Raw genomic sequence first — 56,433 nt, forward strand, 5'->3', positions numbered from 1 at the left:
CCACCACCTCCGCGAAGATCGTGGTGGCGGGCGGGTTCGGCGTGGGCAAGACGACCTTCGTGGGCGCCGTGTCGGAGATCAACCCGCTGCGCACCGAAGCCGTGATGACCGCCGCGTCCGCCGGAATCGACGACCTGACGCACACCGCCGACAAGACCACCACCACGGTGGCGATGGACTTCGGCCGCATCACGCTGGACCAGGACCTGATCCTGTACCTGTTCGGTACGCCGGGCCAGGACCGGTTCTGGTTCATGTGGGACGATCTGGTGCGCGGTGCGATCGGTGCGGTGGTGCTGGTGGACACCCGCCGGCTGGCGGACTGCTTCCCGGCGGTGGACTACTTCGAGAACTCGGGTCTGCCGTTCGTGATCGCGCTGAACGGGTTCGACGGGCATCAGCCGTACACGCCGGACGAGGTGCGCGAGGCGCTGCAGATCGGTCCGGACGCGCCGATCATCACCACCGACGCGCGGCACCGGGCGGAGGCGAAGAGCGCGCTGATCACACTGGTCGAGCACGCGCTCATGGCACGCCTGCGCTGAACAGGTCGGCGCTGAGCAAGTCCGCGCTGAACAAGTCGGCGCCGGGCGGCCGGGAGAGTCTCCTCCCCGCTTCCCATCGCTACCCGGGAGCGACACCTCCACACATGCGCACGGCAGGGCCCCGCACACCGCGAGTGTGCGGGGCTTACCCTTGAGTGTCATCTCCCACCCGCGATCAACGAGGGGCAGCACCACCCGTGCGCATCGCCAGATTCTCCATCGACGGCAACGTCGCGTTCGGAGTCGTGGAAGGGGACGCCACCAGCGGCGACGGCCTCGTCCTCGACATCATCAAGGGCCATCCCTTCGCCGAGTTCGAGCGCTCGGGCAAGAGGGTCCCCCTGGACAAGGTGCGGCTGCTGCCGCCCGTGCTGCCGAACAAGGTGGTGGCCATCGGCCGCAACTACGCCGAGCACGCCGCGGAGATGGGAGGCGGGGTCCCCGAGGTGCCGGTCGCGTTCTTCAAGCCCTCCACCTCGGTGATCGGCCCCGGCGACCCGATCGTCTACCCGTCCTTCTCCCGAGAGGTGCACCACGAGGCCGAGCTGGCCGTGGTCATCGGCCGGATGTGCAGCCAGGTGCCCCGGGAGCGGGTGGCCGACGTGATCCTCGGCTACACCTGCGCCAACGACGTCACCGCCCGCGACGTCCAGCGCGCCGAGTCCCAGTGGGCCCGGGCCAAGGGCTTCGACAGCTCCTGCCCGCTGGGCCCGTGGGTGGTCACCGACGTCGACCCGGCGGACCTGGCCGTCATGTGCACCGTCAACGGCGAGCAGCGCCAGCTCGGCCGCACCGGCCAGATGGTCCGCTCGGTGGAGGACCTCGTCGTCCACATCACCGAGGCGATGACCCTGCTCCCCGGGGACGTCATCCTCACCGGCACCCCGGCGGGCGTCGGCCCCATCAACGTCGGCGACGAGGTCGCCGTCACCATCGAAGGCATCGGCACTCTCACCAACAAGGTGATCAAGCGTGGCTAGCGCATCTGACGTACGCGTACGGTTCTGTCCCTCGCCGACCGGCAACCCCCATGTGGGCCTGGTCCGCACCGCCCTGTTCAACTGGGCGTTCGCCCGGCACCACGGCGGCACCCTGGTCTTCCGCATCGAGGACACCGACGCGGCCCGCGACTCCGAGGAGTCCTACGAGCTGCTGCTGGACTCGATGCGCTGGCTGGGCCTGACCTGGGACGAGGGCCCCGAGGTCGGTGGCCCGCACGCCCCCTACCGCCAGTCGCAGCGCATGGACGTCTACGCCGACGTCGCGCGGAAGCTGATGGAGGCCGGCCACGCCTACCGCTGCTACTGCACCGCCGAGGAGCTGGAGGAGCGCCGCGAGGCCGCCCGCGCGGCCGGGAAGCCCTCCGGCTACGACGGCAAGTGCCGCACCCTCACCGACGAGCAGAAGGCCGCGTACGAGGCCGAGGGCCGCGCATCGATCGTCCGCTTCCGGATGCCGGACGAGACGATCACCTTCACCGACCTGGTCCGCGGAGAGCTGACCTTCACCCCGGAGAACGTCACCGACTACGGCATCGTCCGCGCCAACGGCGCCCCGCTGTACACGCTGGTCAACCCGGTCGACGACGCCCTGATGGAGATCACCCACGTCCTGCGCGGCGAGGACCTGCTCTCCTCCACCCCCCGCCAGATCGCGCTGTACCGGGCGCTGGCGGAGATCGGCGTGGGCAACGGGAGCACCCCGCGGTTCGGGCACCTGCCGTATGTGATGGGGGAGGGCAACAAGAAGCTCTCCAAGCGCGACCCGCAGTCCTCGCTCAACCTCTACCGCGAGCGCGGCTTCCTCCCCGAGGGCCTGCTCAACTACCTCGCCCTGCTGGGCTGGTCGATCGCCGAGGACCGCGACATCTTCTCGCTGGAGGAGATGGTCGCCGCCTTCGAGATCGGCGACGTCAACGCCAACCCGGCGCGCTTCGACCTCAAGAAGTGCGAGGCCATCAACGCCGTCCACATCCGGGACCTGGACACCAAGGAGTTCATCGCCCGCTGCGAGCCGTGGCTGACCGCCCCGCACGCGCCGTGGACGCCCGAGAGCTTCGACCGCGCCGCCTTCGAGGCGCTCGCGCCCCTGGCCCAGACCCGTCTCACGGTCCTGTCGGACATCACCGCCAACGTCGACTTCCTCTTCCTGGACGAGCCGGTGGAGGACGAGGCGGCCTGGAACAAGGCCATGAAGCCCGGCGCGGACGCCCTGCTGCGCACCGCGCGGGCCAAGCTCGCCGAGGCGGAGTGGAACGCCGAGGCCCTCAAGGCGGCCGTCCTGGCCGCCGGCGAGGAGCACGGGCTGAAGCTGGGCAAGGCCCAGGCTCCGGTCCGTGTGGCGGTCACCGGACGCACCGTCGGGCTGCCCCTGTTCGAGTCCCTGGAGGTCCTGGGCCGGGAGCGCACCCTGGCCCGCGTGGACGCCGCCCTGGCCAGGCTGGAGGCCGCCGCCGCACAGGCGTGAGCCGTCCATGACGCCCCCCGTTCCCGGTGCGAACACCGGGAGCGGGGGGCGTCAACGACTGTGGCCGCGCCCGAAGGAGCGGCCACGGGGCCTGGGGCAGGGGCATACCCCGTCCTCGCCTGCCGGGCCCGGCCTCACCGGCGGCACGGCGCTCGCGCCGGAGCAGGCGGACGCCCCCTCCGCCGGCGACGGCCGAGAACGGGCGCCGGTGAGCCCCGGCGGGCGAAGTCGACGAACGCGGATCACATCACGCGGCCGGAGCGACGGACAGTGCTTCGCGGGCGGTGTCCTTGGAGTCGCGGACGTGGACGGTGGCCCAGGTGGCGGCGACCTCCAGGCACTCGCCGCCCTCGGCCCCGCTGCGGCTGCGAGGAGAAGGCCGCCACGGAAGCCGGGAGGGCCGAACGCGTCGAGGAAGGCGCCGCTTACGCGCGCACCCGCCTCGGGGTGGGGCTCGACGACGACCACCTGCGCGCGGCGGAGGAATGGCGGGTCATGGCCGTGACCTACCGGGCCGGCAGCCGGTGGTGATCGCCCGGGTGTGAACCGATGTGCCCGGAGCGGCCGTCGTGGTCACGTTCCGTACGGGAGTGGTGCCGGTGGCGGGTGTTTCCGGCCGCCGGCGACCCGGCGGGAACTCGTTTTGGAGCACGGGCTTCGATCGGGTAATGTTCTTCCCGTCGCCAGGCGGAACGGGCCGAAAGGCCGGAGACGCAAGGCGGTCACCAGGACGAAGAGTTCCGCAAGAGCTTGAGTTCCGGTGGGGTATGGTGTAATTGGCAGCACGACTGATTCTGGTTCAGTTAGTCTAGGTTCGAGTCCTGGTACCCCAGCGCGATCTTCCCAGCGAGATCCAAGCCCCCGTTGTGTAGCGGCCTAGCACGCCGCCCTCTCAAGGCGGTAGCGCCGGTTCGAATCCGGTCGGGGGTACTCGGTCCTTCGGGACCGTGCTGGGGCCCCCGTTGTGTAGCGGCCTAGCACGCCGCCCTCTCAAGGCGGTAGCGCCGGTTCGAATCCGGTCGGGGGTACAGACGGGAAAAGGCCCTCCGCTTCGGCGGAGGGCCTTTTCCGTTGTGCCTGCGTCTCCACCCGTGGCTGAGTCGCCCCGGCGGGGCCCGGCGGCCGGGCCCCGATCCGTCCGGCGTTCAGCCGCCGTTGCGGCGCAGCGCCTCGGTGAGGCGGCCGGCGGCCTCCACGATCGCCTGGGCGTGCATCCGGCCGGGGTGGCGGGTCAGGCGCTCGATCGGGCCCGAGACCGACACCGCGGCCACCACGCGGTTGGACGGACCGCGTACCGGGGCCGAGACCGAGGCGACGCCGGGCTCGCGTTCACCGATGGACTGGGCCCAGCCGCGCCGCCGCACACCCGAGAGGGCCGTCGCCGTGAAGCGGGCGCCCTGCAGTCCGCGGTGCAGCCGCTCCGGCTCCTCCCAGGCCATCAGGACCTGGGCCGCGGAGCCGGCCTTCATCGGGAGGGTGGAGCCGACCGGCACGGTGTCCCGCAGTCCGGACAGCCGTTCCGCCGCGGCGACGCAGATGCGCATGTCTCCCTGGCGGCGGTAGAGCTGGGCGCTCTCCCCGGTGACGTCGCGCAGGTGCGTGAGCACCGGACCCGCCGAGGCGAGCAGCCTGTCCTCGCCGGCGGCGGCGGCCAGCTCGGCCAGGCGCGGACCCAGGATGAAACGGCCCTGCATGTCGCGGGCCACGAAGCGGTGGTGTTCCAGTGCCACCGCGAGCCGGTGCGCCGTGGGGCGCGCGAGCCCGGTCGCTCCGACCAGCCCGGCGAGGGTGGCCGGACCGGACTCCAGAGCGCTCAATACCAGAGCCGCCTTGTCGAGTACGCCGACGCCGCTAGAGTTGTCCATGCAACGATATTCGCGTCTCACATTACGAAACGCAAGTTCAATTTCCCCGGGAACCCGCCAAGCTGGGGTGACAGTCGCCACCCCGCTCGTGCGGGGACGGCGGCACGGATGTCGAGACGAGGCCGGCAGTGCGGCCGGTCGGAGGGAAAGCGATGGGACGGACACTCGCGGAGAAGGTCTGGGACGACCACGTCGTCCGGCGCGCGGAAGGCGAGCCCGACCTCCTCTTCATCGACCTGCACCTGCTGCACGAGGTCACCAGCCCCCAGGCGTTCGACGGGCTGCGCAAGAACGGGCGCCGGGTGCGGCGCACCGACCTCACCATCGCCACCGAGGACCACAACACCCCCACCCTCGACATCGACAAGCCCATCGCCGACCCCGTCTCGCGCACCCAGCTGGAGACGCTGCGCAAGAACTGCGCGGACTTCGGGGTGCGGCTGCACCCGCTGGGCGACGTCGAGCAGGGCGTCGTCCACGTCGTGGGACCGCAGCTGGGACTGACCCAGCCGGGCATGACGGTGGTCTGCGGCGACAGCCACACCTCCACGCACGGCGCCTTCGGCGCGCTGGCGTTCGGCATCGGCACCAGCCAGGTCGAGCACGTCCTGGCCACCCAGACCCTGCCGATGGCGCCCTTCAAAACCATGGCGATCACGGTCAACGGCGAGTTGCCCGAGGGGGTGACCGCCAAGGACCTGATCCTGGCGATCATCGCCCGGATCGGCACCGGCGGCGGGCAGGGCTATGTGATCGAGTACCGCGGCGAGGCCATCGAGAAGCTGTCGATGGAGGCGCGGATGACCATCTGCAACATGTCCATCGAGGCCGGCGCCCGCGCGGGCATGATCGCCCCGGACGGGACCACCTTCGCCTACCTCGCCGGGCGCGAGCACGCGCCCGCCGGCGCCGACTGGGACGCGGCCGTGGAGTACTGGCGGACCCTGCGCACCGACGACGACGCCGTCTTCGACCACGAGGTGGTCATCGAGGCGTCCGAGCTGGCGCCGTTCGTGACCTGGGGCACCAACCCCGGCCAGGGCGCGCCGCTGAGCGCGAGCGTGCCGGACCCGGCGTCCTTCACCGACCCCAGCGAGAAGCTGGCCGCCGAGAACGCGCTGAAGTACATGGGGCTGACCGCCGGGCAGCCGCTGCGCGAGATCGCCGTGGACACCGTGTTCGTCGGCTCGTGCACCAACGGCCGCATCGAGGACCTGCGCGCGGCCGCCGCCCTGCTCCAGGGCCGGAAGGTCGCCGACGGGGTGCGGATGCTGGTGGTGCCCGGCTCGGTACGGGTGGCGCTCCAGGCCGTCGAGGAGGGCCTGGACAAGGTGTTCACGGAGGCCGGCGCCGAGTGGCGGCACGCGGGCTGCTCGATGTGCCTGGGCATGAACCCCGACCAGCTCAAGCCCGGCGAGCGCGCCGCGTCCACCTCCAACCGCAACTTCGAGGGCAGGCAGGGCAAGGGCGGCCGTACCCATCTGGTCTCCCCGCAGGTGGCCGCCGCCACCGCGGTCCTGGGCCATCTGGCCTCGCCCGCCGACCTGTCCGACGCAACCGAGCTCGCGGGAGTCTGAGGAAAGCCATGGAAGCCTTCACCACCCACACCGGCCGCGCCGTCCCGCTGCGCCGCTCCAACGTCGACACCGACCAGATCATCCCCGCGCACTGGCTGAAGAAGGTCACCCGCGACGGCTTCGAGGACGGTCTGTTCGAGGCCTGGCGCAAGGACGAGGAGTTCGTGCTCAACCGGCCGGAGCGGCAGGGCGCCACCGTGCTGGTGGCCGGACCCGACTTCGGCACCGGCTCCTCGCGCGAGCACGCCGTCTGGGCGCTGCAGAACTACGGCTTCAAGGCCGTGATCTCCTCCCGCTTCGCCGACATCTTCCGCGGCAACTCGCTGAAGAACGGCCTGCTGACCGTCGTCCTGCCGCAGCGGACCGTGGACGCGCTGTGGGAGCTGACGGAGGCCGACCCGACGGCCGAGATCACCGTCGACCTCGTGGAGCGCAAGGTCACCGCGCCCGGCGTCGAGGCCGGCTTCGAACTGGACGAGAACGCCCGCTGGCGGCTGCTGGAGGGGCTGGACGACATCAGCATCACCCTGCGCCACGAGGAGGACATCGCCGCCTACGAGGCGAAGCGCCCCTCCTTCAAACCGCAGACGCTCGTCGTCTGACGCGCTGAGATCCTGACGCGCTGATGTCCTGAGGCACTGGTGTCCCGACGTCCGGCATCCGCCCGGTGCGGCGGACGCCCGCCCGCACCCGTTCGAGCGCCCCCGGCTCCACGAGCCGGGGGCGCTCGGGCGTGCGGGCGGGAACAGAGGGAAGGAGAGGGGAGGGCAAGTCCCGCCCCGCGCCGCGCAGTTGCCTCACCCGTACGTGTCCGCCCGCGGCGTGTTGGGGCCGACCGGGGTGACAACTCACCCCCAATGGCACAATCGGAACATGGAAAGCGACGGTCAACTCCCCCTCTACGACCTCGTCGCCGTCCGACTGAAGGAGGCGCACGCCATGGTGCGCGCGCTGCAAGTGCCCGATGACGTACGGGCGGCGCTCTCCCGCAGGCTCCTGGCCGTCACGGCGGCGGCGAAGCACGACCTGGCCGGCGCGGCGCGGCGGCTGGAGCGTCTGGTGGAGGACATCGAGGCGGGTAACGGCCTCTTCCCCGGAGAACGGGAAGACCGGCGCGCGGATCGAAGTGCGTGATGGTCTATTTCGTTGCGACACAAGGGTGATTCGCACGTTTCGCGTTTGATTTGCGGTAAATATCTGCCTAACGTGCGAAAAAGCTCGGACAGATTCGTTCCGGCAATGCCTCCGAAGGGGAAGACGTGAACAAGGCGCAGCTCGTTGAAGCAATTGCCGACAAGCTCGGCGGACGACAGCAGGCCGCCGACGCGGTCGACGTGGTGCTGGACGCGATCGTCCGCGCGGTCGTCGCCGGCGACCGGGTCTCGGTCACCGGCTTCGGCTCGTTCGAGAAGGTGGAGCGTCCGGCCCGCTACGCCCGCAACCCGCAGACCGGCGAGCGCGTCAGGGTCAAGAAGACCTCCGTTCCGCGTTTCCGCGCCGGCCAGGGCTTCAAGGACCTGGTCAGCGGCGCCAAGAAACTCCCCAAGGGCGGCGAGGTGGCCGTGAAGAAGGCGCCCAAGGGCAGCCTCTCGGGCGGAACCGGCGCCACCACCCGCAAGGCGGCCGCCAAGAAGGCCGCGGCCAAGAAGGCGGCCCCGGCGAAGAAGGCCACGGCGGCGGCGAAGAAGGCCTCGGCGAAGAAGACCACCGCCAAGAAGACGACGGCCAAGGCCACCCCGGCGAAGAAGACGGCGGCGAAGAAGACCACCGCCAAGAAGACGACGGGCAAGAAGAGCGCCGGGAAGGCCGTCGCCAAGAAGGCCCCGGCCAAGAAAGCCCCCGGCCGCAGGACCTCGGCGCGCAAGAGGGCGGCGACCCGCGGGAAGTGAACCGGGCACACGGACATGCGGTGACCGCGCCGGGCCGGACTCCAGGGGAGCCCGGCCCGCGGTCCGTTCAAGGCCGCGGTCCGTGAGCGCCAGGCCCGTTCGCGCCACCGCCCGGCCGGGCCGGCCGGGCCGGGCGGGCCGTCCGCCCGGCCCGTCCGCCCGGCTCGTCTAGGCTCGGCGCCATGCAGGCCACCGCGTACACCTATGACCCCGCGACCCGCAGCGGCAGCGTGCTCCTCGACGACGGCACGCCCCTTCCCTTCGACGCCGAGGCGTTCGACGCGGGAGGTCTGCGACTGCTGCGCCCGGGCCAGCGGGTGCGGATCGAGACCGAGACCGAGACCGGGACGGAGAACGGGGCCGAAACCGGGACCGGCGCCGAGGGCGGGCGGCGCCGGGTCACGCTGGTGACGCTGCAGACGTTCTGAGCGTGTGCGGGCCCACTCCCAGGGCCAGCGCCGCGGCCAGGTCCGCACCGGTGTCCACGTCCCGCCGGACGCTGTCCACCCCGGACAGCGTGATCTCCACGGCGCCGGAGCGCAGATGACGGGCGCGTGAGGCGCCTCCGAAGGCCGGGGCCAGGGCCGCGCCGCCGGACGCGGCGAGCAGCGTGGTGCCGATCCCGGCGGCGTCGGCCAGGAAGGACCGGCGGTGCGCCCGTGCCGCGTCCAGCACCCGGGCCAGTTCCACGGGGCGCAGTGCGGGCAGATCGGCGTTCAGCGCGGCCACCGGAGCGCCGGGGCGCCCCGACTGACCCGACCGTACGACCGCCTCACCGTGCTCCAGCGCGGCGTTCAGCCCGGCACCCGGCGCGTCCGGCACGATCCGCGCCCCCAGAGCGGCCAGTTCCGCCCCCGCGCGCGGATCGTCCGTGACGATCACCACACCCTCCACCGCCGGGCAGTCCAGCGCCGCGGCGACGGTGTCCTGGGCGAAGGCCAGGGCCAGCCCGGACCGCAGCTCCCTCCCGGCCGCCGGGACCAGCCTGCTCTTCGCCAGCGCCAGGGGCTTGAGGGGCACCACCAGGGTCCAGCCCCGGGCCGCCGCGGCCTGCGCCGTGTCGTCGCGATGCATCGGCACCATTCTCACCCACCGCCGGAGTCGCCCGGGGCCTTGCGGGGTTACGGTGTGCTCGACAGGGCGACGGCCCGGGGCGACACTTGTGCGGTTGTTCCCGGCGGCGCGTGTGCCGCAGCAGGCAAGAGGAGATGGTGTCCGGGTGTCCCGCCGCAGAATCGGCTTCTGGTACCGCTTTGCCGCGGTTTTGGCGAAACCGCCCCTGGTGGTGCTGTTCAAGCGGGACTGGCGCGGAATGGAGCATATTCCGGAAGAGGGCGGATTCATCACCGTGGTGAATCACAACTCCTATCTGGACCCGCTCTCCTACGCCCACTACCAGTACAACACCGGCCGCGTCCCCCGTTTCCTGGCCAAGGACTCCCTGTTCAGGGGCGGATTCGTCGGCGCGGTGATGCGCGGCACCGGGCAGATCCCCGTCTACCGCGAGACCACGGACGCCGTGAGCGCCTTCCGCGCCGCCGTCGAGGCGATCGACAGGGGCGAGTGCGTGGCGTTCTACCCCGAGGGCACCCTCACCCGCGATCCGGACATGTGGCCGATGGAGGGCAAGACCGGCGCCGCCCGCGTCGCCCTGCTCACCAGGGTGCCCGTCATCCCCGTCGCACAGTGGGGGGCCAACGAGGCCGTGCCGCCGTACGCGGGGATCAGGAAGATCCGACTCTTCCCGCGCAGGACCCTGAAGGTGCTGGCCGGGCCGCCCGTCGACCTGTCGCGTTTCTACGACCGCGAACCCACCGCGGAACTGCTGCGCGAGGTCACCGACGTCATAATGGACGCGATCACGCAACTGCTGGCCGAGGTGCGCGGCGAGCCCGCGCCCGCCCAGCGCTACGACCGCCGCCGGGCGCTCGCACAGGGCCGCCGTCGAGGGACCGCCGCGAGGGCGGCCGCGGGCAGCGGGCCCGCGGGGCGCGGCGCCGGCGAGGAGAACGCCGCCGGCCGGAACGCCGTCGGCCGCGCGGCAGCCGAGGGAGAGAGCGCGTGACGCGAGTCGCCGTCTACGGCACCGGATCCTGGGGCACCGCCTTCGCGATGGTGCTCGCCGACGCCGGCTGCGAGGTGACCCTGTGGGGCCGCCGCGCGGAGCTGGCCGAGGCGGTCAACACCACCCGCACCAACCCCGACTACCTGCCGGGGGTCGTCCTCCCCGAGGCCGTGCGCGCCACCACCGACCCCGCCGAGGCCGCGGCCGGGGCCCGGTTCACGGTGCTGGCCGTGCCTTCCCAGACCCTGCGCGGCAACCTCTCGGCGTGGCGGTCGCTGCTGCCGCCGGACACCGTGCTCGTCTCCCTGATGAAGGGCGTCGAACTCGGCACCGCCAAGCGGATGAGCGAGGTGATCGAGGAGGTCGCCGGGGCCGGCCCGGACCGGATCGCCGTGCTGTCCGGCCCCAACCTGGCCCGCGAGATCGCCGAGCGGCAGCCCGCCGCCTCCGTCGTCGCCTGCCGCGACGAGGAGGTGGCCCGCAGGCTCCAGGCCGCCTGCCACACCCCCTACTTCCGCCCCTACACCAACACCGACGTCGTCGGCTGCGAACTGGGCGGGGCGGTGAAGAACGTCATCGCGCTGGCGGTCGGCATCGCCGACGGCATGGGCCTGGGCGACAACGCCAAGGCCTCGCTGATCACCCGCGGCCTGGCCGAGACCACCCGGCTCGGCCTGGCCATGGGCGCCGACGCGCACACCTTCGCCGGCCTGGCGGGCCTGGGAGACCTGGTCGCCACCTGCTCCTCGCCGCTGTCGCGCAACCACACCTTCGGCACCAACCTCGGCAGGGGCATGACCCTGGCGGAGACCGTCGCGGCGACCCGGCAGACCGCCGAGGGCGTCAAGTCCTGCGAGTCGGTGCTGGACCTGGCCCGGCGGCACGACGTCGACATGCCCATCACCGAGACCGTCGTCGACATCGTCCACGACGGCAAGCCGCCGCTGGTCGCCCTCAAGGAACTGATGTCGCGCAGCGCCAAGGCCGAGCGCCGCTGACCGCCCACCACCGTCACGTCAGGTAACCTCGCCCGGATATGAGCAGCCAGTCCTTCTCCCCAGGCCCCCAGACGCCCCCGCCGGCCGGCCGGCGGCCGCGCGTCGCCGTCGTCTTCGGCGGCCGCAGCTCCGAACACGGGATCTCCGTGGTCACCGCGGGCGCCGTACTGCGCGCCATCGACCGCAGCGCCTACGACGTCCTGCCCATCGGCATCACCGCCGACGGCCGCTGGGCGCTGACCGCCGACGACCCCGAGCGCATGGCGATCGCCGACCGCGCGCTGCCGAGCGTGGAGCAGCTCGCCGAGTCCGACACCGGCTCCGTGCTGCTGCCCTTCGAGCCGCACAACCGCGAGGTCGTCTACAGCGAGCCGGGCTCGGTGCCCAAGGTGCTCGGGGAGGTCGACGTCGTCTTCCCCATGCTGCACGGCCCGTACGGCGAGGACGGCACGCTCCAGGGCCTGCTGGACCTGGCCGGAGTGCCCTACGTCGGCTCGGGCGTGCTGGCCTCGGCGGTCGGCATGGACAAGGAGTACATGAAGCGGGTCTTCACCTCCTTCGGGCTGCCCGTCGGTCCCTACACGGTGGTCAGGCCGCGCGAGTGGGAGCAGGACGAGAAGGCCGCGCGGAAGAGGATCGTGGACTTCGCCGCCGACCACGGCTGGCCGGTCTTCGTCAAGCCCGCCCGGGCCGGGTCCTCCTTCGGCATCACCAAGGTCGACGACCTCGCGGGCCTGGACGAGGCGATCGCCGAGGCGCGGCGCCACGACCCCAAGATCATCGTCGAGTCGCTGCTGCGCGGCCGTGAGATCGAGTGCGGCGTCCTGGAGTTCGAGGACGGCCCGCGCGCCAGCCTTCCGGCCGAGATCCCGCCGGCCACGGCCCACGACTTCTACGACTTCGAGGCGAAGTACATCGACTCGGCCGAGGGCCTGGTGCCCGCCCCGCTGACCGGGGAGCAGACCCGCGAGGTCCAGGAGCTGGCGGTGCGCGCCTTCGACGCGGCCTCCTGCGAGGGCCTGGTCCGCGCGGACTTCTTCCTGCTGGACAGCGGCGAGTTCGTCATCAACGAGATCAACACGATGCCCGGCTTCACGCCCATCTCCATGTACCCGCGCATGTGGGAGGCCAGCGGAGTCGGCTACCCCGAGCTGGTCGACCGCCTCATCAGGGCCGCCCTGCGCCGCCCGACCGGCCTGCGCTGACCCGGCCGCCCCGCCGGCGCGGGACGCGGGCCCGTGAGGGGAGCGCGGGCCCGGGACGGGCGCGCCGGGACGTCACAGAGGCTTCTCCGGGACGGTCTCCCGCACCGCGCCGGCGAGGTCGACCAGGGCGTTGACCTCGGGCGCGTACGCGTCGGGGACCGTCACCCGGACGAAGACCTCGCGTCCGAAGAGGGTGAACCGGTGGCCGCCGTCCCGCTCCTCCAGCAGCCAGGAGACCCCGTTCACCTCCACCGTCTCGGTGGCGGGGTTGTAGTGTTCACTGCCGGGTGTGAGGACCTCGGGCCGCGGTACTCCGCAGCTCAGTTCGATCGCGGGATCGCCCCACACGGCGGCGAACCGCGTCTCGGGCTCTATCTCGCCCCGGGGCTGCCCGTCCACCTCCTCGGGCAGCGCGTCGTACAGCTCGCGGCAGATGCCGGCGGCCGCGCCCGTCGGGCTCGGCACGGGCGGACCGGGGCGGTCGCCGCCGGACGCGCAGCCGGCCGCCGCGGCGAGCACGGCGAGCACGGCGGCGGGCGCACGGAGGGCGGACGGCAGGGACCGGCGGGGCGGGAAGCTCACCGGGCGAGCATACGGGGGAGCTACAGATGCACGACCGGGCAGGTCAGGGTGCGAGTGATGCCCTCCACGTGCTGGATGCGGGCCACCACCATGCGGCCCAGGTCGTCCACCGTGTCGGCCTCGGCCCGAACGATCACGTCGTAGGGACCGGTCACGTCCTCGGCCCGGACCACTCCCGGGATCGCGCCGACGACCTCGGCGACGGACGACGCCTTGCCGACCTCAGTCTGGATCAGGATGTACGCCTGTACCACGGAACCTCCAGGGCGGCTACGAGGATCATGTGGGAAGAAGGGACGCCACGGTACCGCGTCGCCCGTGCCGCCGGGGAGACCCGGACCGCGGGCGGGCGCGGCGGGACGGTGACGCGGGGGGCCGCGCGGACGGCCGCGGCGGTACCGTTCGAGCGCACTGACGAAGGGGCACGACGATGCTGAGTTCTCCCGGGGGGCAGCCTCCCCCTGGATTCCCTGGGGGCGCCCCCAGGACCCCCGGCCGTACCGTGGGGGAGCTCGGGGAGTTCGGACTGATCCGCGAGCTGACCTCGCGGATCACCCCCACCCCGGCCGTACGGATCGGCCCGGGCGACGACGCGGCCGTGGTCGCCGCGCCCGACCGGCGCGTGGTGGCCAGCACCGACCTGCTGCTGGAGGGGCGGCACTTCCGGCGCGACTGGTCCACCGCCTACGACGTCGGCCGCAAGGCCGCGGCGCAGAACCTGGCCGACATCGCCGCCATGGGGGCCGAGCCCACCGCGCTGCTGCTCGGCCTGGTCGTACCCGCCGAACTCCCCGCCACCTGGCCCACCGAGCTGATGGACGGCCTCCACGACGAGTGCCAGGTCGCGGGCGCGGCCGTGGTCGGCGGGGACGTGGTGCGCGGCGAGACCATCACGGTGGCCATCACCGCGCTGGGCGACCTGCACGGACGCGAGCCGGTCACCCGGTCCGGGGCGCGGCCCGGCGACGTCGTGGCGGTGACCGGCTGGCTGGGCTGGTCGGCCGCCGGGCACTCGGTGCTCGCCCGCGGATTCCGCTCGCCGCGGGCCTTCGTCGAGGCCCACCGCCGCCCCGAACCGCCCTACCACGCGGGCCCGGCGGCGGCCGAACTGGGCGCGACGGCGATGACGGACGTCAGCGACGGGCTCGTCGCCGACCTCGGGCACATCGCCGACGCCAGCAAGGTCCGCATCGACATCCGCTCGTCGGCCCTCGACATCCCCGCCCAGATGTCCGACATCGGGCAGGCGGTGGGCGTCGATCCGCTGCAGTGGGTGCTCACCGGGGGCGAGGACCACGCGATCGTCGCCACCTTCCCCGCGGACGCCAAGCTCCCCGCCCGCTGGCGCCGTATCGGCGAGGTGCTGCACCCCTCGGCCGCGCCGCAGGTCACGGTGGACGGCGCCCCGTGGAACCGGGCGGGCGGCTGGGACCACTTCGGGGACTGACCCGCCGTGGCTGCCGCTCTCGCGGACCCGGCTGCTCGCCGAGGGGGCTGCTCAATTGATGGTTGCCGTGGACACGGGCGCGGGTCGCCCGGCGGAGGGGTACCGGGGCGGGCGGCTTAGGCTGCGGGGCATGCGTACACCACCACCGCGCGTCCTCACCGTCGCCGGGTCCGACTCCGGCGGCGGAGCGGGCATCCAGGCCGACCTGAAGACCATGCTCGCGCTCGGCACCCACGGGATGAGCGTGCTCACCGCCGTCACCGCGCAGAACTCCCTGGGCGTGCAGGGCGCCTGGGAACTGCCCGCCGAGGCGGTGCGGCAGCAGTTCCGCAGCGTCGTGGACGACATCGGGGTGCAGGCGGTCAAGACCGGCATGCTGGCCACCGCCGAACTGGTCGCGACGGTCGCCGGCCTGCTGGACGGCCTCACCGCGCCCGTGGTCGTCGACCCCGTCGGCGTCTCCAAGCACGGCGACCCGCTGCTGGCCGCCGAGGCGCTGGAGACGGTGCGCACCGAACTGCTGCCCAGGGCCACCGTCGCCACCCCCAACCTGGACGAGGTCGCCCAGCTCACCGGCGTACGGGTGGAGCGCGAGGCCGATCTGCCGCGAGCGGCGGAAGCGGTGCTGGCGTACGGGCCGCGGTGGGCGCTGATCAAGGGCGGCCACCTCAAGGACGGCGGGGACGCGGTGGACCTGCTCACCGACGGCACCGCCGAGCACTGGCTGCGCGCGCCCCGCCACGACAACCGCCACACCCACGGAACCGGCTGCACCCTGGCCGCCGCGATCGCCGCGGGGCTGGCGAGGGGGCGCCCGGTCCCGGAGGCGGTCGCCGACGCCAAGGAGTACGTGACGGGCGCCATCGCCGCGGGCTTCGCGCTGGGCGGCGGGATCGGGCCCGTGGACCACGGCTGGCGGCTGCTGGAGCGGGAGACTCCGGAGGGGGCGGCCCGAGCCTGAGCAGCCTTTCCGGCCGGCCGCCGGGCGGGCGGCCGGAGACCCGCAACGCCGGAAGGCCGGTCCACCCGAGGTGGACCGGCCTTCCGGTGCAACCGGCAAAGTGGCCGCGCTGGGCGTTGCGTCAGCGCGAGACCGGATCTCCCCCGCCGCGCGGCGGGGGAGAGGTCACGCGCTCAGCGCGAGACCTTGCCGGCCTTGATGCACGAGGTGCAGACGTTGAGCCGCTTCGGCGTCCGACCGACCATCGCACGCACCCGCTGGATGTTGGGGTTCCAACGGCGGGACGTACGGCGGTGCGAGTGCGAGATGTTGTTGCCGAAGCCCGGCCCCTTGCCGCAGACGTCGCAGTTGGCAGCCACGGGTCACTCCAAAGACTTCAGATGCACTTACAGTGAAATCCCGGCGTCGGCAGGATCAGAGGATGACCGGCACTGCCAGGGAATTGGATAGAGCCCGAGCGGGTCGGGCAACCGGGGAAGCATACCTCGCCCCCGTCCGGACCACGAAATTACCACGGCCCCGCACCGCGGCCCCGGCCCCACCCCCGGCCGCGGACCGCGCCGGGCACTAGCCTTCGCCCGTCGCAGATGTCCTTCCCGGCCGCCCGGCCGCAAGCCCCCAGGAGGCCCGTCCGTGCCGCACCCGCTCGACGCCGCCGCGGTACGGGAGTGGAGCGCCCAGGCGCTCGACGCGCTGGGCCGCGCCCGCGAGACCATCGACGCGATCAACGTCTACCCGGTCGCGGACGCCGACACCGGCACCAACCTCTACCTGACCGTGGAGTCCGCCGCCCGGGCCGTCGAGGCCGCCTGCGCGGGGGAGCCCACCCCGGCCCAGGCGGTGCGGGCCATGGCGCACGGCGCGCTGATCGGCGCACGCGGCAACTCCGGGACGATCCTGGCGCAGCTGCTGCGCGGTATGGCCGAGGAGATCGGCGAGGCCGAGGCCACCGGAACCGGGACGGACGGGGCGGACGGGGACGGCCGCGACGACGGGGAGCCGCTGCGGCGCGCGCTGGTCCGCGCCGCCGCCGCGGCCCGGGCCGCGGTCGCGCACCCGGTGGAGGGCACCGTGCTCACCGTGGCCGCCGCCGCGGCCGGCGCGGCGGCGGACGCCGCCGGGGACTGCGCCGCGGTGGCCCGCGCCGCGTGGTCCGCGGCCCGCGCCGCCCTGGAGGCCACCCCCGGGCAGCTCCCGGCCCTCTCCCGCGCGGGCGTGGTGGACGCGGGCGGCTACGGCCTGGTCACCGTGCTGGGCGCACTGGTGGCGGCGCTGTGCGGGGAGCGGCCCGAGGCCCCGGCCGCCGGGCCCTCCGGCCGCACCGGCGCGCCGGACCCGCACCTGTCCCCGGACCCGTGCGCGGAGCCCGGCGGCGGGGGCTGCGCGGCGCCCGAGGAGCCGGCCGGCCCGGCCTACGAGGTCGTCTACCTGCTGGAGGCCGGGGACGAGGCCGTGGCCGCCCTGCGCACCCGGCTCGACGCCCTGGGCGACTCCCTGGTGGTGGTCGGCGGCGACGGGCTGTGGAACGTCCACGTCCATGTGGACGACGCCGGCGCCGCGGTGGAGGCCGGGATCGAGGCCGGACGCCCCTTCCGCGTCCGGATCACGCACTTCGGCGCCCAGAGCGGTGACCGGCACACCGGCCGTACGCCCGCACACGCCCCCGACCGCGCCGCCCCCCGCGCCGTGGTCGCGGTGGTGCCCGGCGACGGACTGGCCGAACTGTGCGCCGCGGCGGGCGCCACCACCGTCACCGCACGGCCCGGGGAGCCGCCCGCCAGCGGGGAGCTGGCGCAGGCGCTGCTGCGGACGGGCGCACCCGAGGCCGTCCTGCTGCCCAACGACCCCGAACTGCGGCACACCGCCGCCGCGGCCGCCGAGCAGGCCCGCGCCGAGGGGCTGCGGGTCGCCATCATCCCCACCCGCTCCCCGGTGCAGGGCATCGCGGCACTCGCCGTGCACGAGCCCGGCCGCCGCTTCGACGAGGACGTCGTCGCCATGACCTCCGCGGCCGGGGCCACCCGGTACGGCGAGCTGTGCGTCGCCGAACGGCAGGCATGGACCACCGCCGGGATCTGCCAGGCCGGGGACGTCCTCGGCCTGATCGAGGGGGACGTGGCGCTGATCGGCGCACAGGCGGCGGACGTCGCCGCGGCCGTACTGGACCGGATGCTCTCGGCGGGCGGCGAGCTGGTGACCCTGGTGGTCGGCGCGGGCGCGCCCGAAGGCCTGGCCGAGTACCTGGAGGACCATGTGCGCCGCAACCACCTGGCCGTCGACACGCTCGTCTACGAGGGACGGCAGAGCGGCCCGCTGCTGATCGGCGTGGAGTGAGCAGGGTGAGGGGAGCGAGCGGAGGAACGGGCCGAGCGGGTCGCGCGCCCCGCACTGTCGGCGGCGTGGTGTGCAATGGGGGACGTGCCCGTGCTGGAAGAGAACACGCGAGATCCCCTGACGGAACCGCTGCGCAAGGTGCTCGGCGGCACCACCGCGAAGGTGATGGCCGAGCACCTCGGCCTGCACACCGTCGGCGACCTGCTGCACCACTACCCGCGGCGGTACGCCGAGCGCGGTGAGCTGACCCGGCTCGCCGACCTGCCGCTGGACGAGCACGTCACCGTCGTGGCCCAGGTCGCCGACTCCCGGGTGCTCACCTTCAACCAGGGCCGCGGCAAGCGCCTGGAGGTCACCCTCACCGACGGCAGCGGCCGCCTCCAACTGGTCTTCTTCGGCAGGGCCGTCCACCACCACCACAAGGAACTGCTGCCCGGCCGCCGGGGGATGTTCGCGGGCAAGGTCGGTGTGTTCAACCGGAAGCTCCAGCTCTCCCACCCCGCCTACGAGCTGCTGGACGCCGGCAGCGGAGCGGAGGCGGTGGACGCCTTCGCGGGCAGGCTCATGCCGATCTACCCGGCGTGCAAGCAGCTGGAGTCGTGGAAGATCGCCAAGGCCGTCGCCACCGTCGTGGACTCCCTGCTGGCCACCGGCTGGGCGGACGTCGCCGACCCGCTGCCCGCCGCCCTGCGCGCCGAACGCGGCCTGCCCACGCTGCCCGAGGCGCTGGAGAAGGTCCACCGGCCGCGCACCAAGGCGGACGTGGAGCTGGCACGGGCCCGGCTGAAGTGGGACGAGGCGTTCGTCCTCCAGGTCGCGCTGGCCCGCCGCCGCCTGGCCGAGGGCCAGCTGCCGGCCGTGGCGCGCAGGCCGCGCGAGGGCGGGCTGCTGGACGCCTTCGACGCCCGGCTGCCGTTCACCCTCACCGACGGCCAGCGGGCCGTCAGCCGGGAGATCTTCGACGACCTGGCCACCGAGCACCCCATGCACCGGCTGCTCCAGGGCGAGGTCGGCTCCGGCAAGACGCTGGTGGCGCTGCGCGCCATGCTCGCGGTGGTGGACGCCGGCGGGCAGGCCGCGATGCTCGCCCCCACCGAGGTGCTGGCCCAGCAGCACCACCGCTCGATCACCGAGATGATGGGCGAGCTGGCCGAGGGCGGGATGCTCGGCGGCGCCGAACACGCCACCAAGGTGGTGCTGCTCACCGGCTCGATGGGGGCCGCCGCCCGCCGCCGGGCGCTGCTGGACCTGGCCACCGGCGAGGCCGGGATCGTCATCGGCACCCACGCCCTGATCGAGGACAAGGTGGGCTTCCACGACCTGGGCCTGGTCGTGGTCGACGAGCAGCACCGCTTCGGCGTCGAGCAGCGCGACGCCCTGCGCTCCAAGGGGAAGCAGCCCCCGCACCTGCTGGTGATGACCGCCACACCCATCCCCCGCACGGTCGCCATGACGGTCTTCGGCGACCTGGAGACCTCCGTGCTGGACCAGCTCCCGGCCGGGCGCTCGCCCATCGCCAGCCATGTCGTGCCCGCCGCCGAGAAGCCACACTTCCTCGCCCGCGCCTGGGAGCGGGTGCGCGAGGAGGTATCGGCCGGGCACCAGGCCTATGTGGTCTGCCCGCGCATCGGCGACGAGGAGGAGCCCGCCGGCGCCCGGCGGAACGGCACGGGGGGCGCGGGCGACGGAAGCGGCGGGGACGGCACGGGGGGCGGGGACGGCGAGGGCGCCGACGCGGGAGGCGAGCGCCGCCCGCCGCTGGCCGTCCTCGACATCGCCGGGCAGCTCGCCGACGGGCCGCTCAAGGGCCTGCGGGTGGCCGCGCTGCACGGCCGGATGCAGCCGGACGCCAAGGACGAGGTGATGCGCCGCTTCGCCGCGGGAGAGCTGGACGTCCTGGTCGCCACGACCGTCATCGAGGTCGGGGTGAACGTGCCGAACGCCACCGTGATGGTGATCATGGACGCGGACCGCTTCGGCGTCTCCCAGCTCCACCAGTTGCGCGGCCGGGTCGGGCGCGGCAGCGCGCCGGGGCTGTGCCTGCTGGTCAGCGAGGCCCCCGAGGGCAGCCCCGCCCGCGCCAGGCTGGGTGCGGTCGCCGCGACGCTGGACGGCTTCGAGCTGTCCCGCATCGACCTGGAGCAGCGCCGGGAGGGCGATGTGCTGGGCCAGGCGCAGTCCGGCACCCGGTCCTCCCTGCGGATGCTCGCCGTCATCGACGACGAGGAGGTCATCGCGGCCGCCCGGGAGAAGGCGACGGCGATCGTCGCCGCCGACCCCGAGCTGGAGCGCCTGCCCGAGCTGCGCGCGGCGCTGGAGGCACTGCTGGACGCCGAGCGCGAGGAGTACCTGGAGAAGGGCTGACGGGAAGCCACGGGCCCGACGCCCGTCCGCCGCCGTCCGCCGCCCGTCCGCCGCGCGGGGGGCCGGGGGCGGGGGTGCGGGCGCGCGCCTATCGTGGTGGGGCGGCGGCCCGCCGCGCCCCCGCCCGAGCACCCTGGCCCCGAGCACCCTGGAGACGGTGAAGCGATGACCCGCGTGATCGCCGGAGCGGCCGGCGGACGACGCCTGGCGGTGCCGCCCGGCCAGGGCACCCGGCCGACCTCCGACCGGGCGCGCGAGGGGCTGTTCTCCACCTGGGAGTCGCTGCTCGGCCCGCTGTCGGGCCTGCGGGTGCTCGACCTGTACGGGGGTTCGGGCGCGGTCGGCCTGGAGGCCCTATCGCGCGGCGCGGCCCACGCCCTGCTGGTCGAGTCCGACGCCCGGGCCGTGCGCACCATCCGCCAGAACGTCCGCGGCCTCGGCCTGCCCGGCGCCGAGGTGCGCGCCGGCCGCGCGGAGCAGGTGGTACGCGCGCAGGCCCCCGGGGAGCCGTACGACGCGGTGTTCCTCGACCCGCCGTACGCCGTCGGGGACGGTGAGCTGCGCGAGATCCTTCTCACACTCCGCGCCGGGGGGTGGCTCGCGGGCGGCGCCCTCGCCACCGTGGAACGGAGCACCAGGGGCGGCGAATTCCGCTGGCCCGCCGGTTTCGAGGGGCTGCGCTCCCGCCGCTACGGCGAGGGAACGCTCTGGTACGGTCGCGCCGCCGAAGAAGCCGAAGAGGTCACCGACGCGTCATGACCCGTACGGAGAGCGAGGAAACGCCAGTGCGCCGCGCCGTCTGTCCGGGGTCCTTCGACCCCATCACCAACGGACACCTCGACATCATCTCCCGCGCCTCCAGGCTCTACGACGAGGTGTACGTCGCGGTGATGATCAACAAGTCCAAGCAGGGCCTGTTCACCGTCGAGGAGCGCATCGACCTGATCCACCAGGTCACCGCCGAGTACGGCAACGTGCGCGTCGAGGCCTTCCACGGACTGCTGGTGGACTTCTGCAAGCAGCGCGACATCCCGGCCATCGTCAAGGGCCTGCGGGCGGTCAGCGACTTCGACTACGAGCTGCAGATGGCCCAGATGAACAACGGGCTCTCCGGGGTGGAGACACTGTTCGTGCCCACCAACCCGACCTACAGCTTCCTCTCCTCCAGCCTGGTCAAGGAGGTCGCGGCCTGGGGCGGCGACGTCTCCCACCTGGTGCCGCCGGTGGTGCTCCAGGCCCTGCGCGGTCGCCTGTCCCGCCCCTGACGGCCTCCGCCCCCCACGGTGCCCCCGCCCCGGCCGCGGCCTGTCCTGGGGCCAAGACGGGACCGGACGGGACCGCCACCGGACCGGTTCCCGCATCCGCTGTCGCACCGGCGGCCGCTGCCCGTACAGTCGCTCCCGTGGACGTACAGCAGAAACTCGACGACATCGTCGCGGCGGTCGAAGGCGCCCGCTCCATGCCCATGTCGGCCTCCTGCGTGGTCAACCGCGCGGAGCTGCTGGGGATGCTGGAGGAGGTGCGGCAGGCGCTGCCCGGCTCGCTCGCCCAGGCCCAGGAGCTGATCGGCGACCGGGAGCAGATGATCGCCGAGGCCCGGCAGGAGGCCCAGCGGATCATCGACTCCGCCCAGGCCGAGCGCGGCTCGCTGGTCTCCGGCACCGAGATCGCCCGCCGTGCGCAGGAGGAGGCCGACCGCATCCTCGCCCAGGCGCGCCAGGAGGCCGAGGGGATCCGGGCCGAGGCCGACGACTACGTCGACAGCAAGCTCGCCAACTTCGAGGTCGTCCTCAGCAAGACCATAGGCTCGGTCGACCGGGGGCGGGAGAAGCTGCTGGGCAGGGAGGCGGGCGCCGACCCCTACGGCGAGGAGGGCGGCGAGGACATCCCGGAGCGCTCCGCCGACCCCGCCGAGCTGCGGGAGCGCGCCGACGCCTATGTGGAGGCCCAGTTCCGGGCCTTCGAGGCGGTGCTGACCAAGACCCTGGAGGCGGTCGGACGCGGCCGGCAGAAGCTCACCGGCCACCGGCCCATCGACGAGCTCGGCGCCCATCTGGCGGCCCAGGACGAGCATGGGCAGCAGAGCGACGCCGACTACCTCGCGGACCTCGCCGCCGTCTCCGGCACCCCGCAGGCGCAGCAGGCGCCTCAGGTCCCCGCGCAGCCGCCGCAGCAGCCGGCCTACGAGCCGCAGCCGCAGCAGCCCCAGCAGGACCCGTACGCCTACCAGCAGGACGGTTACGGCTATCCGCAGCAGCAGTACGGGCAGCCGCAGCAGGACCCGTACGCCTACCAGCAGCAGTCCCCGCCGCAGCAGCCCGCGTACGAGCCGCAGGTCCAGCAGGGCGGTTACGGCTATCCGCAGCAGCAGTACGGGCAGCCGCAGCAGGACCCGTACGCCTACCACCAGGGGCAGGCCCCCGGACAGCCGCCGTACCAGCCGCAGCAGGCACAGCAGCCCGCGGCGCTCGACGAGACCAGCTTCTTCGACACCAGCATGATCGACATGGAGCGGCTGCGGCAGTACGAGCAGGGCCGCTAGCCGTATCGGCCCGCGCCGGCCCGGCACCCGCCGGGCCGGTGTCCCGCAGGCCCGGCCGCGTCCGGTCGGCCCGGATTGGGCCCGGGGCGGCCGGTCCAGTATCCTGGCCATTCGGTCGTGGTCCGCCCGCGACGTTCGGCTGCCCAGAACGCAGGAAAACGGAGTCAGCCGGTGTCAGACCGTAGAAAGCAGGAAGCCCTGAACGCCCCCCTCGACCCCCGTTCCCCCCTCGTGCTGGACACGCGCGAGCTGGGGCGCCGTCCGGGTGCGCTCAAGGAGTTCTCCCGGACGGTCCCGGCTTCCGCAGACCTCGGCATCGAGGTCATCGGGGTGCCGCAGGGTTCGCCCATGGAGCTCGACCTCCGCCTGGAGTCGGTCATGGAAGGGGTGCTCGTCACGGGCACCGCCCGTGCGCGGCTGAAGGGGGAGTGCGTAAGGTGTCTGGAGCCGCTGGAGCAGGAGTGCGAGGCGGACTTCCAGGAGATGTTCTCCTACCCCGACGCCGACGACCGGAGCCGCTTCGCGGACACCGGCGACGACGCCGAGGACGAGGAGACGTTCCGACTCGAGGGCGACCTGCTCGACCTCGAGCCCGTGCTGCGTGACGCGGTGGTGCTGTCACTGCCGCTGCAGCCGGTGTGCCAGGAGGACTGCCCCGGACTCTGCCCCCGCTGCGGGGCGAGGCTCGCGGACGACCCCGGGCACGACCACAACGAGGCCGTCGACATCCGGTGGGCGGCTCTCGAAGGACTCGCCGGCTCCATGCGGGACGGCGAGAAGGACGAAGACAACGAACCCCGCACTGCCGGGGACGATCCACAGGAGAAATAGCCGTGGCTGTTCCGAAGCGGAAGATGTCGCGCAGCAACACGCGCCACCGCCGGTCGCAGTGGAAGGCTGCGGTCCCGACCCTGGTGAAGTGCGAGCGCTGCCAGGAGCCCCGTCAGCAGCACATCGCCTGCCCCAACTGCGGCACCTACAACCGCCGCCAGGTCCTCGAGGTCTGATCGGCTGGTGACGGGCTCCATGTCAGACGCCACTACGCCCGCAGACTCTCCCCGCAACGACGGGGGTGAAACGGCGCAGAGGGCGGGTCTGGTGGACGCGGCCTCGTCCCACACGCTTCTGGAAGGGCGGCTCGGGTACCAACTCGAGTCCGCCCTTCTGACGCGTGCACTGACGCACCGCAGCTACGCGTACGAGAACGGCGGCCTGCCCACCAACGAGCGCCTGGAGTTCCTGGGGGACTCCGTGCTGGGCCTGGTGGTCACCGACACCCTCTACCGCACCCACCCCGACCTGCCCGAGGGCCAGCTCGCCAAGCTGCGCGCGGCGGTGGTCAACTCCCGTGCGCTGGCCGGAGTCGCCCGCGGCCTCGACCTGGGCGCCTTCATCCGGCTCGGCCGGGGCGAGGAGGGCACCGGCGGCCGGGACAAGGCGTCGATCCTCGCCGACACCCTGGAGGCCGTGATCGGCGCGGTCTACCTCGACCGGGGGCTGGAGGCGGCCAGCGAACTGGTGCACCGGCTCTTCGACCCCCTGATCGAGGAGTCCTCCAACCTCGGCGCCGGGCTGGACTGGAAGACCAGCCTCCAGGAACTGACCGCGGCCGAGGGGCTGGGCGTTCCGGAGTACCTGGTCAGCGAGACCGGCCCCGACCACGAGAAGACCTTCACGGCTGCCGCCCGCGTCGGTGGTGTCGCGTACGGCACCGGCACCGGCCGCAGCAAGAAGGAGGCCGAGCAGCAGGCGGCGGAGACCGCCTGGCGCGCGATCCGGGCCGCCGCCGAGCAGCGGGACGGCCAGGCAGCCGAGAAGGTTTCCTGACCGGCCCGGAGTCTGCCCCGCACCTTCCGCCCACCCGCCCGGAATCCGGGCGGGTGGGCGCGTCGTTCCACCAGTGACCCCATCCCACCCCCGCTGACGCGGGACCCACGTCGACGAGGAGCCGTCGTTGCCAGAGCTGCCCGAGGTCGAGGTCGTCCGGCGCGGACTCGAGCGCTGGGTCGGCGGCCGCACCATCGCCGGGGCCGAGGTGCTGCACCCGCGCGCGATCCGCCGCCACCTCGCCGGAGCGGAGGACTTCACCGGCCGGCTGCGCGGAGTGCGCGTCGGCGCCCCCCTGCGCCGCGGCAAGTACCTGTGGTTGCCGCTGGAGGGCACCGGCCAGTGCGTCCTGGCCCACCTCGGCATGAGCGGGCAGCTGCTCGTCCAGCCGCAGGACGCCCCCGACGAGAAGCACCTGCGCGTACGTGTCCGCTTCGCCGACACCGAGGGGACCGAACTGCGCTTCGTCGATCAGCGCACCTTCGGCGGGCTGTCGCTGCACGCCACCACGGAGGACGGCCTGCCCGACGTCATGGCCCACATCGCCCGCGACCCGCTGGACCCGGCCTTCGACGAGGCGGCCTTCCACACCGCCCTGCGCCGCCGCCGCAGTACGCTCAAGCGGGCACTGCTCGACCAGTCCCTGATCAGCGGGGTCGGCAACATCTACGCGGACGAGGCGCTGTGGCGTTCCCGGCTGCACTATGACCGCCCCACCGCCACCCTCACACGTCCGCGCACCGCCGAACTCCTCGGTAACGTCCGCGACGTGATGAACGCGGCCCTCGCCGTCGGCGGCACCAGCTTCGACAGCCTCTACGTCAACGTCAACGGGGAGTCGGGCTACTTCGAACGCTCCCTGGACGCCTACGGCCGCGAGGGTCTGCCCTGCCGCCGCTGCGCCGCCCCGATGCGCCGCAGCCCCTGGATGAACCGCTCCAGCTACTTCTGCCCGCGCTGCCAGCGTCCGCCCCGCCCGGTGCGCTGAGCACCGCGCGCCGCCGGACGGGGCGGCGGGCGCCGGACGCCTGGCGGGAAGCCGCTCAGAAGCCGAAGTTCTGCGTCCACCAGGGGCCGCCCTCGGCGAAGTGCGCGCCCACGCCCAGGGTCCGGTAGTCGCAGTTGAGGATGTTGGCGCGGTGGCCGGGGCTGTCCATCCAGGCGTCCATCACCGTCCGGGCGTCGGCCTGGCCGCGGGCTATGTTCTCGCCGCCGAGGTTGTCGATGCCCGCCGCCTCGGCGCGGTCCCAGGGGGTGTCGCCGTTGGGGCTGGTGTGGGAGAAGAAGCCCCGGGTGGCCATGTCCTGGCTGAACTCACCGGCCAGTTCGGCAAGTTCGGGGTCGGCGGTGACCGGTTGGCAACCGGCCTCGGCCCGTTCCAGGTTGACCAGTCTCAGCACCTCCGCCTCGGCGGCCGTCTCCTCGTCGAGGGAGGGGAGGCCGGGTGCGGTGGGTTTGCGGGAGGAGGCGGAGGGCTCGCCGGGTGTGCCGGAGGGCTTGCGGAAGACGTCGCCCGCGCCGGTCTCGCCGGCCGGGGGCGTACTGCCGCGCGGCGGGGTCGGTTCGGCCGCCTTCTTCGAAGGCGTGGCCTCCGGCTTCTTCGACTCGCGGCCGTGTGAGGGCTCCGCGCCGGGGGAGGCGGCGCGGCCGTCGCCGCGGCCCGCGGCGGAAGCGCCGCCGCGGTCGTCCGGGGCCGGTGTCGCCGCGCCCTGGGTCTGCAGGTCCCGCAGGTCGTCCGGGGCCACTCCGGAGGGTGAGGCGAACCCGCCGACGGTGTAGTCGCCGTTCGGGCCGGGCAGCAGCCCCGAGGCCACAGCCACGGCGCCCATCGCCATCGCGGCCGAGGCTCCGAGGAGGCCGGTGCGCACGGGGGCCGCGCTCCGCTTGCGGTGCGGGCTGCGATGGCGCCCGACCGCCGCGCGGCGGCCGGAGGTGACGGGGGCCGGTGCTGGAACCGGTTCGGCGCGGCGGTGGCGTCCCATCTGCTGCAGTCCTCACGTGATCGGCGTCACTTGTGTCACTCGAAAGAGTGAGTCCCGTTGCGGCGTGACTGTACGGCATCGGTGAGAGGCGCAGGAGGGAACGGTGGAAACACGGGAGCGGAAGGAGAGGGCGGGGCGCGTGGGGGCGGAGCGCGTCCGGATAGCGTGCGCCCATGGGTACGAGGACGGAGGGCGCCGGCGAAGGCGCGGCCGGGGAGACCGTGCGGATGACGGCCTGGGTGCGCGGGCAGGTGCAGGGGGTCGGTTTCCGCTGGTTCACCCGGGCCAACGCGCTGCGGATCGGCGGCCTGGAGGGTTTTGCGCTCAATCTCGGCGACGGCCGGGTCCAGGTGGTCGCCGAAGGGCCGCGCGATCGCTGCGAACTGCTGCTGGAATGGCTCCGAACGGGTGATACGCCGGGGCGGGTCGAAGGTGTGACCGAGATCTGGGGACCGCCGCGCGGGGGCTACGAGGGCTTCGCGATCCGATGATCCAAAGTGGTTGCCTTTCACCGCGTGACGTGCGAGGCTGCGGCCAGCGTCACCCCCGCAGGACCCCGCGAGCCCTCCGGCAGATTGAGTGCCGTCGAGTCAAGGCCGCCGGGGCGCGTGGCGTGATCGTGTTGACCGCCAAAAGTTTTGGTGAGACTCTGGAAGCCCCGCGCACCGCAGCTGTTCTGCCTTCGGAATGAAGGCCGAACGGCAACCGCGGGCGCGAATCCCTCACGACCCACCACCGTTCCGGTCGGTCACTCAGTGTGGAGGACCATCCATCATGGCAAAGGCGCTTCTCGGTTACGTCGGCGGTTCCGACCCCCGAGTCCTCGCCGAGATGCGACGGCTGCAGCAGCGTGTTCAGGACCTGGAATCCGAGCTGGTACGGATCCAGGCGGAGAACGACGCTCTGTCGGCCGCCGCTGCACGGCACGGCGACTCGTTGCTGGAGAGCATCGACGTATCCAAGGCGGAGCCTGCGCTCACCTGACCTTCCGGTCCGGGGAACGCAGCGCCAGGCCGCTGGAGAAAACTGCAAGGGACGCTTCGGCGTCCCTTCGTCGTTTCCGGCCGGAGGTGTGGCGCTTACCGTGTGATGTGCCCCACCCGTTCAGCGGTGAAACTCGCTTCGGTCGTGAAACCGACACCTGGGAGTAAAGTCCGGATACGTGCACCTCAAGAGCCTGACCCTGCGCGGGTTCAAGTCCTTCGCCTCGGCCACGACGCTGCGCTTCGAGCCGGGCATCACCTGCGTGGTGGGCCCCAACGGCTCCGGCAAGTCCAATGTCGTGGACGCCCTGTCGTGGGTGATGGGCGAGCAGGGCGCCAAGTCGCTGCGCGGCGGCAAGATGGAGGACGTCATCTTCGCCGGGACGGCGGGCCCTTCGGGCCGTCCCCCGCTGGGCCGTGCCGAGGTCTCCCTGACCATCGACAACTCCGACGGCGCCCTGCCCATCGAGTACGCCGAGGTCACCATCACGCGGATCATGTTCCGCAACGGCGGCAGCGAGTACCAGATCAACGGCGACACCTGCCGGCTGCTGGACATCCAGGAGCTGCTGTCGGATTCCGGCATCGGCCGCGAGATGCACGTCATCGTCGGACAGGGCCAGCTCGACTCCGTACTGCACGCCGACCCGGCCGGCCGCCGGGCCTTCATCGAGGAGGCCGCCGGCGTCCTCAAGCACCGCAAGCGCAAGGAGAAGGCGCTGCGGAAGCTGGACGCGATGCAGGCCAACCTCGCCCGTGTCCAGGACCTCACCGACGAACTGCGCCGCCAGCTCAAGCCGCTGGGACGGCAGGCGGCCGTCGCCCGCCGGGCCGCGGTGATCCAGGCCGATCTGCGCGACGCCCGGCTGCGGCTGCTGGCCGACGACCTGGTGGCCCTGCGCGCGGCGCTGAAGGCCGAACTCGCCGACGAGGCGGCGCTCAAGGAGCGGAAGGAGTCGGTGGAGGCCGGTCTCGGGGAGGCGCTGCGGCGGGAGGCCGCGCTGGAGCAGCAGGTCAGGGAACTGTCCCCGCGGCTGGAGCGGGCGCAGCAGACCTGGTACGAGCTGTCGCAGCTCGCCGAGCGGGTGCGCGGCACCGTGAGTCTGGCCGACGCCCGGGTCCGCAGCGCGTCCGCGGAGCCCGTCGAGGAGCGTCCGGGGCGCGATCCGGAGGACATGGAGCGTGAGGCGGCCCGGGTCCGCGAGCAGGAGGCGGAGCTGAGGGCCGCGCTGGAGGCGGCGAGCCGGGCGCTGGAGGACACCGTCGCGCACCGCGCGGAGTTGGAGCGCGCCCTGGCCGACGAGGAGCGGCGGCTGAAGGACGCCGCCCGCGCCATCGCCGACCGCCGCGAGGGGCTGGCCCGGCTGCACGGCCAGGTCACCGCCGCCCGCGGCCGGGCCGCCTCCGCGCAGGCCGAGATCGACCGGCTGGCCACCGCCCGGGACGAGGCGGCCGAGCGCGCGGCGGCGGCCCGGGAGGAGTACGAGGCGCTGCGGGCCGAGGTCGACGGGCTGGACGCGGACGACGCCGAGCTGGCCGAGGAGCACGAGGCGGCCAGAGGTGAACTGGCCGCGGCCGAGGCGGAGCTGAGCGCGGCCGGCGAGGCGCTGTCGGCCGCCGAGCGGGAACGCGCGGCGACCGCCGCCCGCCGTGACGCCCTGTCCCTGGGACTGCGCCGCAAGGACGGCACCGGGGCCCTGCTCGGCGCCGGCGACCGGCTCGCCGGACTGCTCGGCCCGGCCGCCGAACTCCTCACCGTCACCCCCGGTTTCGAGGTGCCCGTCGCCGCCGCCCTCGGCTCGGCCGCGGACGCCGTCGCCGTGGACGGCCCGGCCGCGGCCGCCGACGCGCTGCGCCTGCTGCGCGGGCAGGACGCCGGCCGCGCGGCGCTGGTGCTCGGCGGCGCACCGCGGGAGGAGCCTCCCGGAGCCCTGGACGTACCCGGTGCGCGGTGGGCCGCGGAACTGGTGTCGGGCCCGGAGGTCCTGCTGCCCGCCCTGCGGCGGCTGCTGCGCGGCGTGGTGGTGGTCGGCGCCCTGCGGGACGCGATGGAGCTGGTGGCCGAGCGCCCTGAGCTGACCGCCGTCACCGCCGAGGGCGACCTGCTCGGCGCCCACTTCGCGCAGGGCGGTTCCGCCGGGGCGCCGTCGCTGCTGGAGGTACGGGCGTCGGTGGACGAGGCCACCGCCGAGCTGGCCGAACTGGACGGCCGGTGCGAGGCGCTGGCCGGGGACCGGGAGAGGGCCCGGGAGCGGCGGCGCGAGTGCGCCGCCCGGGTCGAGGAACTGGGCGCGCGGCGCAGCGCGGCCGACAGGGAGAGATCGCAGGTCGCCGGCCGGCTCGGGCGGCTGGGCGGGCAGGCGCGGGCCGCGCAGGGGGAGGCCGAGCGCGCGGCGGCGGCCGTGGCGAAGGCCGAGGAGGCGCTGGCGCGGGCCCGCGAGGAGGCCGAGGTGCTGGCCGAACGGCTGGCGGTGGCCGAGGAGCAGCCGGGCGAGGAGGAGCCGGACACCTCGGTGCGCGACCGGCTGGCCGCCGACGGCGCCAACGCCCGGCAGACGGAGATGGAGGCCCGCCTCCAGGTGCGCACCCACGAGGAGAGGGTCAAGGGGCTCGCCGGGCGGGCGGACTCCCTGGACCGGGCGGCGCGCGCCGAACGGGAGGCGCGGGCGCGCGCGGAGCGCCGCCGTGCCCGGCTGCGGCACGAGCGGGAGGTGGCCTCGGCCGTCGCCTCCGGCGCCCGGCAACTGCTGGCGCACGTGGAGGTGTCGCTGGCGCGGGCCGAGGAGGAGCGGGAGGCCGCCCGGAGCGCCAAGGCCGGGCGGGAACGCGAGCTGGCCGCCGAGCGCGACCGGGGCCGGCAGCTGAAGGAGGAGCTGGACAAGCTCACCGACTCCGTGCACCGCGGCGAGGTGCTGGGTGCCGAGAAGCGGCTGCGGATCGAGCAGCTGGAGACCAGATCCCTGGAGGAGCTGGGCGTGGAGCCGGCCGTGCTGGTCCGCGAGTACGGCCCCGACCAGCCGGTGCCGCCGTCGCCGCCCGCCGAGGGGGAGGAGCTGCCCGAGGATCCCGGTCACCCCCGCAACCGGCCGGTCCCCTTCGTCCGCGCCGAGCAGGAGAAGCGGCTGCAGGCGGCCGAGCGGGCGTACCGGCAGCTGGGCAAGGTGAACCCGCTGGCGCTGGAGGAGTTCGCGGCCCTGGAGGAGCGGCACCGCTTCCTCAGCGAGCAGCTGGAGGACCTGAAGAAGACCCGCGCGGACCTGCTGCAGGTGGTCAGGGAGGTGGACGAGCGGGTCGAGCAGGTCTTCACCGAGGCGTACCGCGACACGGCCCGCGAGTTCGAGGGCGTCTTCTCGCGGCTGTTCCCCGGCGGCGAGGGGCGGCTGGTCCTCACCGACCCGGAGAACATGCTCACCACGGGCGTGGACGTCGAGGCCCGGCCGCCGGGGAAGAAGGTCAAGCGGCTGTCGCTGCTGTCGGGAGGCGAACGCTCGCTGACGGCCGTGGCGCTGCTGGTGTCGATCTTCAAGGCGCGCCCCAGCCCGTTCTACGTCATGGACGAGGTCGAGGCGGCGCTGGACGACACCAACCTCCAGCGGCTGATCGGGATCATGAAGGAACTCCAGGAGAGTTCCCAGCTCATCGTGATCACCCATCAGAAGCGGACCATGGAGGTCGCCGACGCCCTCTACGGCGTCTCGATGCAGGGCGACGGGGTGTCGAAGGTCATCAGCCAGCGGCTCCGCTGAGCTTCCCCGGGGCGGCCTGGACCTTCACTCCTGCTTCACTTTCCGAACGAAAAACGTTACACCTCGGGGTTGTTCCGGTTATCTCTCATCTATTGACTTCAACTTTTGAAGGAATAGTCTCTGCATGGTCGGCCATGCCTTCAAACGGCGGCATGCAGTTGTGCGTGCCGGGTAAAAGGCGGCAACCACTTGGCACCCCACCCGGCACCGCCGCCGGGGACCGCAGGAGTACACACCGTGACCAGCACCGCGCAGGTGAAGCCGGACGGGCCGGACGCCCCGGCCGGACGGACCCAGCACCTCAGACACGTCGTCTTCATCGCCACCGCGGCGGCGATGGGGGGCTTCCTCTTCGGCTACGACAGCTCCGTCATCAACGGAGCGGTCGAGGGCATCCGGGGCAGATTCGACATCGCCTCCGGCGTGCTCGCGCAGATCATCGCCGCGGCCCTGATCGGCGCCGCGATCGGCGCCGCCACCGCGGGGCGGCTCGCCGACCGGATCGGCCGCATCAGGGTGATGCAGATCGCCGCGGTGCTCTTCGCCCTCAGCGCCGTCGGCTCCATGCTCCCCTTCACCATGTGGGACCTGGCCTTCTGGCGGACCCTGGGCGGCGTCGCCATCGGCATGGCCTCGGTGATCGCGCCCGCCTACATCGCCGAGGTCGCCCCGGCCGAGTACCGCGGCCGGCTCGCCTCCTTCCAGCAGGCCGCGATCGTGCTGGGCATCGCCGTGTCCCAACTGGTCAACTGGGGCGTGCTCAACCTCGCCGGCGGCGAGCAGCGCGGCAGCCTGCTGGGCGTCGAGGCCTGGCAGCTCATGCTCGGCATCGAGGTCGTCCCCGCCCTGCTGTACGGACTGCTGACCCTGCGCATACCCGAGTCCCCGCGCCACCTCGTCGCCCAGGGGCGCACGGACGAGGCCAGGGCCGTCCTCGCGGACGTCGAGGCGCGGGGGAGCGACCTGGACGCCCGGATCGCCGAGATCCGCGAGCGCATGCGCGGCGAGCGCAGGCCGAGCCTGCGGGACCTGCTGGGAGGGCGCTTCGGTCTGCTGCCCATCGTCTGGGTCGGCATCGGCCTGTCGCTGTTCCAGCAGCTGGTCGGCATCAACGTGATCTTCTACTACAGCGCCTCGCTGTGGCAGTCGGTCGGCATCGACCCCGGCAGCTCGTTCTTCTACTCCTTCACCACCTCGATCATCAACATCGTCGGCACGGTGATCGCGATGCTCCTGGTGGACCGGATCGGCCGCAGGCCGCTGGCCCTGACCGGCTCCGCGGGCATGGCACTATCCCTCGGCGCCGCGGCCTGGGCCTTCTCCTACAAGAGCGGCACCGGCGACGACATCACCCTGCCCGACGCGCAGGGCACGGTCGCGCTCGTCGCCGCGCACTCCTTCGTGCTCTTCTTCGCCCTCTCCTGGGGCGTGGTGGTCTGGGTGATGCTCGGCGAGATGTTCCCCAACCGCATCCGCGCCGCCGCCCTCGGCATCGCCGCCGGGGCCCAGTGGGTGGCGAACTGGCTGATCACCGTCACCTTCCCGAGCCTGTCGGACTGGAACCTGTCGGGCGCGTACGTCATCTACACCGTCTTCGCGGCCCTCTCGATCCCGTTCGTCCTCAAGTTCGTGCCGGAGACCAGGGGCAGGGCGCTGGAGGAGATGGGCTGACCCGCCCGTGCCCGCCGAGACGAGCGCCGTTCCGGCCCGCCCCACGGGCCGGAACGGCGCTCGTCCGCGTTCTTGGCCGATACTGGGACGCGTTGTGACTCCGGCTCCGAAGGAGCTTCTCGCTCGGCCCGAACGGCTCTGCGTCACGGGCAGGACCTGTCCGTGACGCAGGTAACTCTCTAGGGAATCATGGACATCCTCATCCTCGCTGTCGTCATCGCCGTGGTCGCCGTCGTGGCGATCGGCGGACTGGTGGTCACCGGCGTCCGCAAGAAGAAGACGCCGCGGCTGGACCGCTCCGCCCCGCCTCCGACCATCACCCCGCCCCCGACCGAACCGCAGGTCGGCGAGGAGGCCGGGCCTCCCCGCGCGGAGGAACGCCGCACCATCGAAGAGGTCGAGCTGCCGCGGCCCCCGGTCGGGGCGACGGACGCGGAGGCGGCCGCGCCCCCCGCGCCCCCGCAGCCCGAGGCACCCGGGATCGAGGTGCCCGCGCCCACCGCCGGACGCCTGGTGCGGCTGCGCGAGCGCCTGTCGCGGTCCCAGAACACCCTGGGCCGCGGCCTGCTCACCCTGCTCTCCCGCGACCACCTCGACGAGGACACCTGGGAGGAGATCGAGGACACCCTGCTCACCGCCGACGTCGGCGTCGCCCCCACCCAGGAACTGGTGGAGCGGCTGCGCGAGCGGGTGAGGGTGCTGGGCACCCGCAGCCCCGCCGAGCTGCGCGCGCTGCTGCGCGAGGAGCTGCTGGCCCTGATCGGCACCGACCTGGACCGCACCGTCCACACCGAGGGCGGCGTGTCCTCCGAGGGCGTGGTGCGGCCGGGCGTGGTGCTGGTCGTCGGCGTCAACGGCACCGGCAAGACCACCACCACCGGCAAGCTCGCCCGCGTCCTGGTCGCCGACGGCAGGTCGGTCGTGCTCGGCGCCGCCGACACCTTCCGTGCCGCCGCCGCCGACCAGCTCCAGACCTGGGGCGAGCGCGTCGGCGCCCGCACCGTACGCGGCCCCGAGGGCGGCGACCCGGCGTCGGTCGCCTTCGACGCGGTCAAGGAGGGCATCGGCGAGAGCGCGGACGTGGTGCTCATCGACACCGCGGGGCGGCTGCACACCAAGACCGGCCTGATGGACGAGCTGGGCAAGGTCAAGCGCGTGGTGGAGAAGCACGGCCCGGTCGACGAGGTCCTGCTCGTCCTGGACGCCACCACCGGCCAGAACGGGCTGATCCAGGCCCGGGTCTTCGCCGAGGTCGTGGACATCACCGGCATCGTGCTCACCAAGCTCGACGGCACGGCCAAGGGCGGCATCGTCATCGCCGTCCAGCGCGAGCTGAACGTCCCGGTCAAGCTCGTCGGCCTGGGCGAGGGGGCGGACGACCTCGCGCCGTTCGAGCCGGAGGCGTTCGTCGACGCCCTGATCGGCGACTGACGAACCGGGGAAGGACACCGGGGACGCCCCGCCGCGTACGGCCGAGGCCGCGGCGGGGCCCGGTCCCGGGCTCGTGCGCCGGAGGGGCCGGGGCCCGGAGGGCTCAGGAGCCGGGCAGCTCTCGGTGGCAGACGTACGCCAGGGTGCCCAGCAGCAGCCTGGCCTGCGGGGGACGGCCCGCCCCCTCCAGGGTGGGCGGCCGCAGCCACCGGACCGGGCCGAGCCCGCCGAGGTCGGAGGGCGGAGCGGTGACGTGGTCGCCCGGGCCGAGACCGCGCAGGTCCAGTACGGCGTCGTCCCAGCCCGTCCGGTACAGCAGGCGGGGCAGGCCGGCCGCGGCGCCGGTGGCCACGAAGAACCAGGCGCGGCCGTGCGGGGCGACGGCGACCGGCCCCAGCGGCAGCCCCATCCGCTCCAGCCGGGCCAGCGCGCGGCGTCCGGCGGACTCGGAGACCTCGATGACGTCGAACGCGCGGCCCACCGGCAGCAGCAGGGCCGCGCCGGGGACCCGCTCCCAGGCCGCGGTGGCCTCGTCCAGCGTCGCGCCGGCCGGGACCAGGAGTGACTCGTCCAGGGGATGGGCGCCGGGGGAGGGGCACCGCGGGGCGCCGCAGGAGCACTCGGTCCGGCCGCCGACGCGGGTGGCGCGCGCACCCGGGACCACGTCCCAGCCCCACAGACCGGTGTACTCGGCCACCGCCGTGCACACCGGGGCGCGGCCCCGGCGCCGGGTGCCGGACCGCAACTCCCGGAGCTCCCGGATCTCGCGGATGCTGCCGATTGTGAAGCCCATGCCCCCTCCAACGGGTCCCGCGTGCTTTCGGTTACGAAACCGTCGCACAGAGCGACGCCGGGCGGTCCGGGTCGAAGCGGGGCGACGGGATCTGTGTGAGGGGTGCGCCGGTCTTCGCGCGCCCCGGTGTGCATCGCTTCAACCGGTTGTGGCCGCCCTGGGTCAAGTGAACCGCGCGGAGCGCTGCTTGGGTTCATCCGAAGGGGTGGCGAATGGTGGCGGTTTTGCAATTTCACTCGCCACATCAGTGATCGTAGGATTACTTTCGGTTCACACGGCGACACAGATACACGGAAGACGTCCGACGTGCGCCTATGCCAGAGGCATGCCGAGACGGCATCCGAGGACAGGACGCGTGCGGGCCGGGATGGGGGCGTTCCAGTGGGCGGCAACGGCAACAGCGGCGGGGTCGGCACCGCCGGGAAGCGCCCGAACGGACAGCTCGCCTCGTGGTTCGCGCGCAGCGGCTGGTCCAAGGGCGAGCTGGCCCGGCAGGTGAACCGCCGCGCACGCCGGACGGGCGCGCACCACATCAGCACCGACACCTCCCGGGTGCGCCGCTGGCTCGACGGCGAGCAGCCCCGCGAGCCGATTCCGCGCATCCTCTCCGAGCTGTTCTCCGAGCGCTTCGGCTGTGTGGTCGCCGTCGAGGACCTGGGGCTGCGCGCCGCCCGCCAGACGGCCTCCGACGGAGGTGTGGACCTGCCCTGGACGGGGCCGCAGACCGTGGCGATGATCAGCGAGTTCTCGCGCAGCGACCTGATGCTGGCCCGGCGCGGCTTCCTCGGCACCTCGCTGGGCATGGCCGCCGGCCCCGCGCTGATCGAGCCGATGCAGCGCTGGCTGGTGCCCGCCCCCGCCGCACCGGCCCCCGGCGAGCGCTTCCCCGGCGCGCCGCAGGCCCCGGCCCGGAATCCCGGAGCGCGGGGCGACCACCGGCTGTCGGACCCGGAGCTGGAGCTGCTGGAGCAGACGATCGTGATGTTCCGCCAGTGGGACGCCCAGTGCGGCGGCGGGCTGCGGCGCAAGGCCGTCGTCGGCCAGCTCCACGAGGTCACCGACCTCCTCCAGGAGCACCACGCCGAGCCGGTGCGGCGGCGGCTGTTCCGCGTCACCGCCGAGCTGGCGGAGCTGGCCGGCTGGATGAGCTACGACGTCGGGCTCCAGCCGACCGCGCAGAAGTACTTCGTCCTCGCCCTGCACGCGGCCAAGGAGGCCGGCGACCGGCCGCTGGGCGCGTACGTGCTGTCCGACATGGGCCGCCAGATGATCCACCTGGGACGGCCCGAGGACGCGCTGGAACTGGTCCACCTCGCGCAGTACGGCGGCCGGGAGGACGCCACCCCCCGCACCCAGGCCATGCTCCACGCGGTGGAGGCGCGCGCGTACGCCAACATGGGCCGACCCGACAAGTGCCACCGGGCGGTGCGGATGGCCGAGGAGACCTTCGCCGAGGCCACCGAGGGGGACGCCGACCCGGACTGGATCGGCTTCTTCTCCGAGGCCGAGCTGCACGCCGAGAACGCCCACTCCTACCGCGACCTCGCCTATGTGGCGGGCCGCAGCCCCGCCTACCTATCGCTCGCGCAGCCGGCGATGCGGCGGGCCGTGGAGCTGTTCGGCCGCGAGTGCGGCGGCGGCAGGGGCCACCAGCGCTCCTACGCGCTCAACCTCGTCGGCATGGCCACGGTCCACCTGCTGCAGCGCGAACCCGAGCAGTGCGCCGAGATGACCGGCCGGGCGATGAGGGTGGCGAAACGTCTCCGTTCGGAACGGGTCGACAACCGCATCCGCAAGACCGTGGCCACGGCCGCCCGCGAGTTCGGGGACGTGGCGGAGGTCGCCGAGCTCACCGAGCGGCTCGCCGACGAGCTGCCCGAGGGCGAGACCGCCCTCGCGAGCTGAACGGGCCCCCGCCCCGCCGGTCCTCCGCCTCACCGGCCCTTCCCGGCCGCCCGCCGCACGTCCCCCGGGTTGTCATACGACCGCGCCCGCCGGGCCGACCCGCGCCCGCCCGGCGCGGTCGTCGTGCCCGGTCAGGGCGGTGTGCCGCACGGGCGGCGGGGAGCCGGGCCGGCGGCGGCGCGGTTCCGGCCGGCGGGCGTGTTCACCCGGGCGTAACAGAGAACGCGCCTTCGTCACGGCCGTGAAACGCCGCGCCGCATCGGCGGAAACGGGGCTCCGGAAATCTGTGGCTCATCCTGACCCCCAGATCCGCCCCCACGGGTCGCGCACGCGAGGAGACGCCCACATTGAACGGCGCGGATACCGCTTTCGTACTGATCAGCGCGGCGCTGGTCATGTTGATGACACCCGGCCTGGCCCTCTTCTACGGCGGCATGGTCCGGGTCAAGAGCGCACTGAACATGCTCATGATGTCCTTCATCTCCCTGGGCATCGTGAGCGTCCTCTGGGTCCTCTACGGCTACTCGCTCGCCTTCGGCACCGACACCGGCGGCCTGATCGGCGGTTTCGAGCACATCGGTCTCAGCGGCATCGACGTCGAGACGCTGACCGGCGGTGAGGAGGGCATCCCGGTCCTCGCCTTCGTCCTCTTCCAGCTCATGTTCGCCGTCCTGACGCCCGCACTGATGAGCGGCGCCCTGGCCGACCGCGTGAAGTTCAGCGCCTGGGCGCTGTTCATCACCCTGTGGGCCACGGTCGTCTACTTCCCCGTCGCGCACTGGGTGTGGGCCGAGGGCGGCTGGCTGTTCGAGCTGGAGGTCATCGACTTCGCGGGCGGCACCGCCGTCCACATCAACGCCGGGGTCGGCGCCCTGGCGGCCGTCCTGGTGGTCGGCAGGCGCATCGGTTTCAAGAGGGAGCCCATGCGGCCCCACAGCCTCCCGCTGGTGGTCCTGGGCGCCGCCCTGCTGTGGTTCGGCTGGTTCGGCTTCAACGCCGGCTCCGCGCTGGGCGCGAACGGCACCGCGGCCACCATGGCCTTGAACACGCAGGTCGCCACCGCCGCCGCCATCCTGGGCTGGCTGCTGTACGAGCGGATCCGGCACGGTGCCTTCACCACCCTGGGCGCCGCCTCCGGAGCCGTCGCGGGCCTGGTCGCCATCACCCCCGCCGGCGCACACGTGAACGCCGTCGGCGCGATCGTCATCGGCCTGGTGGCCGGCCTGGTCTGCTCCTGGGCCGTCAGCCTGAAGTACAGGCTCGGCTACGACGACTCCCTGGACGTCGTCGGAGTCCACCTCGTCGGCGGCGTCATCGGCACCCTGCTGGTCGGCGTCCTGGCCACGGACGGCGTGGGCGGCCTCACCCAGCTCGGCAAGCAGGCCGTCGGGGCCTTCTCGGTGATGGCCTTCTCCTTCGTGGTCTCCTGGATCCTCGCCAAGCTGGTCGACGCGGTCGTCGGCTTCCGGGCGAGCGAGGACGACGAGACCGCCGGGCTGGACCAGGCGTACCACGCCGAGACCGCGTACGACTTCAGCGCGGTGGGCGGCTCGCCCGCTTCCCGCGGCGCCGCGGGCGGCCACAACGACAGCGCGACGGCTTCGCCGTCCGCGAAGGAGACCGACAAGAAGGTGGACGCGTGAAGCTCATCACCGCAGTCATCAAGCCGCACCGACTCGACGAGGTCAAGGACGCCCTGCAGGCGTTCGGCGTCCAGGGACTGACCGTCACCGAGGCCAGCGGATACGGCCGGCAGCGCGGCCACACCGAGGTGTACCGCGGCGCCGAGTACACCGTCGACCTGGTCCCCAAGGTCCGCGTCGAGGTCCTGGTCGAGGACGAGGACGCCGAGCAGCTCCTCGACGTGGTCGTCAAGGCCGCCCGGACCGGCAAGATCGGTGACGGCAAGGTCTGGAGCGTCCCCGTCGAGACGGCGGTGCGCGTCCGCACCGGCGAGCGCGGCCCGGACGCGCTGTGAGCCGGCCGGAGCGGGAGACCGCGTGACCCCGGGATCCGGCGACCCCGGCAACTACGCGGCGGCCCGGCTGCGCCTCCTGGACCGGGAGGCGCGGCCCGGGCCGCCGCGCCGCCGGGCCCTGTCCGGCCTCACCGACGCCTGGCTCGCCTCGCTCCTGGGCGACGCGGGCGAGGGTGTCGCGCTCGTGGCCGTCGGCGGCTACGGCCGCGGGGAGCTCTCCCCGCGCAGCGATCTGGACCTGCTGCTGCTGCACACCGGCCGCGACACGCGCGAGGTCGCCGCCCTCGCCGACCGCCTCTGGTACCCCGTGTGGGACCTGGGGATCGCCCTGGACCACTCGGTGCGCACCCCGGGCGAGGCCGAACGGGCCGCGGCCGGCGACCTGAGGGTGCAGCTCGGGCTGCTCGACGCCCGGCACGTCGCCGGGGACCCGGAGCTCACCGCCGCCCTGCGCGCCCGGATGCTCGCCCGCTGGCGCACCGGTGCCCACCGGCTGCTGCCCGAGCTGCGCGAGGCGGTCCGGGAGCGCGCCCGCCGCCACGGCGAGCTGCGCTTCCTCCTCGAACCCGACCTGAAGGAGGCCCGCGGCGGCCTGCGCGACGCCACCGCCCTGCGCGCGGTGGCCGCCTCCTGGCTGGCCGACGCGCCCCGCGAGGGGCTGGACGAGGCCCACCGCACCCTCCTGGACGTACGCGACGCCCTCCACCTGGGCACCGGCCGCGCCACCGACCGGCTCGCCCTCCAGGACCAGGACCAGATCGCCGCCGCACTCGCCCTGCCGGACGCGGACGCGCTGCTGCGCCGCGTCTACGAGGCGGCCCGGGTGATCTCCTACGCCTGCGACGTCACCTGGCGCGAGGTCGACCGGGTGCTGAGCGCCCGCCGGTCCCGCCCGGGGCGCGGGCGGCGGGCGCGCACCCCGCTGGCCGAGGGTGTCGTCGTGCAGGACGGCGAGGTGGTGCTCGCCCGGACCGCGCGCCCCGAGCGCGACCCCGTACTGCCGCTGCGCGTCGCGGCGGCGGCCGCCCAGGCCGGGCTGCCGCCGTCGCGCCCCGCCCTGCGGAGGCTGGCCGCCGCGGCCCCGCCGCTTCCGGTGCCCTGGCCGGCCGAAGCCCGCGAGGAGTTCGTCACCCTCCTGGGGGCGGGCGAGGCCGCCGTCGGGGTGTGGGAGGCGCTGGAGGCGGAAGGCCTGGTCACCGCCTGGCTGCCCGAGTGGGAGTGGGTGCGCTGCCGCCCGCAGCGCAACCCCGTGCACCGCTGGACCGTCGACCGCCACCTGATCGAGACCGCGGTACGGGCCGGCGCGTACGTCCGCCGCGTCCGCCGTCCCGACCTGCTGCTGGTCGCCGCACTGCTGCACGACATCGGCAAGGGGCGGCCCGGCGACCACAGCGTCGTGGGCGAGGCCGCCGTGCGCGGCCTGGCCGCACGGATGGGCTTCGACGCCGCCGACACCGCGACCCTGGCCACCGTCGTCCGCCACCATCTGCTGCTGGCCGAGACCGCCACCCGGCGCGACCTGGACGACCCGGCCACCGTACGCACCGTGGCCGATGCCGTCGGAGGCGCCGGGACCCTGGAGCTGCTGCACGCGCTCACCGAGGCCGACGCCCTGGCCACCGGGCCCGCGGCCTGGTCGGCCTGGCGCGCGGGACTCGTGGCCGATCTGGTGAGGCGGACCGGCGCGGTGCTGGCGGGGGAGGCGGCAGGGGCCGCGGAGGCGGTGGGGGAGCGGGAGCGCTCCGCCTCCCGGCCCACCGCCGGGGCCGAACGGCTGGCCGTGGAGGCGTGGCGCACCGGCGGGCCGGTGCTCTCCCTGCGCACCCGGGCCGAGGCCCCCGCCGGGGCGGACCCGGCCGGCCGGACCGACCGGACCGACCGGCAGGGCCCGACCGGCCGGGCGGGCCCTGCCGAGGGGGACACGGGCCCGGAACCGGTGGGCGCCGAACTGCTCGTCGCCCTGCCCGACCGGCCCGGCGTACTGCCCGCCGCGGCCGGCGTCCTGGCCCTGCACCGGCTGACCGTACGCGCCGCCGACCTGCGCACCGTCGACCCGCTCGGCGAGGGACGGGTGCTGCTGCTGAGCTGGCGGGTGGCCGCCGAGTACGGATCGCTGCCGCAGGCCGCCCGGCTCCGCGCCGACCTGGCGCGCGCCCTGGAGGGCTCGCTGGACGTCCCCGCCCGGCTCGCCGAGCGCGAGCGGGCCCACCTGGGCCGCGCCGGCCGGCGCGGCGCCGGGGCCCCGCCGCCGAAGGTGACCGTCGCCCCGGCCGGGTCACGGCTGGCGACGGTCATCGAGGTGCGCGCCCAGGACGCCCCAGGGCTGCTGTACCGCATCGGACGGGCCCTGGAGGACGCCGGCGTCACCGTGCGCAGCGCCCGCGTCGGCACCCTGGGCGCCAACGCGGTGGACGCCTTCTACGTCACCGGACCCGACGGCGCCCCGCTGCCGCCGCGCGAGGCCGCCTGCCTCGCGGCGGAACTGGAGCGGGCCCTGGGCGGCTGACCGGACCGCGGGCGGGCGGATACTCTTGGAGGTCGACCGCCGACACCGCCACCAACGCGAAGGATCCGCGACCGACGTGTTCGACACTCTCTCCGATCGCCTCACAGCGACGTTCAAGAACCTCAGGGGCAAGGGCCGTCTGAGCGAGGCGGACATCGACGCCACGGCGCGCGAGATCCGTATCGCCCTGCTGGAGGCGGATGTCGCACTGCCCGTGGTGCGGGCCTTCATCAAGCAGGTCAAGGAGCGCGCCCTCGGCGCCGAGGTCTCCAAGGCCCTGAACCCGGCCCAGCAGGTCATCAAGATCGTCAACGAGGAGCTGATCGGCATCCTCGGAGGCGAGACCCGCCGTCTGCGGTTCGCCAAGAACCCGCCGACGGTGATCATGCTCGCCGGTCTGCAGGGCGCGGGCAAGACCACGCTCGCGGGCAAGCTTGGCCGCTGGCTCAAGGCGCAGGGCCACACCCCGCTGCTGGTCGCCTGCGACCTGCAGCGCCCCAACGCCGTCAACCAGCTCACCGTCGTCGCCGAGCGCGCGGGCGTGGGCATCTACGCGCCCGAGCCGGGCAACGGCGTCGGCGACCCGGTGAAGGTCGCCGAGGACTCCATCGAGTACGCCCGCACCAAGCAGTACGACGTCGTCGTCGTCGACACCGCCGGCCGTCTGGGCATCGACGCCGAGATGATGCGGCAGGCCGCCGACATCCGCGACGCCGTCCGCCCCGACGAGACCCTCTTCGTCGTCGACGCCATGATCGGCCAGGACGCGGTCAACACCGCCGAGGCGTTCCGCGACGGCGTCGGCTTCGACGGCGTGGTGCTCTCCAAGCTCGACGGCGACGCCCGTGGCGGCGCGGCCCTGTCGATCGCGCACGTCACCGGCCGCCAGATCATGTTCGCCTCCAACGGCGAGAAGCTGGACGACTTCGACGCGTTCCACCCGGACCGCATGGCGTCCCGCATCCTGGGCATGGGCGACGTCCTCAGCCTCATCGAGAAGGCCGAGCAGACCTTCAGCCGGCAAGAGGCCGAGCAGATGGCCGCCAAGCTGGCCAAGGGGCCCAAGGAGTTCACCCTCGACGACTTCCTGGCCCAGATGGAGCAGGTCCGCAAGATGGGCTCCATCTCCAAGCTGCTGGGGATGATGCCCGGCATGGGGCAGATCCGGGAGCAGATCAACGACATCGACGAGCGCGACGTGGACCGCACCGCCGCGATCATCAAGTCGATGACCCCGGCCGAGCGCACCGACCCCACGATCATCAACGGTTCGCGGCGGGCCCGTATCGCCCGCGGCTCCGGCGTGGACGTCAGCGCGGTGAAGAACCTCGTGGAGCGCTTCTTCGAGGCCCGCAAGATGATGTCCCGCATGGCCCAGGGCGGCGGCATGCCGGGGATGCCCGGGATGCCGGGCATGCCGGGGATGGGCGGCGGTGCCCGGAAGAAGGGCAAGCAGCAGAAGAAGGCCAGGGGCAAGCAGCGCTCGGGCAACCCGATGAAGCGCAAGGCCGAGGAGCAGGCCGTGGCCGAGCGCCGCGCCGCGGGCCAGGGCGGTGCCTTCGGACTGCCCGGCGGCCAGGGACCGGAGGACTTCGAGCTGCCCCAGGAGTTCAAGGACATGCTCCCGCCCAAGTGACCGGCCGGTGACGCGGGCCGCCCGTACGGCCGGGTGGGCAGCACGCGCGCGGAGGGGCGGCGCCGGGACCGTGAAAGGCCCGGCGCCGCCCCTCCGCGCGTTCGCCGCCCGCCGCCCGCCCGCGGTCGGCGGCACCCTCAGGTCATGGCGACCACGTAGCGGAACAGGTTCTGCATCCACACGGTGCCGTCCGGCCGTACGTGCGGGCGCAGCGCCTCGGCCAGTTCCTTGGCGACCTGCTCCTCGTCCGTCGCCCGGACGGCCGCGTCGTACAGACCGGTCGAGACCAGCCCGCGCACCGCGCTGTCCAGATCGGCGTAGCCGAAGGGGCACGCCACCCGGCCCGAGCCGTCGGGGCGCAGCCCGGCCCGCCGCGCCAGGTCCTCCAGATCGTCCCGGCCGCCCGGCCGCCAGCACCGGCCCGCCGCGCGCTCCGGCTCGGCCAGGCGCTGGGCCACCCGCAGCGCGGGGGCCGCGGCACACCGCTCGGCCGGCCCCCAGCCCGCCAGCACCACCGGCACGCCCCGGCCGGCCGTCTGGGCCACCCGGGCGAGCACGGCGGCGTCGGGCAGGGCGTCGAAGGCGGTCACCAGCGTCGGGGGCGGCCCCTCGCGCAGGGCCGCGCCGTCCGGTCCGCCGTCCGGCCCGCCCGGCAGCACCCGCGCGGTCCAGTGCCGCGCGCCCCACTGCGGCTCCGGCAGCAGCCGCTGCCGGGCCAGTTCCAGGCGTGCCTCGTCGGTGTCCGTCCCCGTGACGGTCGCGCCCCGGGCCGCCGCCATCACCAGCGCCAGGCCCGAGCCGCAGCCCAGACCCAGCACATGGGAGTGCCGTCCGACCTCGAACCGCTCGTATACCGCCTCGTAGAGCGGAACCAGCATCCGTTCCTGAATCTCCGCCCAGTCCCGGGCGGGCCGCGGGAGGTGCCGCTGTGCGAGCGTGGGTGCCATCGCAACATCCCCATTCCGATGGAAGGATCGCCGGATAACCGGCCGCCGTCTCGTCCCCCGAGAGGTCCTGTAGTCCCCGAAAGCCAGGGAACTGCGCATCTGTCCCCGAGTCCAGAGGGGCGCCGGGGTGTTTCCACCCGCGCTTGCCCGCGCGCACTCCTACGTTCCCCCGGCAGTCCGGTTCACGCATCCGCAGCAGACCGCCGTAACATGCGCGGCATGGCAAAGGCTCCCGTGCTCACCCCCCAGGCGGAGGACTTCCCGCGCTGGTACCAGGACGTGATCAACAAGGCCGAGCTGGCCGACAACGGGCCGGTGCGCGGCACCATGGTCATCCGACCGTACGGGTACGGGCTCTGGGAGCGGATGCAGAGCGAGATGGACGCCCGCATCAAGGCCGCGGGCGCCGACAACGCCTACTTCCCCCTGTTCATCCCGCAGTCCTACCTGACCAGGGAGGCCGAGCACGTCGAGGGCTTCGCCCCCGAGCTGGCGGTCGTCACGCACGGCGGCGGCAAGGAGCTGGAGGAGCCGGTGGTCGTCCGGCCCACCTCCGAGACGATCATCAACGAGTACTTCTCGAAGTGGGTGCAGAGCTACCGCGACCTGCCCCTGCTGATCAACCAGTGGGCCAACGTGGTGCGCTGGGAAATGCGTCCGAGGGTCTTCCTGCGAACGAGTGAGTTCCTGTGGCAGGAGGGGCACACCGCCCACGCCACCTACGAGGACGCACGCGACTACGCCGCCCGCATCCACCGCGAGGTCTACGCCGACTTCATGGAGAACGTCCTGGCCATGGACGTCGTGCTGGGCCGCAAGACCCCCAGGGAGCGCTTCGCGGGCGCCATCAACACCCTCACCCTGGAGGGCATGATGGGTGACGGCAAGGCCCTGCAGATGGGCACCAGCCACGAGCTGGGCCAGAACTTCGCCAAGGCGTTCGACACCCGCTACCTGTCGAAGGACGGCGGGCGGGAGCTGGTCTGGCAGACCTCCTGGGGCACCTCCACCCGCATGGTCGGCGGCCTGATCATGATGCACGGCGACGACGGCGGGCTGCGGATCCCGCCGCGCCTGGCCCCCGTCCAGGCCGTCGTCCTGGCCATCAAGGGCGACGACGCGGTGCTGGCCAAGGTCCGCGAGGTCGGCGACCGGCTCGCCGCGGCCGGTGTCCGGGTGAAGGTGGACGACCGCACCGACACCCCCTTCGGCCGCCGGGCGGTGGACTGGGAGCTCAAGGGCGTGCCGCTGCGCGTCGAGATCGGCCCGCGCGACCTGGAGAGCGGCACCGCGATGCTGGTCCGCCGCATCGCCGGGGGCAAGGAACCGGTGGCAGTCGACGCCCTGGCCGAGCTGTGCCCGAGGATCCTGGAGGAGGACCAGGCGCTGCTGCTGCGCCGGTCCCGCGAGCGCCGCGAGGCCCGCACCTCGGACGTGCGGACGGTGGAGGAGGCCGCCGAGGCCGCCGCCGGCGGCGGCTGGGCCCGCATCCCCTGGGCCGACCTGGGCCCGGAGGGCGAGGCGAGGCTCGCGGAGCAGTCCGTCACGGTGCGCTGCCTGGTCGGCGAGGACGGGTCGGTACCCGAGTCCGACGACGCCCCCGGTACGGTGGCCGTGGTCGCCCGCGCCTACTGAGGCGCCCCGTGACGCCCCCGCCCCGGCCGGTCCCCGCCCGGGGCGGGTCCTCCCGGATCGGCATACCCGTCCCGTCGGCGCGCATCAACCTGAACTGACTGGTAGGTGCAAATTATTTGGGATGCCCCGTAATCGGAACACCGGGACACTCTGGCTCGTTGTGCACGACGTGAGCACGACACCACCTGTACTCGCCGCCGAGCTGGCGCTCGCGTGGGCCGACATCCAACGGCACCACCCGGAGCTGCCCGACCTGGCCGCGCCCGAATCGCTGATCGGGGAGTCGTCGTCCGCCTGCGGCGCCGAGCTCTCCTTCGAACGGCTGCTGCACGAGGCCGTCCACGGGATCGCCGCCGCCCGCGGAGTCCGGGACACCTCGCGCGCCGGCCGATACCACAACCGCCGCTTCCTGGCGATCGCCGAGGAACTGGGCCTGGAGCACTCGGAGGAGCCGCATCCGAGCAGCGGCTTCTCGCTGGTCGTGATGAAGCCCGAGACCAGAAGGCGCTACCGGCCCACCATCGAGCGGCTGCAGCGCGCCCTGCGTGCCCACAGCGCCGCCACCGCCACCGACACCTCCCGCGCCTTCCGCGGCCCCGCCGCGCGGCACGGTTCGTCGGGCGGCGGGGTGCGGGTCAAGGCCGTGTGCGACTGCGGGCGCAACGTCCGGGTCGTCCCGTCCGTACTGGCCCAGGCGCCGATCATGTGCGGGGCCTGCGGGAAGCCGTTCCGCATCCCGGACAAGGAGAAGGAGGCGGTCGGGGTGGGCTGAGGCGCCGCGGACGGGGCCGGGAGGCCGGCCGCCCCCGCGGGGTGCGGCACAAGAGGTGTGGCACAATGGGCGGCTGTACTCGACAGCCGCACAGGACCCCTCTCTCCTCCGGCTGACGCGTCCACTCGGACACTCGGGTACCACAACCCCACGTGGCATCCCGCCGTGTCCAACCACGCCAAAGACCAGGAGACACCACAGCCGTGGCAGTCAAGATCAAGCTGAAGCGACTGGGCAAGATCCGTTCGCCTCACTACCGCATCATCGTCGCCGACTCCCGTACCCGTCGCGACGGCCGGGCCATCGAGGAGATCGGTCTGTACCACCCGGTGCAGAACCCCTCTCGTATCGAGGTCGACTCGGAGCGCGTCCAGTACTGGCTGGGTGTCGGCGCGCAGCCGACCGAGCCGGTCCTGGCCATCCTGAAGGTCACCGGCGACTGGCAGAAGTTCAAGGGTCTGCCGGCCCCGGAGCCGATGAAGGTCGCCGAGCCCAAGGCCGACAAGCGCGCCCTCTTCGAGGCCGCCGCCAAGGAGTCGGCGGACGAGCCCAAGGGTGAGGCCATCACCCAGAAGGCGAAGAAGGCCGACAAGAAGGCGGACGAGGCCGAGGCCGCCGCCGAGTCGACCGAGGCGTGACCATGCTGGAAGAGGCCCTCGACCATCTGGTGAAGGGCATCGTCGACCACCCCGACGAGGTGCAGGTCGCCTCCCGCAACCTGCGTCGCGGGCGCGTGCTGGAGGTCCGGGTCCACCCCGACGACCTCGGCAAGGTGATCGGCCGCAACGGCCGCACCGCACGCGCGCTGCGCACCGTCGTGGGCGCTCTCGGCGGGCGGGGCGTCCGCGTCGACCTCGTCGACGTGGACCAGGTCCGCTGAGGGCCGCAGCAGACAACGCAGAGCACCGGCACGGGCCGGGGGCGGCACCGCCGCCCCCGGCCCGTGCCCGTGACCGCCGCCGTGCGCGGACCGAGCGCGGGGCGGCACAAGGGAACCGGCGAGAACCTGGAGTGACGAGCAGTGCAGCTGGTAGTCGCGCGCATCGGCCGTGCCCACGGGATCAAGGGCGAGGTCACGGTGGAGGTGCGCACCGATGAACCCGAGGTGCGCCTCGCCCCCGGCGCGGTCCTGGCCACCGACCCCGCCTCCGCAGGGCCCCTGACCATCGAGTCCGGGCGTGTCCACAGCGGCCGGCTGCTGCTGCGCTTCGCGGGCGTGGGGGACCGCACCGCCGCCGAGGCGCTGCGCAACACCCTGCTGATCGCCGAGGTCGACCCGGAGGAGACCCCCGAGGACCCCGACGAGTACTACGACCACCAGCTGATCGACCTCGACGTCGTCACCCGCGACGGAACGCCCGTCGGCCGGATCGAGGAGATCGCCCACCTGCCCCACCAGGACCTGCTCGTGGTGCGCAGGGCCGACGGCGGCGAGGTGCTCGTCCCCTTCGTCGGTGAGATCGTCCCCGAGATCGACCTGGAAGGGCAGCGGGCCGTCATCGACCCGCCGCCCGGACTCATCGACGACCGCGCCGAGATCGCCGGATCCCGCACCGGGAGCGGCGCGGGGGACGCCGGGAACGGTGAGGACGGCGCCTGATGCGGATCGACGTCGTCACGATCTTCCCCGAGTACCTGGAGCCGCTCGACGTCTCCCTGGTGGGCAAGGCACGCGCCCGCGGCCTGCTCGACGTACGCGTCCACGACCTGCGGCAGTGGACCCACGACCGGCACAACACCGTCGACGACACCCCCTACGGCGGCGGCCCCGGCATGGTCATGAAGCCCGAGCCGTGGGGCGAGGCGCTGGACTCGGTCATCGCCTCGGGCGCGGACGGGCAGGGGGAGGGACCGGTCCTGGTCGTCCCCACCCCCAGCGGCAGTCCGTTCACCCAGGAGACCGCCGTCGAACTGGCCGCCGAGCCGTGGCTGGTCTTCACCCCCGCCCGCTACGAGGGCATCGACCGCCGCGTCATCGAGGAGTACGGCGAGCGCCTGCGGGTGCGCGAGCTGTCCATCGGCGACTACGTGCTGGCCGGCGGAGAGGCGCCCGTCCTGGTCATGGTGGAGGCCGTCGCCCGGCTGCTGCCCGGGGTCCTGGGCAACGCCGAGTCCCACCGCGACGACTCCTTCGCGCCCGGGGCCATGGCCGACCTCCTGGAGGGCCCCGTCTACACCAAGCCGCCGGTGTGGCGCGGCCGGGACATTCCCGAAGTGCTGCTCAGCGGCCACCACGGCAGGATCGCCCGCTGGCGCCGGGACCAGGCGTTCCGCCGCACCGTGCGCTACCGCCCGGACCTGATCGAGAGATGCGACCCCGCGGCGCTGGACGCCGATGACCGCAGGCTGCTCGCCGAGCTGGGCTGGGCCGAGCGGCCCGACGGCCGATTTGGGCCCGTGGCCGGGGGCGTGGAAGAATAGGCCGCTGCCTCGCGTCCGGCGCGCGACCCTGCCACAGGGGGACCAACGCCCGACCGGTACGGCGGCTCACCGAACCCAACGAACGATTCCGCCGATGACCTGTGGCATCGGCGAGGAAAGCAGACGGTCATGCACCTTCTCGACAGCGTCGACTCCGCCTCGCTGCGCAGCGACATCCCCAGCTTCCGCCCCGGCGACACCGTCAACGTCCACGTGCGCGTCATCGAGGGCAACCGCTCCCGTGTGCAGCAGTTCAAGGGTGTCGTCATCCGCCGCCAGGGCTCCGGCGTCCGCGAGACCTTCACCGTCCGCAAGGTCAGCTTCAGCGTCGGCGTGGAGCGCACCTTCCCGGTGCACACCCCGGTCGTCGAGAAGATCGAGGTCGTCACCCGCGGTGACGTCCGCCGCGCCAAGCTGTACTACCTGCGCGAGCTGCGCGGCAAGGCCGCCAAGATCAAGGAGAAGCGCGAGCGCTGATCCGCGACCGGCCCGCGCGGCGGAGCGCCGGACGCCCCGGTGTCCGGCGCCGCCCGCGGGGTACGGCCCCCGCGCCGCTGTCCGCACCGGTGTCCGCCGCGCCGCCGGGTTAGGCTCTCGGCTCGATGAACACCGACGAACAGCACACGCGATCCATGGAGCGCGACCGCTCCCCCTCCCCCGTACGGGGAGGGGGACGCCGGTCGCGTTTCGTGCGTCCGGGGGCCGCGGTCGCCGCGGTCGCCGTGCTGCTCCTGCTGGTCCACACGTTCGCGGCGGAACCCTTCCGCATTCCGAGCGGCTCCATGGGGAACACCCTCAAAGCGGGCGACCGCGTCCTGGTGAACAAGCTGGCGTACCGATTCGGCAACCTTCCGGCGCGCGGAGACGTTGTGGTGTTCGACGGCACCGGTTCGTTCGACCGGGAACCGTCGCGGGGGACCGACTACGTCAAGCGGGTCGTCGGAGTCGGTGGAGACAGGGTCAGATGCTGCGACGAGCGGGGGAGGATCGAGGTGAACGGCGAACCGGTGGACGAGGCCTACCTGTATCCCGGCGACCGGCCCTCGGCCGTCCCGTTCGACATCGCGGTCCCCGAGGGGCGGCTGTGGGTGATGGGCGACCACCGCTCCCGGTCGAGCGATTCCCGGGACCACCTCGGAGCCCCCGGCGGCGGCACCGTGCCGGTGGAGAGGGTCATCGGACGGGCCGACTGGATCGTCTGGCCGGCCGACCGCTGGACCTCCCTGCGGGGCCGTGATGGGTAGGCGCGGACGGCCGCGCGGCGGCGGGCGGGCGGCCGCACGCGGTGGCGGCACGCCGCCGGAGCCCCGGACCACGCTGCGCGGCCCCGGCGAGGGCCGGGCCGACCGGCGGCGCGCCGCCAAGCGGATCAGAAGGCGCCGACGGCTGTCGGTGACCAAGGAGATACCCATCCTGGTGGGCGTCGCGCTGCTGATCGCACTGGTACTCAAGACGTTCCTGGTGCAGGCGTTCGTCATCCCCTCCGGTTCGATGGAGCAGACGATCAAGATCGACGACCGGGTGCTGGTGGACAAGCTGACGCCCTGGTTCGGCTCGCGCCCCGAACGCGGTGACGTGGTGGTCTTCAAGGACCCCGGGGGCTGGCTGCCGCCGGGGGAGGAGCCGGAGCGGGACGACCCCGTGGGCATCAAGCAGGGCAGGCAGTTCCTGACCTTCATCGGACTGCTGCCCTCCGCCGAGGAGCAGGACCTGATCAAGCGGGTCATCGGCATCGGCGGGGACACCGTCGTGTGCTGCGACGAGGACGGCCGGGTGACGGTCAACGGCACACCGCTGAACGAGCCGTACCTCCACCCGGGCAACGCGCCCTCGCAGATGCGCTTCGAGGTGAAGGTGCCCGAGAACCGCATCTTCGTGATGGGCGACCACCGCTCCAACTCCGCCGACTCCCGCTACCACCTCCAGGACCCGGGGAAGGGGACCATTCCCGAGAGCCTGGTGGTGGGCAAGGCCGTGGTGATCGCCTGGCCCTACGCCCACTGGCGACGGCTGGAGGAGCCCGAGACCTACGCGTCGGTACCGGATCCGCGCGGCGAAACCGCCTCCGCGGCCGCGGGCGCCGACAATGGCGATGACGATGACATGGTGCGCATACCGAGCCCTGCGGAACTCCCGCTCGTTATGGGAGTGGCAGGCGTGGGTCTGCACAGGCTGAGGCGCGGGCTGCAGCGCGGTAAGAGCGGTATCGGTGTGAGGAGTGGATGTGGGGGACGTGGCGGTCGGGGCGCGATCCGACGCGGACGGGCCCGAGCGGCGGGCCGACGACGAGCCCGTGGAGCGCGGTGAGGAAGCGGCCGCGGGCCCGGACAGCGGAGAGAGAGTGACGGAAAAGAAGCAACGCTCCTTCCTGAAGGAACTGCCCATCCTCATCGGCATCGCGCTGCTGCTGGCTCTGGGGATCAAGACGTTCCTGCTGCAGGCGTTCTCCATCCCCTCCGACTCGATGCAGAACACCCTCCAGCGGGGCGACCGGGTGCTGGTGGACAAACTGACGCCCTGGTTCGGGGCCGAGCCCGAGCGCGGCGAGGTCGTCGTCTTCCACGACCCGGGCGGCTGGCTCGACGAGTCGGTCCGGCAGGACACCAACGTGTTCCAGGACTTCATGAGCTTCATCGGCCTGATGCCCTCGGCCGAGGAGCAGGATCTGATCAAGCGGGTCATCGCGGTCGGCGGCGACACCGTGGCGTGCGAGAAGAACGGTCCCGTCACGGTCAACGGCAAGGCCCTGGAGGAGGAGTCCTACATCTACCCCGGCGACTCCCCCTGCGGCAGCGAGGGCTTCGGCCCGGTCAAGGTCCCCGAGGACCGGATCTGGGTGATGGGCGACCACCGCTCCAACTCCCTGGACTCCCGTTTCCACCAGCAGCTCCCCGGACAGGGGACGGTGCCCGTGGACGACGTCGTGGGGCGGGCCGTCGTCAAGGCGTGGCCGATCGACCGCTGGGGCACCCTCCCGGTGCCCGACACCTTCGCCGAGCAGGGCCTGGCCGCGGCTCCCGCGGCGCTGGGCCTGGTGGGCGCGGTGCCGCTGGTGATGTGGCGGCGGCGCCTGAGGGCCAGGGCCGCGGAAGGGGCGCCCGGAGCGCCCGGGACGGCGGAGGTGTCCGGGACGGCGCCCGGAGCCGTGAGCGGGACGGACGGGCGGGCCGCGGGCTGACCCGGGAGCGTACCCGGGGGTAGGGTGCGGCGCAGACCGTCGCTGGACCCAGATCTTCCGGGAGCGTGAGTGAGCAGAGCCGAACGTACCGGGGGAGGCCGCGGCCGTCTGGGCCAGGTGCTGTCGTCGGCGGCCGTGGTGATCGGCTGCGTCCTCTTCCTGGGCGGTTTCGCCTGGGCCGCCGTCCTGTACCAGCCCTATGCCGTGCCCACCGACTCCATGGCGCCCACCGTCGAGGCCGGGGACCGGGTGCTGGCCGAGCGCATCGACGGCGACGAGGTCAGGCGCGGCGACGTCGTCGTCTTCCTCGATCCGCTGTGGGGCAACATGCCGGTGATCAAGCGCGTCGTCGGCGTCGGCGGCGACACCGTGAAGTGCTGCGACGGGCAGGGGAAGCTGACCGTCAACGGCGATCCCGTCGACGAGCCGTACCGGCTGGAGCGCGAGAGGGCCTCCTTCGCCACCTTCGAGGCCTCCGTGCCCGAGGGGCAGCTCTTCCTCCTCGGCGACCACCGGGAGGGATCACTGGACTCGCGCACGCACCTGGAGGACGCCAACAACGGCTCCGTGCCCAGGGAGGCGGTGACGGGCCGGGTCGACGCCACCGTCTGGCCGCTGGGTCACGCGGGCATGGTCGAGCGCCCCGCCGGCTTCGCGGACCTGCCCGGCGGGGTCTCCCGGCCGGGGCCGCTGGGCCCCGCCCTGGCGGCGATCGGGGCCGGCGCCCTGCTGATCTTCGGCGGCGCCGGGTACGGGGCGATCGGCTCGGTCCGCGGCAAGCGTGCGAGGCTGACGCACAATGGGGGAACGCACGGCTGAAGGGGAACACGCCATGAGCGCCGAGGACCTCGAGAAGTACGAGACCGAGATGGAGCTGAAGCTCTACCGGGAGTACCGGGACGTCGTCGGTCTGTTCAGGTACGTGATCGAGACCGAACGCCGTTTCTACCTCACCAACGACTACGAGATGCAGGTGCACTCGGTCCAGGGCGAGGTCTTCTTCGAGGTCTCGATGGCCGACGCCTGGGTGTGGGACATGTACCGGCCGGCCCGTTTCGTCAAACAGGTGAGGGTGCTCACCTTCAAGGACGTGAACATCGAGGAGCTGAACAAGAGCGATCTGGACCTGCCCGAGGACTCCGACTTCAAGAGGTGAGCCCGGAGCCGGCCGCCGGTCCGTCAACGCCGCGCCTGATGATCACTCGTACGAGTGAGCGAGATATCCACAACCGGCCGGTAGTCCACCGAACCGGACCATGATCGCCCAACCGCCTCCCCAGCCGCCACAGTCGGCCCCGGAGGTGGTACCGATGAACGGCAGGAACGCACTCGGGCGCTACGGCGAGGACCTGGCCGCCCGGCGGCTGCGCGAGATGGGCATGGCCGTCCTCGAACGGAACTGGCGCTGCCGCGACGGCGAGATCGACATCGTCGCCCGGGACGCCGACGCGCTCGTCGTCTGCGAGGTCAAGACACGCCGGGCCGGCCCGTACGAGCACCCGATGTCGGCCGTGACCCCGCGCAAGGCCGAGCGGCTGCGCAGACTCGCCTCCCGCTGGCTCGGCGAACGCTGGCTCGCCCGGTACGGCCGTCCGCCGACCGGAGGCGTACGCATCGACCTCGTCGGCGTCGTCCTGCCCGAGCGCGGCGCCCCCCGGGTGCAGCACGTGAGGGGGGTGGCCTGACATGGGCTTCGCCCGTACCTGCTCGGTCGCCCTCGTGGGCGTCGAGGGCGTGGTCGTCGAGGTCCAGGCCGACCTCGAACCGGGGCTGGCCACCTTCACCCTCGTCGGCCTGCCCGACAAGAGCCTGGTGGAGAGCCGCGACCGGGTCAGGGCCGCGGTCGTCAACTCCGGTGTCGACTGGCCCCAGAAGAAACTCACCGTCGGGCTCAGCCCCGCCTCGGTGCCCAAGAGCGGCAGCGGATTCGACCTCGCGGTCGCCTGCGCGGTGCTCGGAGCCGCCGAGCGGATCGACCCCCGCGAACTCACCGGGCTGGTGATGATCGGCGAACTGGGCCTCGACGGGCGCGTCCGGCCCGTCCGCGGCGTCCTGCCCGCGGTCCTGGCCGCCGCGGACGCCGGATACCGCCAGGTCGTGGTCGCCGAGCAGACCGCCTCCGAGGCCGCACTGGTCCCCGGCGTCTCCGTCCTCGGCGTCCGTTCCCTGCGCCAGCTCGTCGCCGTCCTCACCGACGCGCCCGTACCCGAGGAGGAGTGCCCGGACGAGCACGGCGCCGACGCCACCATGCTCGCCGGCCTCACCGTGCCCGGCGCGGGCGGAGGGATCGCGGGGCTGGGCGGCGAACGCCGGGTGGACCTCGCCGAGGTCGCCGGCCAGAGAGCCGCCCGCAGAGCGCTGGAGGTGGCCGCCGCGGGGCGCCACCACGTCTTCTTCAAGGGCCCGCCGGGAGCGGGCAAGACCATGCTCGCCGAACGGCTCCCCGGGCTGTTGCCACCGCTCACCCCGAAGGAGGCGCTGGAGGTCACCGCCGTCCACTCCGTCGCCGGGGCGCTGCCGCCCGGTCAGCCGCTGGTCGAGCGGCCTCCCTACTGCGCCCCGCACCACTCGGCCACCACCGCGTCCCTGGTCGGCGGCGGCAGCGGTCTGCCCCGGCCCGGAGCGGTGTCCCTCGCCCATCACGGCGTCCTCTTCATGGACGAAGCGGCCGAATGCAGCGCGCGGGTGCTCGACGCGCTGCGCCAGCCGCTGGAGTCGGGGCAGGTCGTCGTGGCCCGGGCCCAGGGCATGATGCGCATGCCCGCACGCTTCCTGCTCGTCCTCGCCGCCAACCCGTGCCCCTGCGGCCGGCACGGTTCCCGGGGCGGCGGCTGCGAGTGCAGGCCCTCGTCGGTCAGGCGCTATCGCGCGCGGCTCTCCGGGCCCCTGCTGGACCGCGTCGACCTCCGGGTCACGGTCGAACCCGTCACCCGCTCCGAGCTGACGGCCCCCGGCGCCCGCTCCGAGCCCACCGAGACCGTGGCCGCTCGGGTGCGCGCCGCACGCGAGCGCGCCGCCGCCCGCTACGCCGGCACGCCCTGGCACACCAACAGCGAGGTCCCCGGCCACGAACTGCGCACCCGGTGGCCGGGGAGCCCAGGAGCGCTCGGCCGGGCCGAGGAGGACATGGAGCGCGGCCTGCTCACCGCACGAGGCCTGGACCGCGTCCTGCGGGTCGCCTGGACCCTGGCCGACCTCGCCGGGCACGACCGGCCCACGGCCGAGGACGTGGACGGCGCGCTGGAGCTGCGCACCGGCGTGCGGCGCGGCGCGGCACTCGCCGGAGGCCGGGCGTGACCGGCCGTGAGGAACGCGTGGCCCGGGCGGCGCTCACCAGGATCGGGGAGCCCGGGGACGAGGCGATGAACCGGTGGCTCGACCGGTACGGGGCGGTGGAGACGCTCAAGGCGTTCGGATCCGACTCCCCGCTGCCCGGCGCGTCCCGGACCCGCTGGGCCGGACTGCGGCAGCGTGCGCGAGGACTCGACCCCGAAGCCGACCTCGCCGCGATCGGCGGACTGGGCGGGCGTTTCGTCTGCCCCGGCGACGCCGAGTGGCCGAGCCAGCTGGACGACCTGGGCGACGGACGCCCCGTGGGCCTGTGGGTGCGCGGCAGAGCCTCGCTGCGGATGTGGGCCCTGCGCTCGGTCGCCGTCGTCGGCTCACGGGCGTGCACGGACTACGGCGCCCATGTCGCCGCGACGCTCGGTTCCAGCCTGGCCGCCCGCGGCTGGACGGTGGTCTCCGGCGCGGCGTACGGAGTGGACGGCGCCGTACACAACGGGGCCCTGGCGGTCGGGGGAGCGACCGTCGGGGTCCTGGCCTGCGGAGTCGACGTGGCCTACCCGCCGGGCAACGGCGAGCTGATCCGGCGCATCGGGGAACAGGGGCTGCTGGTCGCCGAGCTGCCGCCCGGCGACCACCCCACCCGCAGCCGTTTCGTCCTGCGCAACCGCGTGATCGCGGCCCTCACCCGCGGCACCGTGGTGGTGGAGGCGGAACTGCGCAGCGGCTCGCTGGTCACCGCGCGGCGGGCCCTCGGGCTGGGAAGGCTCACCATGGGCGTTCCCGGCCCGGTGACCAGCGGACTGTCGGCGGGCGTCCACCAGCTCCTGCGCGGTGAGGGCATCGTCGTCACCGACGCCGCCGAGATCGTCGAGCTGGTCGGCGCCATCGGCGAAC

56 protein-coding genes and 3 tRNA genes (1 of these 59 only partly in view) are annotated in these 56,433 nt (G+C 73.4%); 50 read left to right on the forward strand and 9 right to left on the reverse strand.

Annotated elements, in window-relative coordinates:
• The 3 genes from BMY40_RS21270 to gltX all read left to right on the forward strand — a co-directional run.
• Positions 1-545 (forward strand): GTP-binding protein (locus tag BMY40_RS21270; RefSeq protein WP_101254505.1); only part of this gene is annotated, 545 nt, incomplete at its 5' end.
• Between the two features lie 197 nt (positions 546-742).
• The gene (locus BMY40_RS21275; RefSeq protein WP_093662062.1) at positions 743-1,525 is read left to right on the forward strand and encodes a fumarylacetoacetate hydrolase family protein; all 783 of its coding nucleotides are present in this window, start codon (positions 743-745) and stop codon (positions 1,523-1,525) included.
• Positions 1,518-3,011, forward strand: a complete 1,494-nt coding sequence (gltX, locus tag BMY40_RS21280) for a glutamate--tRNA ligase (protein WP_093662064.1) — start codon at positions 1,518-1,520, stop codon at positions 3,009-3,011. The genes BMY40_RS21275 and gltX overlap by 8 nt, the downstream gene beginning before the upstream one ends.
• 247 nt (positions 3,012-3,258) lie before the next feature.
• On the opposite strand, the gene BMY40_RS29170 is transcribed toward gltX, so the two are convergent.
• Positions 3,259-3,498 carry a DUF397 domain-containing protein gene (locus tag BMY40_RS29170; RefSeq protein WP_093662293.1) on the reverse strand — a complete coding sequence of 80 codons (240 nt, stop codon included), beginning with the start codon at positions 3,496-3,498 and terminating at the stop codon, positions 3,259-3,261.
• Positions 3,499-3,772: 274 nt separating this feature from the next.
• On the opposite strand from BMY40_RS29170, the gene BMY40_RS21290 reads away from it, so the two are divergent.
• The 3 genes from BMY40_RS21290 to BMY40_RS21300 all read left to right on the forward strand — a co-directional run bounded on the left by BMY40_RS21290 (position 3,773) and on the right by BMY40_RS21300 (position 4,039).
• Positions 3,773-3,844, forward strand: a tRNA-Gln gene (locus BMY40_RS21290).
• Between the two features lie 24 nt (positions 3,845-3,868).
• Positions 3,869-3,941, forward strand: a tRNA-Glu gene (locus BMY40_RS21295).
• Positions 3,942-3,966: 25 nt separating this feature from the next.
• Positions 3,967-4,039: transfer RNA gene (locus BMY40_RS21300), tRNA-Glu, on the forward strand.
• Positions 4,040-4,156: 117 nt separating this feature from the next.
• Here the strand turns inward: BMY40_RS21300 and ndgR are convergent.
• Entirely contained in the window at positions 4,157-4,876 is a 720-nt protein-coding gene (gene ndgR / locus BMY40_RS21305) for an IclR family transcriptional regulator NdgR (RefSeq protein ID WP_093662066.1), read from the reverse strand.
• Positions 4,877-5,028: 152 nt separating this feature from the next.
• On the opposite strand from ndgR, the gene leuC reads away from it, so the two are divergent.
• The 5 genes from leuC (at position 5,029) to BMY40_RS21330 (ending at position 8,770) form a co-directional block, all read left to right on the forward strand.
• On the forward strand, positions 5,029-6,453 hold the full coding sequence (leuC, locus tag BMY40_RS21310; protein ID WP_093662068.1) for a 3-isopropylmalate dehydratase large subunit: 1,425 nt from the start codon (positions 5,029-5,031) through the stop codon (positions 6,451-6,453).
• A gap of 8 nt (positions 6,454-6,461) precedes the next feature.
• Positions 6,462-7,055, forward strand: a complete 594-nt coding sequence (gene leuD, locus BMY40_RS21315; protein ID WP_093662070.1) for a 3-isopropylmalate dehydratase small subunit — start codon at positions 6,462-6,464, stop codon at positions 7,053-7,055.
• A gap of 271 nt (positions 7,056-7,326) precedes the next feature.
• Positions 7,327-7,587, forward strand: a complete 261-nt coding sequence (locus BMY40_RS21320) for an SCO5555 family protein (RefSeq protein WP_093662072.1) — start codon at positions 7,327-7,329, stop codon at positions 7,585-7,587.
• Positions 7,588-7,712: 125 nt separating this feature from the next.
• Positions 7,713-8,342 carry an HU family DNA-binding protein gene (locus tag BMY40_RS21325; protein ID WP_093662074.1) on the forward strand — a complete coding sequence of 210 codons (630 nt, stop codon included), beginning with the start codon at positions 7,713-7,715 and terminating at the stop codon, positions 8,340-8,342.
• Positions 8,343-8,524: 182 nt separating this feature from the next.
• The gene (locus BMY40_RS21330; protein WP_093662076.1) at positions 8,525-8,770 is read left to right on the forward strand and encodes a hypothetical protein; all 246 of its coding nucleotides are present in this window, start codon (positions 8,525-8,527) and stop codon (positions 8,768-8,770) included.
• Here BMY40_RS21330 and cofC read toward each other — a convergent pair.
• On the reverse strand, positions 8,742-9,416 hold the full coding sequence (gene cofC / locus BMY40_RS21335) for a 2-phospho-L-lactate guanylyltransferase (RefSeq protein ID WP_093662295.1): 675 nt from the start codon (positions 9,414-9,416) through the stop codon (positions 8,742-8,744). The two genes, BMY40_RS21330 and cofC, sit on opposite strands and share 29 nt — an antisense overlap.
• 145 nt (positions 9,417-9,561) lie before the next feature.
• Between cofC and BMY40_RS21340 the strand changes: the two genes are divergently transcribed.
• The 3 genes from BMY40_RS21340 to BMY40_RS21350 are packed head-to-tail and all read left to right on the forward strand — an operon-like array spanning position 9,562 to position 12,610.
• Positions 9,562-10,407 (forward strand): lysophospholipid acyltransferase family protein, encoded by an 846-nt coding sequence (locus tag BMY40_RS21340; protein ID WP_093662078.1) that lies wholly within the window; start codon positions 9,562-9,564, stop codon positions 10,405-10,407.
• Complete coding sequence (locus BMY40_RS21345) at positions 10,404-11,405, forward strand: NAD(P)H-dependent glycerol-3-phosphate dehydrogenase (protein ID WP_093662080.1); 1,002 nt, start codon at positions 10,404-10,406, stop codon at positions 11,403-11,405. Before BMY40_RS21340 ends, BMY40_RS21345 begins: the two co-directional genes overlap by 4 nt.
• A gap of 38 nt (positions 11,406-11,443) precedes the next feature.
• Positions 11,444-12,610 carry a D-alanine--D-alanine ligase family protein gene (locus BMY40_RS21350; protein ID WP_093662082.1) on the forward strand — a complete coding sequence of 389 codons (1,167 nt, stop codon included), beginning with the start codon at positions 11,444-11,446 and terminating at the stop codon, positions 12,608-12,610.
• 72 nt (positions 12,611-12,682) lie between these two features.
• Here the strand turns inward: BMY40_RS21350 and BMY40_RS21355 are convergent, their stop codons facing one another.
• Positions 12,683-13,192 carry a DUF3515 domain-containing protein gene (locus BMY40_RS21355; protein ID WP_245770228.1) on the reverse strand — a complete coding sequence of 170 codons (510 nt, stop codon included), beginning with the start codon at positions 13,190-13,192 and terminating at the stop codon, positions 12,683-12,685.
• 20 nt (positions 13,193-13,212) lie between these two features.
• A complete protein-coding gene (locus tag BMY40_RS21360; RefSeq protein WP_093662086.1) occupies positions 13,213-13,446 on the reverse strand; it encodes an Lrp/AsnC family transcriptional regulator in 234 nt (77 codons plus the stop codon).
• Positions 13,447-13,694: 248 nt separating this feature from the next.
• On the opposite strand from BMY40_RS21360, the gene BMY40_RS21365 reads away from it, so the two are divergent.
• Together BMY40_RS21365 and thiD are read left to right on the forward strand one after the other, a co-directional pair.
• On the forward strand, positions 13,695-14,639 hold the full coding sequence (locus BMY40_RS21365; RefSeq protein WP_093662088.1) for a thiamine-phosphate kinase: 945 nt from the start codon (positions 13,695-13,697) through the stop codon (positions 14,637-14,639).
• A 130-nt stretch (positions 14,640-14,769) separates the two neighbouring features.
• On the forward strand, positions 14,770-15,600 hold the full coding sequence (gene thiD, locus BMY40_RS21370; protein WP_093662090.1) for a bifunctional hydroxymethylpyrimidine kinase/phosphomethylpyrimidine kinase: 831 nt from the start codon (positions 14,770-14,772) through the stop codon (positions 15,598-15,600).
• A 173-nt stretch (positions 15,601-15,773) separates the two neighbouring features.
• On the opposite strand, the gene rpmB is transcribed toward thiD, so the two are convergent.
• Positions 15,774-15,959, reverse strand: a complete 186-nt coding sequence (gene rpmB, locus BMY40_RS21375; protein WP_093662092.1) for a 50S ribosomal protein L28 — start codon at positions 15,957-15,959, stop codon at positions 15,774-15,776.
• A 274-nt stretch (positions 15,960-16,233) separates the two neighbouring features.
• Between rpmB and BMY40_RS21380 the strand changes: the two genes are divergently transcribed.
• The 9 genes from BMY40_RS21380 to mutM all read left to right on the forward strand — a co-directional run bounded on the left by BMY40_RS21380 (position 16,234) and on the right by mutM (position 25,655).
• Entirely contained in the window at positions 16,234-17,934 is a 1,701-nt protein-coding gene (locus tag BMY40_RS21380; RefSeq protein WP_093662094.1) for a DAK2 domain-containing protein, read from the forward strand.
• A 75-nt stretch (positions 17,935-18,009) separates the two neighbouring features.
• Complete coding sequence (recG, locus tag BMY40_RS21385; RefSeq protein WP_093662096.1) at positions 18,010-20,298, forward strand: ATP-dependent DNA helicase RecG; 2,289 nt, start codon at positions 18,010-18,012, stop codon at positions 20,296-20,298.
• Positions 20,299-20,463: 165 nt separating this feature from the next.
• The gene (gene rsmD, locus BMY40_RS21390) at positions 20,464-21,057 is read left to right on the forward strand and encodes a 16S rRNA (guanine(966)-N(2))-methyltransferase RsmD (RefSeq protein ID WP_093662098.1); all 594 of its coding nucleotides are present in this window, start codon (positions 20,464-20,466) and stop codon (positions 21,055-21,057) included.
• Positions 21,058-21,083: 26 nt separating this feature from the next.
• Positions 21,084-21,563 carry a pantetheine-phosphate adenylyltransferase gene (gene coaD / locus BMY40_RS21395; protein ID WP_245770229.1) on the forward strand — a complete coding sequence of 160 codons (480 nt, stop codon included), beginning with the start codon at positions 21,084-21,086 and terminating at the stop codon, positions 21,561-21,563.
• 137 nt (positions 21,564-21,700) lie between these two features.
• Positions 21,701-22,840: a F0F1 ATP synthase subunit B family protein gene (locus BMY40_RS21400; protein WP_093662101.1), complete on the forward strand. Its 1,140-nt coding sequence runs from the start codon at positions 21,701-21,703 to the stop codon at positions 22,838-22,840.
• A gap of 171 nt (positions 22,841-23,011) precedes the next feature.
• A complete protein-coding gene (locus tag BMY40_RS21405; protein WP_093662103.1) occupies positions 23,012-23,671 on the forward strand; it encodes a YceD family protein in 660 nt (219 codons plus the stop codon).
• Between the two features lie 2 nt (positions 23,672-23,673).
• Positions 23,674-23,847, forward strand: coding sequence for a 50S ribosomal protein L32 (rpmF, locus tag BMY40_RS21410; RefSeq protein WP_031508259.1), 174 nt, complete (start codon positions 23,674-23,676; stop codon positions 23,845-23,847).
• A 19-nt stretch (positions 23,848-23,866) separates the two neighbouring features.
• Entirely contained in the window at positions 23,867-24,667 is an 801-nt protein-coding gene (gene rnc / locus BMY40_RS21415) for a ribonuclease III (protein WP_177214089.1), read from the forward strand.
• Between the two features lie 127 nt (positions 24,668-24,794).
• Complete coding sequence (gene mutM / locus BMY40_RS21420; protein WP_093662105.1) at positions 24,795-25,655, forward strand: bifunctional DNA-formamidopyrimidine glycosylase/DNA-(apurinic or apyrimidinic site) lyase; 861 nt, start codon at positions 24,795-24,797, stop codon at positions 25,653-25,655.
• A gap of 55 nt (positions 25,656-25,710) precedes the next feature.
• Here the strand turns inward: mutM and BMY40_RS21425 are convergent, their stop codons facing one another.
• Entirely contained in the window at positions 25,711-26,649 is a 939-nt protein-coding gene (locus BMY40_RS21425; RefSeq protein ID WP_093662107.1) for a CAP domain-containing protein, read from the reverse strand.
• Between the two features lie 173 nt (positions 26,650-26,822).
• On the opposite strand from BMY40_RS21425, the gene BMY40_RS21430 reads away from it, so the two are divergent.
• The 5 genes from BMY40_RS21430 to ftsY all read left to right on the forward strand — a co-directional run bounded on the left by BMY40_RS21430 (position 26,823) and on the right by ftsY (position 34,480).
• Positions 26,823-27,140, forward strand: a complete 318-nt coding sequence (locus tag BMY40_RS21430) for an acylphosphatase (protein WP_093662109.1) — start codon at positions 26,823-26,825, stop codon at positions 27,138-27,140.
• 283 nt (positions 27,141-27,423) lie between these two features.
• Positions 27,424-27,633: a hypothetical protein gene (locus BMY40_RS21435; RefSeq protein ID WP_093662111.1), complete on the forward strand. Its 210-nt coding sequence runs from the start codon at positions 27,424-27,426 to the stop codon at positions 27,631-27,633.
• Between the two features lie 178 nt (positions 27,634-27,811).
• Complete coding sequence (gene smc, locus BMY40_RS21440) at positions 27,812-31,378, forward strand: chromosome segregation protein SMC (RefSeq protein ID WP_093662113.1); 3,567 nt, start codon at positions 27,812-27,814, stop codon at positions 31,376-31,378.
• A 237-nt stretch (positions 31,379-31,615) separates the two neighbouring features.
• The gene (locus BMY40_RS21445; RefSeq protein WP_425443150.1) at positions 31,616-33,049 is read left to right on the forward strand and encodes a sugar porter family MFS transporter; all 1,434 of its coding nucleotides are present in this window, start codon (positions 31,616-31,618) and stop codon (positions 33,047-33,049) included.
• A gap of 189 nt (positions 33,050-33,238) precedes the next feature.
• The gene (gene ftsY, locus BMY40_RS21450; protein WP_093662115.1) at positions 33,239-34,480 is read left to right on the forward strand and encodes a signal recognition particle-docking protein FtsY; all 1,242 of its coding nucleotides are present in this window, start codon (positions 33,239-33,241) and stop codon (positions 34,478-34,480) included.
• Positions 34,481-34,583: 103 nt separating this feature from the next.
• On the opposite strand, the gene BMY40_RS21455 is transcribed toward ftsY, so the two are convergent.
• A complete protein-coding gene (locus BMY40_RS21455) occupies positions 34,584-35,273 on the reverse strand; it encodes a bifunctional DNA primase/polymerase (protein WP_093662117.1) in 690 nt (229 codons plus the stop codon).
• Positions 35,274-35,654: 381 nt separating this feature from the next.
• Between BMY40_RS21455 and nsdA the strand changes: the two genes are divergently transcribed.
• The 5 genes from nsdA (at position 35,655) to ffh (ending at position 43,298) form a co-directional block, all read left to right on the forward strand.
• Positions 35,655-37,178, forward strand: coding sequence for a transcriptional repressor NsdA (gene nsdA / locus BMY40_RS21460; protein ID WP_093662119.1), 1,524 nt, complete (start codon positions 35,655-35,657; stop codon positions 37,176-37,178).
• A 347-nt stretch (positions 37,179-37,525) separates the two neighbouring features.
• Positions 37,526-38,821 carry an ammonium transporter gene (locus BMY40_RS21465; protein ID WP_093662121.1) on the forward strand — a complete coding sequence of 432 codons (1,296 nt, stop codon included), beginning with the start codon at positions 37,526-37,528 and terminating at the stop codon, positions 38,819-38,821.
• Positions 38,818-39,156, forward strand: coding sequence for a P-II family nitrogen regulator (locus BMY40_RS21470; RefSeq protein ID WP_093662123.1), 339 nt, complete (start codon positions 38,818-38,820; stop codon positions 39,154-39,156). The genes BMY40_RS21465 and BMY40_RS21470 overlap by 4 nt, the downstream gene beginning before the upstream one ends.
• A gap of 22 nt (positions 39,157-39,178) precedes the next feature.
• The gene (locus tag BMY40_RS21475; protein ID WP_093662125.1) at positions 39,179-41,662 is read left to right on the forward strand and encodes a [protein-PII] uridylyltransferase; all 2,484 of its coding nucleotides are present in this window, start codon (positions 39,179-39,181) and stop codon (positions 41,660-41,662) included.
• Between the two features lie 76 nt (positions 41,663-41,738).
• Complete coding sequence (ffh, locus tag BMY40_RS21480; RefSeq protein ID WP_093662127.1) at positions 41,739-43,298, forward strand: signal recognition particle protein; 1,560 nt, start codon at positions 41,739-41,741, stop codon at positions 43,296-43,298.
• 137 nt (positions 43,299-43,435) lie between these two features.
• Here the strand turns inward: ffh and BMY40_RS21485 are convergent, their stop codons facing one another.
• On the reverse strand, positions 43,436-44,245 hold the full coding sequence (locus BMY40_RS21485) for a methyltransferase domain-containing protein (protein WP_093662129.1): 810 nt from the start codon (positions 44,243-44,245) through the stop codon (positions 43,436-43,438).
• 219 nt (positions 44,246-44,464) lie between these two features.
• Between BMY40_RS21485 and proS the strand changes: the two genes are divergently transcribed.
• From proS to dprA, 15 genes are all read left to right on the forward strand, one after another.
• Positions 44,465-45,880, forward strand: coding sequence for a proline--tRNA ligase (gene proS / locus BMY40_RS21490; RefSeq protein WP_093662301.1), 1,416 nt, complete (start codon positions 44,465-44,467; stop codon positions 45,878-45,880).
• A gap of 121 nt (positions 45,881-46,001) precedes the next feature.
• Complete coding sequence (locus BMY40_RS21495; RefSeq protein WP_177214090.1) at positions 46,002-46,652, forward strand: hypothetical protein; 651 nt, start codon at positions 46,002-46,004, stop codon at positions 46,650-46,652.
• A gap of 203 nt (positions 46,653-46,855) precedes the next feature.
• Positions 46,856-47,290, forward strand: coding sequence for a 30S ribosomal protein S16 (gene rpsP / locus BMY40_RS21500; protein ID WP_093662131.1), 435 nt, complete (start codon positions 46,856-46,858; stop codon positions 47,288-47,290).
• Between the two features lie 2 nt (positions 47,291-47,292).
• Entirely contained in the window at positions 47,293-47,532 is a 240-nt protein-coding gene (locus tag BMY40_RS21505; RefSeq protein ID WP_093662133.1) for an RNA-binding protein, read from the forward strand.
• A 141-nt stretch (positions 47,533-47,673) separates the two neighbouring features.
• Entirely contained in the window at positions 47,674-48,252 is a 579-nt protein-coding gene (rimM, locus tag BMY40_RS21510) for a ribosome maturation factor RimM (protein ID WP_093662135.1), read from the forward strand.
• Positions 48,252-49,073: a tRNA (guanosine(37)-N1)-methyltransferase TrmD gene (trmD, locus tag BMY40_RS21515; protein ID WP_093662137.1), complete on the forward strand. Its 822-nt coding sequence runs from the start codon at positions 48,252-48,254 to the stop codon at positions 49,071-49,073. The genes rimM and trmD overlap by 1 nt, the downstream gene beginning before the upstream one ends.
• Before the next feature lie 129 nt (positions 49,074-49,202).
• Entirely contained in the window at positions 49,203-49,550 is a 348-nt protein-coding gene (rplS, locus tag BMY40_RS21520) for a 50S ribosomal protein L19 (RefSeq protein WP_093662139.1), read from the forward strand.
• A gap of 125 nt (positions 49,551-49,675) precedes the next feature.
• Complete coding sequence (gene lepB, locus BMY40_RS21525) at positions 49,676-50,317, forward strand: signal peptidase I (protein ID WP_093662141.1); 642 nt, start codon at positions 49,676-49,678, stop codon at positions 50,315-50,317.
• Positions 50,310-51,380 (forward strand): signal peptidase I, encoded by a 1,071-nt coding sequence (gene lepB, locus BMY40_RS21530; RefSeq protein ID WP_093662143.1) that lies wholly within the window; start codon positions 50,310-50,312, stop codon positions 51,378-51,380. Before lepB (BMY40_RS21525) ends, lepB (BMY40_RS21530) begins: the two co-directional genes overlap by 8 nt.
• Positions 51,307-52,251, forward strand: coding sequence for a signal peptidase I (lepB, locus tag BMY40_RS21535; RefSeq protein ID WP_093662305.1), 945 nt, complete (start codon positions 51,307-51,309; stop codon positions 52,249-52,251). The genes lepB (BMY40_RS21530) and lepB (BMY40_RS21535) overlap by 74 nt, the downstream gene beginning before the upstream one ends.
• Before the next feature lie 69 nt (positions 52,252-52,320).
• Positions 52,321-53,070 carry a signal peptidase I gene (lepB, locus tag BMY40_RS21540; RefSeq protein WP_245770231.1) on the forward strand — a complete coding sequence of 250 codons (750 nt, stop codon included), beginning with the start codon at positions 52,321-52,323 and terminating at the stop codon, positions 53,068-53,070.
• A 13-nt stretch (positions 53,071-53,083) separates the two neighbouring features.
• Positions 53,084-53,407 (forward strand): DUF2469 domain-containing protein, encoded by a 324-nt coding sequence (locus tag BMY40_RS21545; protein ID WP_093662147.1) that lies wholly within the window; start codon positions 53,084-53,086, stop codon positions 53,405-53,407.
• Between the two features lie 154 nt (positions 53,408-53,561).
• Positions 53,562-53,936 (forward strand): YraN family protein, encoded by a 375-nt coding sequence (locus BMY40_RS21550; protein WP_093662149.1) that lies wholly within the window; start codon positions 53,562-53,564, stop codon positions 53,934-53,936.
• 1 nt (position 53,937) lies between these two features.
• Positions 53,938-55,548, forward strand: coding sequence for a YifB family Mg chelatase-like AAA ATPase (locus BMY40_RS28715; RefSeq protein ID WP_093662151.1), 1,611 nt, complete (start codon positions 53,938-53,940; stop codon positions 55,546-55,548).
• Positions 55,545-56,433, forward strand: the 5' portion of a protein-coding gene (dprA, locus tag BMY40_RS28720) for a DNA-processing protein DprA (protein WP_245770232.1). The gene runs 242 nt beyond the window's last position; the window shows 889 of its 1,131 coding nt (coding positions 1-889); its start codon is at positions 55,545-55,547; its stop codon lies beyond the right edge, outside the window. Before BMY40_RS28715 ends, dprA begins: the two co-directional genes overlap by 4 nt.

It is taken from the genome of Streptomyces radiopugnans, from assembly GCF_900110735.1.
GTDB lineage: Bacteria > Actinomycetota > Actinomycetes > Streptomycetales > Streptomycetaceae > Streptomyces > Streptomyces radiopugnans.

What these genes read in the sequence shown, in the direction of transcription:
- ndgR (WP_093662066.1), bottom strand. Translation starts at nt 4,876, where the DNA reads ATGGACAACTCTAGCGGCGTCGGCGTACTCGACAAGGCGGCTCTGGTA.
- leuC (WP_093662068.1), top strand. Translation starts at nt 5,029, where the DNA reads ATGGGACGGACACTCGCGGAGAAGGTCTGGGACGACCACGTCGTCCGG.
- leuD (WP_093662070.1), top strand. Translation starts at nt 6,462, where the DNA reads ATGGAAGCCTTCACCACCCACACCGGCCGCGCCGTCCCGCTGCGCCGC.
- BMY40_RS21320 (WP_093662072.1), top strand. Translation starts at nt 7,327, where the DNA reads ATGGAAAGCGACGGTCAACTCCCCCTCTACGACCTCGTCGCCGTCCGA.
- BMY40_RS21330 (WP_093662076.1), top strand. Translation starts at nt 8,525, where the DNA reads ATGCAGGCCACCGCGTACACCTATGACCCCGCGACCCGCAGCGGCAGC.
- cofC (WP_093662295.1), bottom strand. Translation starts at nt 9,416, where the DNA reads ATGCATCGCGACGACACGGCGCAGGCCGCGGCGGCCCGGGGCTGGACC.
- BMY40_RS21350 (WP_093662082.1), top strand. Translation starts at nt 11,444, where the DNA reads ATGAGCAGCCAGTCCTTCTCCCCAGGCCCCCAGACGCCCCCGCCGGCC.
- thiD (WP_093662090.1), top strand. Translation starts at nt 14,770, where the DNA reads ATGCGTACACCACCACCGCGCGTCCTCACCGTCGCCGGGTCCGACTCC.
- recG (WP_093662096.1), top strand. Translation starts at nt 18,010, where the DNA reads ATGGGGGACGTGCCCGTGCTGGAAGAGAACACGCGAGATCCCCTGACG.
- rsmD (WP_093662098.1), top strand. Translation starts at nt 20,464, where the DNA reads ATGACCCGCGTGATCGCCGGAGCGGCCGGCGGACGACGCCTGGCGGTG.
- rnc (WP_177214089.1), top strand. Translation starts at nt 23,867, where the DNA reads ATGTCAGACGCCACTACGCCCGCAGACTCTCCCCGCAACGACGGGGGT.
- BMY40_RS21425 (WP_093662107.1), bottom strand. Translation starts at nt 26,649, where the DNA reads ATGGGACGCCACCGCCGCGCCGAACCGGTTCCAGCACCGGCCCCCGTC.
- BMY40_RS21430 (WP_093662109.1), top strand. Translation starts at nt 26,823, where the DNA reads ATGGGTACGAGGACGGAGGGCGCCGGCGAAGGCGCGGCCGGGGAGACC.
- BMY40_RS21435 (WP_093662111.1), top strand. Translation starts at nt 27,424, where the DNA reads ATGGCAAAGGCGCTTCTCGGTTACGTCGGCGGTTCCGACCCCCGAGTC.
- ftsY (WP_093662115.1), top strand. Translation starts at nt 33,239, where the DNA reads ATGGACATCCTCATCCTCGCTGTCGTCATCGCCGTGGTCGCCGTCGTG.
- BMY40_RS21455 (WP_093662117.1), bottom strand. Translation starts at nt 35,273, where the DNA reads ATGGGCTTCACAATCGGCAGCATCCGCGAGATCCGGGAGCTCCGGGAG.
- BMY40_RS21485 (WP_093662129.1), bottom strand. Translation starts at nt 44,245, where the DNA reads ATGGCACCCACGCTCGCACAGCGGCACCTCCCGCGGCCCGCCCGGGAC.
- proS (WP_093662301.1), top strand. Translation starts at nt 44,465, where the DNA reads ATGGCAAAGGCTCCCGTGCTCACCCCCCAGGCGGAGGACTTCCCGCGC.
- BMY40_RS21495 (WP_177214090.1), top strand. Translation starts at nt 46,002, where the DNA reads ATGCCCCGTAATCGGAACACCGGGACACTCTGGCTCGTTGTGCACGAC.
- BMY40_RS21505 (WP_093662133.1), top strand. Translation starts at nt 47,293, where the DNA reads ATGCTGGAAGAGGCCCTCGACCATCTGGTGAAGGGCATCGTCGACCAC.
- trmD (WP_093662137.1), top strand. Translation starts at nt 48,252, where the DNA reads ATGCGGATCGACGTCGTCACGATCTTCCCCGAGTACCTGGAGCCGCTC.
- rplS (WP_093662139.1), top strand. Translation starts at nt 49,203, where the DNA reads ATGCACCTTCTCGACAGCGTCGACTCCGCCTCGCTGCGCAGCGACATC.
- lepB (WP_093662141.1), top strand. Translation starts at nt 49,676, where the DNA reads ATGAACACCGACGAACAGCACACGCGATCCATGGAGCGCGACCGCTCC.
- lepB (WP_093662143.1), top strand. Translation starts at nt 50,310, where the DNA reads ATGGGTAGGCGCGGACGGCCGCGCGGCGGCGGGCGGGCGGCCGCACGC.
- BMY40_RS21545 (WP_093662147.1), top strand. Translation starts at nt 53,084, where the DNA reads ATGAGCGCCGAGGACCTCGAGAAGTACGAGACCGAGATGGAGCTGAAG.
- BMY40_RS21550 (WP_093662149.1), top strand. Translation starts at nt 53,562, where the DNA reads ATGAACGGCAGGAACGCACTCGGGCGCTACGGCGAGGACCTGGCCGCC.
- BMY40_RS28715 (WP_093662151.1), top strand. Translation starts at nt 53,938, where the DNA reads ATGGGCTTCGCCCGTACCTGCTCGGTCGCCCTCGTGGGCGTCGAGGGC.